Below are 56275 nucleotides of genomic sequence, written 5' to 3' on the forward strand. Positions count from 1 at the left end.
GATGGCTGTCGATTTCGTACAGAGGATGAAATGGATACAAAGGACGTTAAATCTGGAAGAGCAAAAAAGCCGAAAGGTCTTTTTACATTGCTGAGACTAAGGGACTTATCTCTGCTTCTTTTGTTTTTGGTATTTGCTTATCGATTGGCGATGATGCCTGAATTGGGAAGCCTCAATGAATATAGGTTTACTGATCTGTTGAGTATGGCATTGGCTATATTTGCCATCGCGTTGTCAGTGGCTTTTTACATGAAAGCGGATGAGTCATCAAAAACTTTTTATGATAATACTCATAAGTTTACTAATCGAATGTCTGAAATGCTCGGTAAAATAGAGGCTGGATTTGGCGAGAAACTCAGTCAGCTCCAGGTTGGATATGACGGTATAAATTTAAAAATTGATAATTTGCCTAAGATGATCTTGAGTCCTGCAGATGATAGGGAGGGAAGATTAAGTTATGAAAAAATACAATCCGAACTTGATTCGATGCGAGAAACTATTGAGACACTCGGCGGCGCAGGAGCGGTCAAGGACGAAGAAATAGAAAAGTTGAGAGGGCAGCTAGATAATGTCAATAAGAATATCAAAGCCACGCAGAGGCGGGCAGAAAGTCTAAGTGTTATTGAGGTTGAAAGTGGCGTGTATGTCCCGATCCCTCCTCAAGAGATTCTTAAGCCAATTTTGGATGTTATGAAAAGCTATTTTCTTCCAGTTGATCGTCCCGGGAAGGAAGAGGTCATCAGGAAAAAATTTATGTCTGTGTATGCTGATGCAAACTTACCGGACGAGTGTATAGAGTTTCTAAAAGAGTACGATTTGATCACGCACAGAGGCGGTCTTACTGGCAAGGGTGTACATTTCTTTCGTCTGCTAGTTGCTAACTTTATCTAGCGTTGAAAACAGTCTTGGAGGGGTGGCTTTGTTTATCTTTCTCAGCCTTAAATATCGCTGCGTCATCTTGGCGTCAGTATGACCGCCAAGTTTTTGCGCGTCGTTACCCTGGTCATCGGTATCGGAAAGTGACTTGGCGCGAAGATCGTGAAGGCTCGCATCTTCGACACCTGCTTTCCTGCAGCTGATCGCAAAGGCGTCCTTCACTGAGCTGTAGTGCACAGGCTTTCCGCCGCGAGGGGAGCAGAATAGGGTAAGCCCACGAATCTTTCTGGGCAGCGCCTTGACCCGGGCGATCAGCTCTTCCAAATCTTGGGTCATCTGTACCAGAAGCCTGGCGTTCGTCTTCTCCTGCTTGAAGGCAATGCCGTCGGTGCTTATGTCGGCAAGGCGGATTGCCAGGACGTCGCCGATGCGCTGGCCGGTCAGGTAGCACATCTCGTAGATGGCACGCATGTTGTCACTGGAGTTTGCACAGATCGCCTGGAATTCGCCGTGGGTGATGTAGCGATCGCGCTTGTGCTCCAAGTGTCGGCGCACGCCGATGCACGGGTTCGAGTCAACGATCTGGTGCTCCAGCGCGTACGTGAAGACGGCGCGCAGAACCGAGATGACCCGATTCGACATATTCGGCGTTTCCGCCATGTGCAACTTGAGGGCGACTACGTGCCGTTGAAGCACCTCGCGCGGTTCGAAGTCGGCGAAGTTTTCCTTCAGACGCTCACATGCCGCCTCGTACTGCTTGAGTGTGTTCGGCTTCAGCGCTGGCTTCGTTCTGGTGCGCAACGGGAGCGTGCAGTCGGGGCTATCTACTGGCCTGGCCGACCTGGACAAGCTGATCCGTGGCCTGCGCAAGAAAACCGTGACGATTGTTGCCGGCCTACCGGGCAGCGGCAAGACAACTCTCGGCTTGCAGATCGCCCAGCATATCGCCTGCACCGGCCTCGGCGTCGGAATGGTGTTCTCGCTGGAAATGCCTGAAGAGGAGCTGGCCAACCGCGCGCTGGCGTCGCTTGGCAGCATAGACCTGCAGCTGCTCGACAACGGGAAGCTGGAGGACGACGACTGGCCGCGGCTGACCTCCGCAGTCAACAAGATCATGGATAAGCCTCTCTACGTCAGTGACAAGTCGGGCCTGACTGTGCCGCGCATTCGCAGCATTTGCCGGCAGGTTACCCGAATGGAACGCCGGCGGCACCAGCGACGATTGCGGCGAACAGCCGGGTCCTTGTTGATAATCCCTTTCCTGGCGCGCCAGTTATCCCAATAGCCGAGGTGCTGTTTAACGGCATCTGGTCCGACCCGGGGTTTCTATTTGGGTCGGGGGCAGGCTACGGCACAAAAGCCAGCAAAGTGGATGTTGGTGACAAAATCGCAATCCAAACGGGCAGCCTCCAAGTTTTGGCCGCGAGCGCCCAAGCAGGTGGTGGCCACAACACGACCGTAAACGCATCTGGCCCACTGCCTTATCGCTTGAGAGCATGGAGGATCAAAGGGTGAATACTTACGCAGAGGTTGGTATCAGCTTTCAGCAGATGGGCGGTGATTGCCCTGAAGGCTGGGTGGAGATGCTTGGTCCGCGGCCTGATGATGAAAATTCGCTCAACTATACGGCCCAGCCAGACGGCACCTGGGCGATATCAGAAGAAACTCTTCGGGCGAAACAGGCTGAAGTAGAGTCAGTGTGGCGGAAGCTGCAAATGCCTGTCGCCCAGCAGAACGTAACGGCGTTGAGCTACGGCGCCGATGATATCCCAGGATCGGAAGAGGACTGGCAGAAGTACTGGCTCGCGCTGCGCAAATGGACCGACACCAATCCCGACTTCCCGGACAGTGCCAAGCGCCCCGTAGCGCCGAGCTGATCCGCCACTGACATCCTGGCGCGCACGCTATGGGGCGAGGCCCGCGGCGAAGGCCTCGACGGGCAAATCGCCGTTGCCTGGACGATCCGCAACCGCGTGTTCGACGGCAAGGACAAGTCTTGGTGGGGGGAGGGCTACGCGGGCGTATGTCTGAAGCCTTGGCAGTTCAGCTGCTGGAACCAGAACGACCCGAACTATGCCTACCTCAGCGGCGCCAAACCGATCCCTGCTGCGCAGTTCGCCCAGGCCCAGCGCGCTGCTGACCAAGTTATGTCTGGCTCGGTACCGGATCCAACTGGCGGTGCCACGCACTACTACGCAACCACGATGCCCAAGGCGCCGGCCTGGGCGGCGAAGGCCAAGCAGACGCTGCGCCTCGGGCACCACGTCTTCTTCAAGGATGTGCCGTGATGACGCCCGTGCAGAAGCTGGCCGGACTGGTTCTGCTGATCCTGGTGCTGATGGCCAGCGCCGCCGGTGTCACCTGGCAGGTGCAGGGCTGGCGAATGGGCAAGAAACTCGCTGAGCAGGCCGGCTTGCATAAGGATGACATGGCGGCGATCAGCAATGCCGCCGCCGCCCAGGCCAGAACCCAGCAGGACAAACGCCTGGCCACCGAGCAGCAACTTGCCGCGCAGGACCAACAACACACGAAGGAATTATCCGATGCCCAACGTAACCAGGCTGTTTTGCGCGATCGCCTTGCCATTGCTGATGTGCGGCTGTCAGTCCTTCTCGACGCCACGGATTCAGCCAGTAGCTTCAACGTGCCTCCCGCCCCCGGCACGGTCGGCGTGGTTCATGCAGCCCGTCGAGCCCAACTTGACCCAGCGCATGCTCAACGAATTATTGCCATCACCGATGAAGGCGATCGAGGACTGATCGCGCTGCGGGCGTGCCAGGCATATGTCAGGACGATCGCGCCTGATTACTCTCCATCAGCAACGGCTCCACTTGATCTGGAGGGCACGCTGATCCTTGGGCGTTAATCGCGCGGATACGGGTTTACCATACACTTATCTATTTCTGATTGCCGCCAAGCTACTGAGTTTGGACCTATTTGTGTTTGCCTCGGAAAGGTACCCTCTTTGATCCTTCGATAAACAGTATTACGGCTCAAACCAGTGACATGAAGAACCTCGTTGAGACGCAGGTAGCGATCAACGGCAAGTATCTCTATCAATATTTGGCTCCTTGCCAATGAAGATGGCGGCTGATGGACGTCAAAGTCATGATTTCTTTGCCCGCTTTCGTCGATCTTCCTTTACCGTGGGCTTCCCGAGGATTTCTGCAACCAACCTATTAAATTCTTCTGATGTTTTCGGAGTGCGGGTGGAGTTACCGATCAATAGTCGGGATGATTCTGTATTTGCTTTCTTGTCTATGGAGTGCGTTGCTATGTATGCATCCGCCCATCGGTCGAGTTCGTTTCGATCAAAGCCGATGCCACGCTCGCCTATCGGAAATTCTCGTACATAGGGACGAACGGCTTTGTCAAAAACTCCTCTGCACATTCCCAGATAGCTGGGTGCCTGGTAAGCCCTGAGAAATCGCGGCTGAACGGGAAGTTTGCTCATTCGCTCCGTATCCAAAGGTGAGACGCGACCTCATTGAGCAGCGCAGCGAGCGCCATGCGATTATTTGGAAAGAGATCGCGCCAGAGTTAAATCCTAACATCAGCTTGGTGAAGGAGATGGCTAGCCGATCAACGGCCGATTCTTTTCAAGGTAGGAGGCGCCAGCCTCTTTCTGCCCACTCTTACAGACTTGTTTTCAACCCTGCCGTCCCTGTAGTCCGTCAAAAACTGCATTACGTCTGCTCTCAACCAGCAATGCCTAGTGCCCATCTTGAAACCCTTGGGCAGCCAGGTAACGCCCCGGCGAATCCCTTCTCTGACCGACGCCTCGGTTCTGCCCAAGATCCGAGCCAGGTCTGCAACGTAAATCACCTCAGATTCCTCGCTCATAACGTCCTCTGGATTTTTCCCTACGCGTTAGGCTTTTGCTTTAGACGTGCGAGACCCTGCTTGATGTGCCCGGAGTTCTCACCAATCGCGTGCAGGGCGCCACGCACGTTGTCGCTTAACTCGGCGCCACCTTGGCTTTCGACCATCAGCGTGAACTCCATCAGTGCAGCCTCAAGGGCGAGCCGGTTCTCGCAGATGCGCTCCAGAACATCAGATAGGGCGTATTCGGGATGGGCATAGCTTCGTCTCCAGTTGGTGGCATGGAGAGCGTAGACCAGGGCAGCGGGGCGATTGCGAATCGCAGGCAAAGAAAAGCGCGCGATGGGGATTAGCGGGCTTAAAGGGATGTTCTCTAGGAGCTGAGACGATCTTAGGCGCTCAACTGTGAAAAGGTCGTGAAAGCCCAGAAACAAGAAGCCCGGCGCCGGGCCGGGCACACGTGCTCATTAAAACAGGGGCTATATGATACAAAGGCGTCAGCTGTCCGAAAGCGGAATAAGTTTTAACGTGTAAACCACCATATATACCAAAAATAGATATGCTATTAGTATCATTATCCATTCTGATTTACGCTCTATAAACCTCACAAAACTGCCAATTATCAACTGCTGCTCAATAGCTTGTTTTATTAGCGCGGCGGTCTTGGTAATAAAATTGCCCCTAAACAAACTACTAAACTCAAGCTCAAGCGCCGATTCTAAGTCGCTGGATGTATCCCTAATGCTTTCAATAATAGTGGAGCTTAGAGCTTGCCTAGAAAATGCAGAGCTTTCAAAGTTGTCTAGCATTATTGAGTCTACAAATTCCGAGTATTCAGAGGTGTATGATGAGTTTCGAATCCTAAGATAGCTTAGGTGTTCACTCAATCTACTTTCCATCATTACTATTTTTGTTTCAAGGTTGAAGTTTCTACGCGCAGAAGTATGATAGGTAATAGCTTCATCTTGCAGGGAATTGATATCTTCGAATATTTTAGTGAGCGCGGTTCGAATTTCCTTCCTTTCTTCACGCCTGTTGTTCTGCCAGTTTACTATGAGCCACCCTATGATTACCAAAGCCCAAGTAACGGGATAAAACCAAATTGGAGTCCCGTTACCTTGGTTCGTATCTGCCATCAATCATGCTCCGTATGAATGATTTTTGTTTTGACGTGTTCTTGCCACGAGCCTCATGTATATAACTCTTTATCCGCTGAATCAGGTTGGAGTCACGGGAGTCTAAAACAATTAAAGACTCAACCAAATCCGTAGGATACTTTCTGGCGATCCCACCAAAAGCCTCCTCCAGAAAAGATGACCCATAGCCTCGCGCGCCATCCAGATAAACCACAATTTTCTCATGGTCTTTCATGCGAGGTTCAAGAAACTTTTCTCGAAATAACTCGCCGCTATAAGGGCCGTCGCTTTTATACCTTCCGGCTGGATGCTTGGAGAAGTCATCAGCCAAATGAATCTCAGTCATGATCCGGCCTCGCCGTTTAAGGGCATCTGCCAATAAATTATTGTACCGTTTGTAGACAATTTAAAGTCGCCGTAGGTTTCCTTTCCGTCTTTTATTTGATACCAACCCCTGTTGCTTTGCAATATCGCCACGCTTCCTTTGCTAGCGAGAACTGTTTCTACGATTTGCGTCAAACCTTTTCCCCGATTGTGCTTTCTGGTACGAGTTTTGCTATGTCGTATTGCCCCTTTGATTAGACGAGCATCGCCAAGGTTGTGCATACCGAATCTTGAGAGGACGAGATACCACTTTCTCCATCCGTCGTCGTCGCTGTAGGGCAAAGATCCGGGGATACCCACTCCTAAGTCACAAAAAACGACTGATAGCATCCCATCTTTTTCTTGGGAAAACATCCACCACGGCTTGTATGCCTTTGATGATGCTATTCCATCCGCCCTTCGAGCTATATAGGCATGATGATGAGCATTAGTCATTGCTTCTGTTAATCCAGCATAAAGCTCCTGTTGTAGCGCGGGTGTGATTGCACCGTCGTATTTTCCCAAAATCACATCATACTTTTCGCCAGTAACATTTTGGCCTTTTGCGACACGCCAGTTAATTACATCGGCAAGCTCGCAGCTAGCGATGGGAACGTTTTTTCCGATTCTTGTATAGAATCCAATTTGCTGTAAAACAAGAGAGGCTTTCTTGTTTAGTGGAACGGTGGAGCGGATATTTAGTTTAGGGAATAAATCCAGTAGGCGATCAATTTCTGCAAAAAAAAGAATTGTGCCACTTGCGATTAATTTCTGTGTTTTAGAAAAATCAATAAGTATTGATCGGCAGCCCGATCTCACAGACAACCTAATCCCCTCAATAAATTTTATGAGGCGGTCCCTGGGTTCATTTAATGCGCAAAAAATGCTTGGCGCATGGTGAACTACAGTTTTTGATTGCCGTTTTGATTCTGTAGTTGGGGCAGATCTCTCGATCTTGCATAGCGCATATCTATGACGCCTCAGGGCTATGACCTTATAGCCTGTAGGTAGCTTTTTCATTACACGTCTTCCCTGTCGCATGAATGTGGCTGAGCTTTTGTTGATGTCCAATAAAGCCTCTACAGCGCCTGCTCGAGCACAGGCACAAAGGGTTATGATCTCAGCTGTAAACATCATAGTAATGGCTAAGCGCTATTAGCTCAATCACAGCCACGAAAACGCAGAGCACAACGAAATCGGGGCTGAAAACTCGCTTGCGACCTGATGAGCCCCAACAACTAGGACCAACCGCGTCGGAAGTGAAAGTAATCACCATGAGCAACGCCAACCAGGTCCAGGCCCAAAACTTGCTCCAGAAGCTCTGCTCTCGCCATGCAGTCATTTGCGCTGTTCCGCAGCCCGACTTGTCCGGCCTGCTTTCACCTCTTCCGCGTAACCCGTCAGCTTGTCCTCGACGGCCAGATAGCTCGCTGCAATCTTCAGCAGCTCTTTGGCTTCATCTTCTTGGCCTGCCTCGGACATCCGCACGAAAGCCTGCATCAGATCGACGCCTGACCACTTGAGCAGGGCCGCAGCCTCTTTCAGGTCGCGGCGCAGCTGCTGGTTGGGCTTAGTGAGAGGCATGGTCATTTATCTCGTTTAGTTCGGCCAGTCAAAATCCACTGCACGAGCCGGCCGGTTACCTTGTCATACAGGACTGACAAGAAAATCCCAACTATCACGAGGTAGCTTCCATAAAAGACCGCAGGATATTCCCTAATGCGGTACTTATTCCAACAGATCACGTCAAGCCACCGTTCGAAAAAACGCGATGAGCTTAGGTAGCTGCCGCCCATGTCGTAAAGGCCGATCGATAGGATAATTAGGCCGACCAGCAACAGAACAACACCTATACGCTTCGTGACGGTATTCGTGAGTTGTCCCATGCTGACCTCCTGTCATCTGGCTGTGCGAGGGCACAATCAGTACGCTGCTACGGCAAGAACCGGTGTAGAGATGTGCCAGGTTGAGCGCGATCTCCTAGATCACCGTGCAGTTGCTGGTTGAGTATTTGTGAGCGCCGCGGGGTTCCCGCGAGGTGCGATTGCTATCTGGCGAGTATGAGCAGAAGCCTAGGTGCAAATCAAGATTCCAGAAGTTCATACGACTGTACGCACGGACTGCTCGGGCAAATGGTTTATTTGACGAACAGGCAGGAATCATGGGGATGCTTGTAGAACTGGCCGCCCCTAAATTCGGATGCGGCTCAGGAGTTGATGCTTATTTTTCGAGCGCCTAAAAGATCGAGACAAACCTTTCTGTTGCTGCTTCAATTTCGGCGTCGGGCATCGAGAATCGCGGCAGGTTTTCGAGGTTGTTTTCCTCCTTGTGGTCCGGTTCTGTAGTTATGAAGTCATTCTCATAAATACGAACATTCGCGCCAGGTCTTAACTTCCCGGTCTTTTCGATCAGAGGAAGGGTTTTGAATGTGGCTGACTCGGATTCTATGAGGTCAACAACAAACTGTCGGCTTACAGGTCCGATAAATTTTACGCGCTTTTGTTTAGGCTCGGGCTCTTCCAGTCGCCCAATTTGAACCCAGTCAATGTGGGCACCGTCCTCTGAATAAGAGACGCCCAGGATAAAATATTCAGCCATAGAATCACTCCGCTTCCTGCGCTCGAATTGAGCAGAGCCTATGTGTGGGCTGATTGCATTATTTCAAGGACGTAAAACTGGCGGGCTCTAATATTAAGTCGAAAGGTTGCGCCGATTACTGGCTCGCGCTGTCGCCAAATTTGGTCAAATTTCTGTCTAAAACTACCTTGGCCTACCACGCATTCATTAGCCCAAACGACAAGTAAATTACTAAAGAGTTTTAGACGGCTGGTCGCCACAGACCTCTCATTACGTGGCGTGAGGTGCTGTTCAGCCCATACTGCTGCATCATTGGCGTATGGGAGGACAGATCGGAAGTGTGTTTACTCATCAGATAGTTAGCAAATTCGTTGAAAGGAGTGGGGCAAAGGTGGGGCGCTCGGCCCTGCTGATTTTGCAATGGCCGCAAGGTTAACACGCGAGGTCGGCCCTTCGCAGGTCGCAAACGGCCAGGTAAAACGTAAAAAAGGGGCGGCGCATTTATTTAAATGCACCGCCCCTTTTGCCTTTCGGCCTGTGCTGAATATGGACGCCTCTCTCAGTACGAAACGGCGATAGCCTTGGCCAGTTGCATGTCGGACATAAGCGGCGCGGGGTAGGTCGAATGATAGTACCGAGATGCCCGTTCAAACTCGGCCCCGCGGATTTCGCCGTCCGAACCGATAAACGCAAGGGCGTCGGTTTTCGATGATGTAAAAAGCTTTGGCGCTTCGGTCGTGAGAGAAGTAGTGCCTGCAACCAAGATGGTTGGCACGAACGTGGAGTACATCAGCGCTTTATCGAAGGGGTTGGCATTTTCTGCCGCCACTGCCTGATTGCCCATCAGCACCATGACAGCGATTGTCAGCGTTTTCCATGAGTCCATTCGTCGATGTTTCCATTTCGATTTGAGGGAGGGACGATATCAGGGCCGGCCATTCCCCGCGGCCACCTCATCCGGGCGAAGCATAGAAGTGGTTGAGCACTGCCGGCTCAATCCCAGCCACTATTGCGCATAGCACAACGAAGCCTCGGCTTAAGACCCGCTTACTATTGGATGAGGCTCCTTCTATCCAGTGCGCGTCGGTGTAGCTTGTGAACATCCCAATGAGCGCCAGGAGGGTGCATGTCTGCACCTTGCTCCAGAAGCTCTGATCTCGCCATGAAGTCATCCGTGTTATTCCATATCGCACATTGCCTAGCCAATCTTCGCTTTACTACTGCTCGCTGAGCTGAAGGCTGCAGGCCTGTTCGCCAAGCAGGTAATCGCAGATTTATAAGGTTGGCATCTATAGTCGCAGACAGCCGGAGTTGGATTGTAGGCGCTCATGCTTGGGGATATCTACAAATGGTCAGGTTAAAGGGGAAGTGTATTCTTCAAGAACCTTGTTTATGAGCGAAGAGTCCTCTTTGTGGACTGCCAAAATGTCGTAGTAGTAAATTGTTCGTGTAGAGCGTCCAGTGTTTTGCTGCCAGATGTAGTTTATGAGCTGGACGATAATGCTCATCTCGCCTGTGCGAATGACGATTTCGCCAAAGTTGTCAAAAATCACCCAATCACAATAGCCTGCGTGCTGAAGCGCGCTGAGCGTTTTTAAATAGCCTGCTTTTTGGTATTCGTGATCGTATTGGCATTCAAAGAAAAGAATTGGGTTGTGTTTTTTTATAACTACCATGGAAGAATCAAGTACATCGTAATCGAACCCGTCAACGTCACTTTTCAAGATGCGTATGCTGGATTCATTGGGGATCAGCTCATCCAGTGGCGACGATTTTAGGCCGCCCTCATTTTGTAATATCGCGTGTTTTGTCCCGTTTTGTCCGTCAAGTGAGACGTTGGAGATGTTTTTTCCTACCAGGGCTTTTATTGTAGTGACTTTTAAGTGGTTTATTGAAGTTTTTATTCTTTTGACATTATCTTCTAAGTGCCTGTAAAAAGAATCATCAGCTTCAATGCAGATATAATTAGCAGTGGTGTTCTGTTCAGCCATGCCTGCTAATGAATCTCCGATATTGGCACCTATATCTATGATGGTTTCCGAGTCATTGATATAGCGTGTTAAGTGTGGCAAGAACCTATCATATTTTGGGTGTTGTTTTTGAAATTCAGGTAATAGGTGGTGTGCCGGCAAGTTTATTGAAAAGCTTCTGTATTTATAGCTTATAGGTAACTTTGAGTGTTTTCGAAGTTTTCTGATGATTCTTGATGTTAATTTTGAGATCAAACTTAAATTTCCTTGAGTAGTTTTTATTTTCCTAGCGTGCATTTAGGTATCCATTGACAGATTCTTCCTTTTGTATCTGTTATGCACGACTTGGTATCAAGGATCTTACGTTTAGAAATTGCCTAAGGGAATCCGCTTTCGAGGGCGGAACGATGATGACGGGAGTCTCGCCACTGGGATGAGTCCGTTTAGGCGGTAAAAAGGGTGTCAAATACATAAAAATGCATCATTTATGCGATTAAGCATTTGCCATTCTCCAAGTCTCCCGTCACTATCCGCGTCATGCAAAAACGCAATGTTTCTATCGTTTTAAGAGAGCTGCTGGACCGCGACCGGATCTCTCCCACGGAGCTTCACCGGCGCACCGGTGTGCCTCAATCCACGTTGTCCCGGATCCTTAGCGGGAAGATCGCTGACCCGTCGGACAAGCACATTTCCCGTATTGCCGAATACTTCCGCATCAGCACCGACCAGCTGCGCGGGCGCGTGGCGGTGGGCGTTTCGCGAGATGACGAGCGAGATCCAATGCATTCGGAACTCAAGGACATTAGCCTTTGGGACGACGACACCCCCGTTAATGAGGACGAGGTGTCGATCCCCTTTCTGCGCGAGGTTGAATTGGCCGCTGGATCAGGAAGATTCGTCATCGAGGAAAGCGAGAAAGCAAGCCTGCGTTTTGGAAAGCGCAGCTTGCGGCATAACGGCGTGCAGTTCGACCAGGCCAAATGCGTAACGGTGCGTGGCAACAGTATGTTGCCGGTATTGCGCGATGGCGCGACGGTCGGGGTGAATGCCGGTAAGAGTGGCATTGGCGATATCGTGGATGGCGACCTGTATGCCATCAATCACAACGGGCAACTGCGGGTTAAACAGCTCTACCGCTTGCCTTCCGGGATTCGTCTGCGCAGCTTTAATCGTGATGAGCATCCTGATGAGGACTACAGTTTCCAGGATATCCAGGATGAGCAGATCAGAATCCTTGGCCACGTGTTCTGGTGGGGCATGTACGCTCGTTAACTCCCTTAAGTAAGACAAAACCCGCCGATGTGCGGGTTTTTTTCCGCCTGCCAAAAGTCGTCAAGCCCTTTGCCCATGAGGCTATAAATGCATTAGCGCATTCATACTTTGAAAATAAATGCATTAATGCATTGACTGGATATCCATCCAGTCATACTCTTCATCTCAAGCCAGCCAACGAGGTCTGGTGGAGGCGGCAAGGATGCTGCTGAGGAAGACAAGGAAGGCATGCAATATTGGCAAGGACGCCACAAAAGCGATGGCAGGGATGCCAGGCAACACCGGCAAGGACGCCGACGCTTTTTAGTGACATCGCTTCAACAAGACAAGCAGAGATAGGCCGGCCTTAAAGGTTCAGAGAGTTGGCAACTGGTCCGGGTGTGCAGCGTAAAGCCCGAAGCAGTTCTCCCGCAGACATGGATCATGGTCGGAAAAACATCGAGGAAAAATCCGTACCGCGCAAGCAGCGCCGAAGGGTTGAGGAGGTTATTACTGAAAAGCCTGGGCAATCGGGCTTTTTGGAATGCCTACCGACACATGGAGTTACCCGAACGCCGGCACGTTGCCGGCATTGATCAGCCAGGAGGCGTGAAATGACAAACGAGCTGCAAGTGTTGGCGGAAATGCCTATCTGGCTGGTGATCGTACTGGCCCTGATCGGAGGTGTATCCGGCGAAATGTGGCGTGCCGATAAGGAGGGCGCCCGCGGTTGGTCCCTGATGCGGCGCCTGGCGCTGCGGTCCGGCGCGTGCATGGTCTGCGGGGTTTCGGCATTGATGCTGTGCTACGCCGCCGGCATGTCGATCTGGACCGCCGGCGCCATTGGTTGCCTTACCGCCATGGCGGGGGCTGACGTGGCAATCGGGCTTTATGAACGTTGGGCGGCAAAGCGCATCGGGGTCAACGAAGTGCCGCCCTCTGGGCCTGATCAGCATTAACTGTTGCAAGGACGCAATGTAATGACACTTCTCAAAAATACGCCTCAACTGCCTGTGGCGATCGGGGACGCGCTGAAGGGCGCCTTTCCACGGTTGCGTGTAGGCAATCGCCATACCTTGACCGATGCCGAGAATAGGACGCGCGTGTTGATCAGCGTGGAACGTAATGGCCCCGGTGAACGTTCCCTTGAAGGGCGCAAGGCACAGGCCTTGTCGGTCTCACTCAGGGCCACGGTTGCGAGCGTGTCGTCGCCCTTTGACGCCTGTGATTTGGCCAGCCAACTGATGGATCTGGCCTTGGATAACCGCTGGGGCTTTGCGCCTGATCAGTGCGACTTGCCTACGTCGATCGTCGCCGCGCCGTCCCCACTCAGTGGTGCCGAAACGGACTACATCAGTTGGACCGTATCCTTCACTCAAACCCTCTACCTCGGCCCTGGTGTCGACATCGCGTCTTTTTCAGGATGAAACTGATGGTGATCACGCTGCCCCAACCCGCTCAAATCGTGCCGGGAGCCCGCCTTGGAGCAGGCATTTCTTTGCCCGTTTTAAGTATGCGCGCCGTCGCCCGCTAGTCTCTCCATTCTGTATGTCGCTTGCACGGGGTATTTGCTCCTGTAGGGTAGGCCAATGCCCGCTAACTTCTGGAGACGACCGTGAAGGAAATCACTCAATTGGCCGCCGAACTGGGTCGCCGTTTACAGGTGCTCAATGCTCATGTCACCACGGCGGAGTCCTGCACCGGTGGCGGGATTGCGGAAGCTATTACGCGGATCCCCGGGAGTTCGGCATGGTTCGAGGCCGGATACGTCACTTACTCTAATCGTCAGAAGACCCGGCAGTTGAATGTGCCGGAAACATTGTTTCCGAAAGTGGGCGCCGTCAGCCAGGAAGTGGTGGAGGCCATGGTGCGCGGTGCGCAGGAAAAAAGCCTGTCGCGATTCGCTGTTGCAGTCAGCGGCGTTGCGGGGCCTGACGGCGGTTCGCCGGGCAAACCGGTAGGCACTGTCTGGCTGGCCTTTGGTGTGGGTGATGAGGTCACGGCCGAGCTCGCGCACTTCCCGGGCAACCGCGATGAGGTCCGCCGACAAACGGTAAAGGCCGCGCTTGAGGGCTTGTTGCGACGAGCTGCAGCAGAAATAGAAAATCAGGGGTAGGCGATCTCCAATCTTTGTGGAACAATACTGTCTACTTATACAGGTGTTGGCCGCCCCGGCCTTATTGATTACGTGAGGACTTTAATGGACGACAACAAGAAGAAAGCCTTGGCTGCGGCCCTGGGTCAGATCGAACGTCAATTCGGCAAGGGTGCCGTAATGCGTATGGGCGATCACGACCGTCAGGCGATCCCGGCTATCTCCACTGGCTCTCTGGGTCTGGACATCGCACTCGGCATTGGCGGCCTGCCAAAAGGCCGTATCGTTGAAATCTACGGTCCTGAATCTTCCGGTAAAACTACCCTGACCCTGTCGGTGATTGCTCAAGCGCAAAAAATGGGCGCCACCTGCGCGTTCGTCGACGCCGAGCACGCCCTGGACCCTGAATACGCCGGCAAGTTGGGTGTCAATGTTGATGACCTGCTGGTATCCCAGCCGGACACCGGTGAGCAAGCCCTGGAAATCACCGACATGCTGGTGCGCTCCAATGCCATCGACGTGATTGTGGTCGACTCCGTGGCTGCCTTGGTACCCAAGGCTGAAATCGAAGGCGAAATGGGTGATATGCACGTGGGCCTGCAAGCCCGTCTGATGTCTCAGGCGCTGCGTAAAATCACCGGTAACATCAAGAATGCCAACTGCCTGGTGATCTTCATCAACCAGATCCGTATGAAGATCGGCGTGATGTTCGGTAGCCCGGAAACCACCACCGGTGGTAATGCGTTGAAGTTCTACGCTTCGGTCCGTCTGGACATCCGCCGTACTGGTGCGGTGAAGGAAGGCGACGAGGTTGTCGGTAGCGAAACCCGCGTTAAAGTCGTTAAGAACAAAGTGGCCCCGCCTTTCCGTCAGGCTGAATTCCAGATTTTGTACGGTAAGGGTATTTACCTGAACGGCGAAATGATCGACCTGGGCGTGCTGCACGGTTTCGTCGAGAAGTCCGGTGCATGGTATGCCTACAACGGCAGCAAGATTGGTCAAGGCAAGGCTAACTCGGCCAAGTTCCTGGCAGATAACCCGGATATCGCCGCCACACTTGAGAAGCAGATCCGCGACAAGTTGCTGACTGCAGCTCCCGACGTGAAAGCTGCTGCCAACCGCGAGCCGGTTGCAGAAGTGGAAGAAGCCGACACTGACGTCTGAAGCAAACGATGACTGTTGTGCTGGATACACTCGTCGCCGTTCGGCGCACTGCTATGGACCTGCTCGCTCGACGCGAGCATGGTCGAGTCGAGCTGACGCGCAAACTGCGTCAGCGCGGCGCAGATCCTGAGATGATTGATACGGCCCTTGACCGGTTAACGGAAGAAGGGCTGCTGTCGGAATCCCGTTACCTCGAAAGTTTTGTCTCCTATCGAGCCCGTTCCGGCTATGGCCCTGCGCGTATTCGCGAAGAGCTGAGCCAGCGTGGCCTGCAGCGTGCCGATATCGACCTTGCGTTGCGTGAGTGCGGGATTAGTTGGCAGTCGCAGTTGGAAGATACTTGGCGTCGCAAGTTCTCCGGCCATCTGCCTATTGATGCCCGGGAGCGTGCGAAGCAAGGCCGCTTCTTGAGTTACCGCGGGTTTTCGATGGAAATGATCAATCGTTTGTTCAGCGGCCGAGATATGGACGACTGAAACTGTGTTGAGCGTGCTTTTCATTTTTGCGGGTTTGTATTGGTGAGCAGGTTTTTTGTGTAGAGCAAGCATGTTGTGGTGAGCGGGCTTGCCCTGCGCTGGGCTGCGCATCAGCCCCAATCACCGCAATCGCTCGCCTCCCATTTCCACTGAAACACCACCAAAAAAGGCTCACTATGAAAATAGTGGGCCTTTTTTTGCGCTAAAAAAATCAAGCCGGCTCTGGCGCCACTCGCTGCTGCGCCTTCCCCTGAGCCTGCGCCCAGTTCTCCGGCAAATTGATGTAATCCACCAACTCCCGCAGTCTGCCTTGGTCTCGTCCATTAAAGTTGAACACCAGTCGCGTCAAATGGCTGAACCTCGCTTCATCATGCTCCTCACCGGTATACGCGAGTTGCTGAAACTCGCCGCTTAATCGCAGGCTGGCAAACTCACTTTGCAAGTGGGCCAGCGCCCGATCACTGAGCGGGTGATTCATACGCACCACAAACTCGCGCTTTAACCAGCGCGTGGAATGGAAATTGGCATAAAACTGATTGATCTCCTCCACTGCTTCTTCAGCGCTGTACACCAGCCGCACCAGCTTGAGGTCGGTAGGCAAGATATAGCGATTGGCTTCCAACTGGCTGCGGATAAAATCCAGGGCGCCTTGCCAAAATCCTCCACCGGGTGCATCCAGTAACACCACCGGTACCAGTGGGCTCTTGCCGGTCTGGATCAGTGTCAGCACTTCCAGTGCTTCATCGAGGGTGCCGAAGCCGCCTGGGCATAGCACCAGTCCATCGGCTTCCTTGACGAAGAACAGTTTGCGGGTAAAAAAGAAGTGAAAGGACAGCAGGTTCTCGGTCCCATCAATGGTCGGGTTGGCGTGCTGTTCGAACGGTAAGGTGATATTGAACCCCAGGCTGTGCTCCAGGCCGGCGCCTTCGTGTGCCGCCGCCATGATGCCGCCACCTCCGCCGGTAATCACCATCAAGTCCGAGCGCGCCAGTGCTGCGCCTACTTCCCGGGCTAATGCATACAGGGGGCTTTCCACAGGGGTACGTGCCGAGCCGAATACGGTGACCTTGCGTCGGCCCTTGAACTGTTCGAGCACACGGAAGGCGTTGTCCAGTTCACGTATGGCTTGCAAGGTGATCTTGGCATTCCAGCGATTGCGGTCGTCCTGTGCCATGCGCAGCACGGTGAGGATCATGTCGCGATACAGAGGGATATTCGGGCTGTCGGGGGCGATCAGTTGGAGTTGGGCTTCGACCTGCTGCGTGAGGTCGGCCCCATTTTTTTCAAAATGCTGGAGCAGGCTGTCATTCGGTTCGTAAGGCATTCAACTTCTCCTTCTTGCAGGGCCGGGTAACCGACGAGATGTTCGCCGGAGGCTACGACACTGCATGTGTCGCTGCTTGCCGCAGGGGGCAACCTTCTTTTGCCCTGAAAATGTTACAGAACAGCATCAGAAATGCTGTGAGCGAGCGGTCGGGATGGCTTGATCATGGGCCGAAAAACCCTTGGCTGGCAACCGCTTATTGGTTGCTCAACAGTGAGTCTAGCCGTCTGAGGGGAGTTGCAGCGGGGGAGTGCGCGCCACTGAATAGCAGCGCGCGAAGGTCAGGCTGAATTACTTCTTCTTCTTCTTCGCCGGAGCCGGGCAATCCGTTTCCACGAACTTTACCGAAGCCACAGGGCGGTTGGTTTTGTTCTCGGTGATTTCATAGCGCATCACGGCGCCTTTGGCCATCAGCTCGCGGTAGCCTTTGTTCAGGCACACGCTTTGCCCCAGTTGGAAATACACAGCCTTGGGGTTAGCGCGCATTTGCTCGGCACGGTCGGACATGACGCTCAGGTGATCGATCAACTGCATGCCTTCAACGGTGTAGGCCACTTCCAGGGTTTTTTCATCGATTTCCCGGGGCAGATCCTTGTTGCTTTCTGCCGCGACGCTTTGCAGTTTCCTGTTCATCTGGGCCTCCAGCAGCGAGGCCGCATGTGCGCCCACAGGCAATACCAGCGCAAGTGCGATGGATGGGACGACAAGGCGCAGCATGGAACGCAGCATGAAACTCTCCTGATTCGGTTACTGGTGCATAGACCAGCCACTGCGCTGTGCGTTCAGTGGCGCGCAATTATAGGTGACCCCTTGCCACTACAGCCAGGCGTATCGCTGGTAAACTGCGGCCATCTCAGCCTTTCACGAGTTCTATCCGTGTCGATTTACCCGTTCCTGCGGCGCATCCGATGAGCCATGCCGTTTCCCGTCTGCGTACCCAGCGTCTTGCGCGCGCCATTAAGCCCTTCGTCAACCGAGGCTCCCGTGCCGAACGCTGCCCCGGCTGCCGGGTGATTCCCGAGTACTGTCTCTGTGCCTGGCGCCCGAAAGTCGAGGCCCGGTCCGCGATGTGCCTGCTGATGCACGATGTTGAACCGATGAAACCCAGCAACACCGGCTGGCTGATCGCCGACGTCATTGACGACACCACTGCCTTCGCTTGGGCTCGCACCGAAGTCGAGCCGGATTTGCTCACCCTGCTCGCTGACCCGCAATGGCAGCCGTATATCGTATTTCCCGGCGAATTTGTGGCGCCGGAACGGGTGGTCAACGAAGTCATCGTGACGCAGGGCAAGCGCCCATTGTTCATCCTGCTCGATGGCACCTGGAGTGAGGCGCGCAAGATGTTCCGCAAAAGCCCGTATCTGGAGCACTTACCCGTTCTGAGCCTGGCGCCCGAGCAGCTCTCACGCTACAAACTGCGCCGCTCCAAACGTGATGATCATTTCTGTACCGCCGAAGTCGCAGCGCTCTGCCTGGAGTTGGCTGGCGATGGGCTTGCCAGCGAAGTGCTGGATGCCTACCTCGATGTGTTCAGCACCCATTACCTGGCCGCCAAGTTCCAGATGCCTCTGGATGCGACCGATGCCGTCCATACCCGTCTTGCGCCCTATATACCCGCGGTATAGCCAGGCGACGTTGGCATGATGGCACTGTAAGCCTGCACCCCGCTAAAATGCCCTCGGGCGTAGTGCTTGACCCCCTAGGCTACGCTGGGCATGCTGGGCGCCGATTGGGGCGCAACCGTGAATTTTCGACGTCGTGTCACGTGCTTTTGACGTTGAACGTGCCCTGTGGCGATGGCTGCCTGGCCGTTGCCTTGTGTACTGGCGAACCTTGAACCCATCAAGGCAGCCATAAAAAACAGGATCATTTAATCAATGGCCACATACGAAATCCTGATAGCCGATGACCACCCGCTGTTTCGCAGTGCGCTGCATCAGGCCGTAACGCTGGGCCTTGGCCCGGATGTGCGTCTGGTTGAAGTGGCCAGCATTGCCGAGCTGGAAGTCCGCCTCACCGAAAAATCCGACTGGGACTTGGTGCTGCTCGACCTGAACATGCCTGGCGCCTACGGTTTCTCGGGGCTGGTGCTGCTGCGTGGGCAATACCCGCAAATTCCCGTGGTGATGGTCTCGGCGCAGGAAGACGCTGACGTGGTGGTTCGCTCCAAGGAGTTTGGCGCCAGTGGCTTTATCCCCAAGTCCAGCGCCATGGAAGATATCCAGAGCGCCGTACGTAAGGTGCTGGACGGTGATGTGTCCTGGCCGCCGCAAGCGTTTGAAGAAATTAACGTGTCTGACGAAGCCAAGGCCGCCCGTGATGGCTTGGCGAGTCTTACGCCCCAGCAGTTCCGGGTGTTGACCATGGTCTGTGAAGGCCTGTTGAACAAGCAGATTGCCTATGAGCTGAGCGTGTCGGAAGCGACCATCAAGGCCCATGTGACCGCGATCTTCCGGAAGCTAGGGGTGCGCACGCGGACCCAGGCGGCGCTGCTCTTGCAACAACTTGAGTCAATTTCGCAGCATTGAGCTGTTATCGATTCACGCTTTTTTGACTTTGCGTGATCTAGTTTCCCCACTTCTTTGGTTCAGTTGCCTACGTCTATGTCGCCTTTCAAGGGTCAAACCGGTATCAAACGTATCTTCAATGCTGGGGGATATTCCCTGGATGGCCTGCGCGCAGCGTTCACTGGCGAGGCCGCGTTCCGGCAGTTGGTGTTGCTGAATGTCATCCTTGTCCCGCTAAGCTTTTTCCTGAACGTCAGTCGTGTCGAACGGGCGCTGCTGATTGCAGTGTGCCTGCTGGCCTTGATCGTCGAATTGCTCAACTCGGCCGTAGAAGCAGCCATCGACCGCATTTCCCTGGACCGCCATCCACTGTCGAAAAACGCCAAGGACATGGGCAGCGCCGCGCAATTTGTGGCACTGACCATGATTACCCTGGTGTGGGCCGTGATCCTGATCTAACGATCAAGCGATGTTCGGCAGCACGATCTCGTCGCTGCGCTGAACCCCAGCGGTGAATGCGCGGCACAGCTCCAGAAACTCGCGCATCGCCGAGGTCTGGTATTTTTGTTTATGCCAGATGAAGTAAAACTGCCGCGCAAGGTCCAGGTCAGGGGTTTCAACCGGCACCAGGCTGCCACGGCGGAACGCGTCGCGCAGTGCCAAGCGCGAGATGCAGCCAATTCCCAATCCCGACTCCACGGCGCGCTTGATTGCCTCGGTGTGCTCAAGCTCCAAGCGGATGTTCAGCGCGCTGCGGTGATGACGCATGGCCTGGTCGAAGGTCAGGCGTGTGCCTGAGCCCTGTTCGCGCAGAATCCACGCCTCGTGGGTCAGCTCCTCCATGGTGGCCACTCCGCGCTTGGCTAGGTGATGCTGAGGCGCGCAAAACACCACCAGCTCATCCTCCACCCAGGTTTGCACCTCGATATCGGGGTGGCTGCAGTCGCCTTCGATTAGACCCAGGTCAATTTCGTAGTGCGCAACCTGATGCACGATATTGGCAGTGTTCTGCACATGCAGCTTTACCTGGCTCTCGGGGTGCTGCTGCATGAAGCTGCCGATGAGCAGGGTGGCCAGGTAGTTACCGATGGTCAGGGTCGCGCCGACGGCTAGAGAGCCGAAGCCGGACTTGCCGTTGAGCAGGTCTTCGATCTCCTTGGCTTGGTCCAGCAGCGCTACTGCCTGGGGCAGAAGCTGATGGCCCAGGGCGTTGAGGCTCAGGCGTTTACCGGCGCGGTCGAATAATTGGCAGCTGGATTGACGCTCCAGCTCCGTAATCGAGGTGCTGGCTGCCGATTGAGATAAGGCCAGAAGGCCAGCAGCGCGCGAGACGCTTTCCTGCTGGGCGACGGCGACGAAGACTTGCAGTTGACGGAGAGTAAATCGCATATCTATATAACCGATAACCCTTATCTTAATAATCCAGTTAACAGATATTGTCGCCGCCATTAGAATGCTGTGCAATTGCGCAGCTACATTTGGCGCAGACCCATTTCCAGGAGTTACCCGTACATGAGCAACATGAACCACGAGCGTGTCCTCAGTGTTCATCACTGGAACGACACTCTGTTCAGCTTCAAGTGCACCCGCGATCCGGGCCTGCGCTTTGAGAACGGTCAGTTCGTGATGATCGGCCTGCAACAGCCCAACGGCCGCCCGCTCATGCGCGCTTACTCCATCGCCAGCCCGAACTGGGAAGAGCATCTGGAGTTCTTCAGCATCAAGGTGCCGGATGGCCCGCTGACTTCCCAATTGCAGCACTTGAAGGAAGGCGACGAGATCATCATCAGCAAAAAACCGACAGGTACCTTGGTGCTTGACGATTTGAAGCCAGGCAAACACCTGTACCTGCTCAGCACTGGTACTGGCCTTGCTCCGTTCATGAGCGTGATCCAGGACCCGGAAACCTACGAGCGTTTCGAAAAAGTGATCCTGTGCCACGGCGTGCGTTACGTCAACGAAGTCGCCTACCGCGAGTTCATCACCGAGCACCTGCCGCAGAACGAATTCTTCGGCGAGGCCCTGCGTGACAAGTTGATCTACTACCCTACCGTGACCCGCGAGCCATTCGAAAACGAAGGCCGCCTGACCGATCTGATGCGCAGCGGCAAGCTGTTCAGCGACATCGGTCTGCCGCCGATCAACCCCGAGGACGACCGCGCCATGCTGTGCGGCAGCCCGAGCATGTTGGATGAAACCAGCGAAGTGTTGAACAGCTTCGGCCTGAAAGTTTCGCCGCGCATGCGTGAGCCGGGTGATTACTTGATCGAGCGTGCGTTCGTCGAGAAGTAATCCCGTCAGCCCATGTGCTGACCAAGCAACAAAGAAGATCCAAATGTGAGAGGGGGCTTGCCCCCCGATGAGCGAGTGTCAGTTGATACATCTCTGACTGACACACCGCTATCGGGGGCAAGCCCCCTCTCACATTTTGCTTCCGGTTTATTCAGTTGGCTGGGAGTACTTCCAGCACACAAATCATCCCCGCCTCGGGATAGTGCCAGCGCACATCCACGTCCCAGAACTGCGCGCCATATTCGCGCTCAGGCCCAGGCTTTTGGTACGCCGGCCGTGGATCCTGCGCCAAGCACTGATCAATCAACTCCACCAGAGGCTCTCCCAGGCGTTGAGCGTGGTCTTGTGCTTGCAGCAGGGCGGTCTTCAGCCATTGCACGCCAATCAGGTTCGGCGCATCACTGGCGATGCCATTGGTGGCGTCCGCGACACTATCGGCATATGGCACATACGGCTTGATATCCAACACCGGCGTGCCATCGAGCAAATCAATCCCGGAAATCCACAGTCGGCCCGGTTCCACCTTGTCCAGCTTCACCACCGACTGGCCGATGCCATTGGGCCGATGGGTCGCACGGGTGGCAAACACGCCCATGGACGTGTTGCCGCCCAGGCGTGGCGGGCGCACTTTGAGGCGTGGTTTGTCTTCCAGGGCCTGGTGAAACAGGAACAACAGCCACACGTGGCTGACCTGCTCCAGGCCCTGCACTGCCTCACCCTGGTCAAACGGCGCCACCAGTTCCAGCACGCCTCGGGCCGCTGGCGCCAGTTGTGGTTGGCGCGGAATGGCGAACTTCTCCTTAAAGCAGGAGCGTACGAAGCCGACGGGTGAGACCTGATAGCTCATGGCTTACGCACGAACCCGCAGGGTCAGGCCCTTGAGGAAGTTGCGCAGCAACTGGTCGCCACAGGTACGGTAGTTGGTGTGGCCGAACTTGCGGAACAGCGCGCTCAGCTCCGGCTTGGACACCGGAAACTCGGCAGCCTTGAGGATGGCGTGCATATCGTCTTCCTTCAGTTCGAAGGCTACACGCAGCTTTTTCAGGATGATGTTGTTGGTCACCGGGGTTTCGATCGGCTGCGGCGGACGGCTTTCGTCCTTGCCACGCTTGAAGATCACCAGACCATCGAGGAAGTACGCCATGACCTCATCCGGGCAGAACACGAAGCCTTCTTCCTCATCTTTCTTGAGGTAGGTCAGCAGGTCTTCCTTGGTTACGTCCATGCCGCCGAGCTTGATGATCTCGACCATCTTGTTGTCGCTGATGTCGAGCATGTAGCGCACGCTGCGCAGTACGTCGTTGTGAATCATGGTGGGCAGTCCTGGTATTCAACTGAGGACACCGCCCATCAGGCGGTGTCGAGAAAAGGGGAGCGGCTTAGAACTTCTCTTTGCCGGACAAGTAACGCCATTGACCGACCGGCACCTTGCCGATGGACACGCCGCCGATACGGATGCGGCGGATCGCCACGACCTTCAGGCCAACGGCTTCACAGAACAGCGCGATCACGCCTGGCTGCGGGTTTTTCATCGCGAAGCGCAGGCGGTTTTCGTTCTGCCAGCTGGCTTTAACTGCTGGCAGCTCCTTGCCCTTGTAGGTCAGGCCGTGATTGAGGCGGTTGAGGCCGTGAGCAACCATGTCGCCCTCGACCTCTACCACGTATTCCTGCTCGATCTTGGTGGCATCGGCGGTCAACTTGCGCAGAATCTTCCAGTCCTGGGTAAACACCAACAGGCCGCTGGCCTTGGCTTGCAGGTCGGCGCTGGCGGTCAGGCGCAGGAAGTGACCTTTGAGCGGGCGCTTGCTGAAACGGTGTTCTTCGGAGAGCGTTTCGGCGCTGATCGAGGCCATGGCTGTCTCGGCATCCACGCCAGCAGGGGCGTGCAGCAGAATGGTCACCGGTTCAGGCACTGTCGCCTTGGCGTCCGGGTCGAGTTCGACTTTCTGGGTCGTGACCTTGAACTGCGGCTCGTCGATCACTTCACCGTCCACCGAGACCCAGCCGCCTTCGATAAACAGCTCAGCCTCCCGACGGGAGCAACCGACCAGTTCGATAAGGCGTTTGGAGAGGCGTATGGGGTCAGTCATGACAAGGGCCGTAACAAAAGGGGGCGGCTATTGTACCTGTGTGGGCGCGGTTAATCCCGGCCCCATTTCATTTAGCCCTGACGCTCCTGCTGTTGTAGCTGGTGCAAACGCATATGGAGCAACGGATAAGGTTGGCCCAAGCCATCATGCTCCGTGCGTCCGATCACCTCGAACCCGAGTTTCAAGTAAAACCCCAGGGCCTGTGGGTTCTGTTCGTTGACGTCCAGCGCTTGGGCATTCATGTGCTCGATCGCATACCACAGCAGCTGTCGGCCAAGACCCTGACCACGGTGCTGCGGGTCGATAAACAGCATCTCCACCTTGCCCGCCGCAACCCCGGCAAACCCGGTGATGCGCTGGCGTGAGTCTTTGGTGCAGATCAGCATCACCGAGTCCAGGTAGCGGGTCAGCACCAGCCCCTTGAGCAGTACGATGTAACTCTCGGGTAAAAAGTCATGAGTGGCCCGCACCGAATCCTCCCAGATCCGCGCCAACTCCGCGTAGTCGCTGATTTTAGGTGTATGGATAATCGAATGCTGACGCATGCCCGCTGCCCCTTGCTGTGATCGGTGCTGATGGGCAAAACGATAGACGTAAAAAAGCCCCGCATCTTGTCCAGAAGCAGGGCTTTTTTAAATTTTTACAGCGTTAGTCGCGCTTTTCGGCCCACAGGTCGTATTCGTCGGCGTCGGTCACGGTGCACCAGACCTTGTCGCCCGGCTTTAAACCGCTGGCATCGTCGATAAACACGTTACCGTCGATTTCCGGCGCGTCGAAGAAGCAGCGGCCAACCGCGCCTTGCTCGTCGACTTCGTCGATCAGCACTTCGATTTCCTTGCCGATACGCAATTGCAGGCGCGCCGAGCTGATCGCCTGTTGGTGCGCCATGAAACGCTCCCAACGGTCTTGCTTGACGTCGTCCGGCACCACGGCCAGGTCCAGCAGGTTGGCTGGAGCACCTTCCACCGGGGAGTACTGGAAGCAGCCGACGCGATCCAGTTGGGCTTCGGTCAGCCAGTCCAACAGGTACTGGAAGTCTTCTTCGGTTTCGCCGGGGAAGCCGACGATGAAGGTGGAACGGATGATCAGCTCCGGGCAGATCTCGCGCCAGTTCTTGATGCGCGCCAGGGTCTTGTCTTCGAAGGCTGGGCGTTTCATCGCCTTCAGGACTTTCGGGCTGGCGTGCTGGAACGGGATGTCCAGGTACGGCAGGATCTTGCCGGCAGCCATCAACGGGATCAGTTCGTCTACGTGCGGGTACGGGTAAACGTAATGCAGGCGCACCCACACGCCCAGGCTGCTGAGGGCTTCGCAGAGTTCGGTCATACGGGTTTTCACCGGCGCGCCGTTCCAGAAACCGGTACGGTATTTCACGTCGACGCCGTAGGCGCTGGTGTCCTGAGAGATCACCAACAGCTCTTTCACGCCGGATTTGACCAGGCGTTGGGCTTCGTCGAGCACGTCACCGACCGGGCGGCTGACCAGCTTGCCCCGCATCGACGGGATGATGCAGAAGCTGCAGCTGTGGTTGCAGCCTTCGGAAATCTTCAGGTACGCATAGTGGCGCGGGGTCAGCTTGATGCCTTGCGGCGGCACCAGGTCGATCAGCGGGTTGTGATCCTGGCGCGGCGGCACTACTTGGTGCACGGCATTGACCACCTGCTCGTACTGCTGCGGACCGGTCACGGCCAGCACGCTCGGGTGCACGTTGCGGATATTGCCTTCTTCCACACCCATGCAGCCGGTCACGATGACCTTGCCGTTTTCCTTGATGGCTTCGCCGATCACTTCCAGGGACTCTGCCTTGGCCGAGTCGATAAAGCCGCAGGTGTTGACCACCACCACGTCGGCGTCCTGGTAAGTGGACACAACGTCATAGCCTTCCATACGCAGTTGCGTGAGGATGCGCTCGGAGTCGACCAGAGCCTTCGGGCAACCCAGGGAAACAAAGCCAACCTTAGGGTTGGCTTTTGCGATGGTGGTGGACATGTCTAACCTCGGTATTGAATGACGCCGCCAGTCGGGCACGACAAGGCGGTGGACGGGCACTTGGTGTGCCTCTGATCAAAAAGTGCGCAATTCTAGCGATGGGCAGCGCACTTGACCAGCTTTATGCGGGGAAATGCGACGAGTGCTCTTTTGCTGGCCGGCGTGTTCTATAAGTGCCCAACGCTTACCTCAAGCTCACCGACTCATTGAAATCACACCCGTCATGTACTGATTCAAATCGCGCAGATCATTAATCCGCCAAGCGAACGGTGGCAGCTTCACACCGTTCTCTCGCAAGGTTTTTGGAATCAGGTCTCCATTGGGTCGAAGTATTATCGACGACACAATTACGCCCGGATAATCCTTAAGTCGTTTCTTGAACGCGGGTGTGGTGAGGTTTGGTGTCGGAGGGTTGCTCTTACTGGCCAAGGGTCCCGTGCCTTTGATGTCCGCTCCGTGGCACATGGCGCATCGCTGTAGGTAGATATTTTTTCCGTTGAGGTTATCCGCGAAGGACAGTGATGTTTGAGCCAGCGATAACACTGCCAGCGAAGCAATAAATACTCTTCTCATAGACGTCCTTGTTGTATCAGCTGGATCTGAATCGAGGGCAAGTTCAGGGCCTGGCGTTGGTGACGGGCAGGGCACGTCCGACCTCTGTGTATGGCCGATCGCGCACGGCCAGGCAGCGAACCAGTGCTGTAGGCCTCTGTGATCGAAAAGAGCGCGATGCTAGCCACGGGCAATTCACTTGACCAGCTTTATGCAGGGAAATGTGACGAGTGCTGCGCTATGCTTCGCGCCGTTGCGCACGGGTAAAAACCTTGGGTCAATAAAACGTCTGTTACGAGAAGTAAAACAGCGCATGCTAGGGTCAGCTTAGGCGCGTTGTTTATAAGAGACCTCAGGTCAAAGGGCAGGAGTGGTTGATGGGTCACGCGAGTAGTCAGGCAGCAAGTGCCGAGCATTCAAACACCAAGCCGATCGGCATGCTGGTGGCGGCGGTCGGGGTGGTTTACGGCGATATCGGGACCAGTCCGCTCTACACCCTCAAAGAGGTGTTCACCGGGGGGTATGGGGTTCAGGTCAACCATGACGGTGTCTTGGGGATCCTGGCGCTGATCTTCTGGTCGCTGATCTGGGTCGTTTCGATCAAATACATGCTGTTCGTGCTGCGCGCCGACAACCAGGGCGAAGGCGGCATCATGGCCCTGACCGCACTGGCACGTCGGGCAGCGGGGGAGCGTAAAAAGCTGCGCAGTTTCCTGGTCGTGTGTGGCCTGTGCGGGGCGGCGCTGTTCTACGGTGACAGCATGATCACCCCGGCGATTTCGGTGTTGTCAGCAGTAGAAGGCCTGGAGCTGGCGTTCGACGGCCTGGAAAAATGGGTTGTGCCGATTGCGTTGGTGGTGCTGGTGGCGCTGTTTCTGATCCAGAAACACGGTACCGATCGCATCGGCAAGCTGTTCGGGCCGGTGATGGTGACCTGGTTCCTGGTGCTGGGCGGGCTGGGTATCTATGGCATCAGCCAGCATCCCGAAGTGCTCAAGGCATTGAACCCGATGTGGGCCGTGCGTTTCTTCGAGGCTCATCCAGGCATTGGCGTTGCCATCCTGGGTGCCGTGGTGCTGGCACTGACGGGCGCCGAAGCGCTGTACGCCGACATGGGCCATTTCGGCCGCAAGCCCATTGCCCGCGCCTGGTTCATCCTGGTGTTGCCGGCGCTGGTGCTCAACTATTTCGGCCAGGGCGCCATGCTGCTGGGCGATCCTGAAGCCGCGCGCAACCCGTTCTATCTGCTGGCGCCGAGCTGGGCGCTGATCCCGCTGGTGGTTCTGTCGACCCTGGCGACGGTGATTGCTTCCCAGGCGGTGATTTCCGGCGCGTTCTCCTTGACTCGCCAGGCGATCCAACTGGGTTACATCCCGCGCATGCACATTCAACACACCTCCAGTGCCGAACAGGGCCAGATCTATATCGGCGCGGTGAACTGGTCGCTGATGGTCGGCGTGATCCTGCTGGTGCTGGGCTTCGAGTCCTCAAACGCACTGGCCTCGGCCTACGGTGTGGCGGTGACGGGCACCATGTTGATGACCACCATCCTCGTCTCGGCGGTGATGTTGCTGCTGTGGAAATGGCCCCCAGTGCTGGCCGTGCCGGTACTGCTCTGCTGCCTGTTGGTGGATGGGCTGTATTTCGCGGCCAACGTACCGAAAATCATCCAGGGCGGCGCCTTCCCGGTGATCGCGGGGATCGTGCTGTTCGTGTTGATGACCACCTGGAAGCGCGGCAAGCAATTACTGGTGGAACGTCTCGACGAAGGCGGCCTGCCGCTGCCGATCTTTATCAGCAGTATTCGCGTGCAGCCGCCCCATCGGGTTCAGGGCACGGCGGTGTTCCTCACCGCGCGGCCCGATGCCGTGCCCCATGCGCTGTTGCACAACCTGCTGCATAACCAGGTATTGCACGAGCAAGTGGTGCTGCTGACGGTGGTCTATGAAGACATCCCGCGCGTCCCGGCGTCGCGGCGTTTCGAGGTGGATTCCTACGGGGAAGGGTTCTTCCGCGTGATCCTGCACTTCGGCTTCACCGACGAGCCGGATGTGCCCGAAGCGCTGAAGTTGTGCCACTTGGATGATCTGGATTTCAGCCCAATGCGCACCACCTACTTCCTCAGCCGCGAGACGGTGATTGCCTCGAAAATCGAAGGCATGGCGCGCTGGCGCGAAGCCTTGTTTGCATTCATGTTGAAGAATGCCAACGGCAACCTGCGCTTCTTCAAACTTCCGGTAAACCGGGTGATCGAGCTGGGCACCCAGGTCGAGATGTAAGTATCTGCTGCACGGGAGCCGGCAATCGGCTCCCGCTTTCCGTCTGAACCCTGTGCAATCGATCGTTGTCGACTAGGCTCTAAGCACTGTTGAACAGTGCCCATAGAACCCAGAAGAGGTGCGCCATGAGTCAGCTGCTCGAACCCTATACCCTGCGCCAATTGACCCTCCTGAACCGCATTGCCGTCTCGCCGATGTGCCAATACTCCAGTGACGATGGACTGGCCAATGACTGGCATCTGGTGCACCTCGGCAGTCGTGCCGTCGGCGGCGCCGGGCTGATTTTCACCGAGGCCACCGCCGTGACTGCCGATGGCCGCATCACGGCACAGGACTTGGGCTTGTGGAACGACCAACAGATCGAACCGCTGCAACGCATCACCCGTTTTATCGCCGCCCAGGGCGCGGTGGCTGGCATCCAACTGGCCCACGCCGGGCGCAAGGCCAGCACCCATCGGCCGTGGATCGGCAAGCATGGCAGCGTCAAGCCGGAGGACGGTGGTTGGGTACCGGTAGGTCCATCGCCGATTGCCTTTGACCCTCAACACACCCAACCGCGGCAACTGGACGAAGCGCAGATCCAGCAAGTGATCGCTGACTTCGTCGCCGCTGCCAAACGTGCGCTCACCGCGGGTTTCGAGGTGGTGGAAATTCACGCGGCTCACGGTTATCTGTTGCACCAATTCCTGTCACCCATCAGCAATCAGCGGCAGGACCAATACGGCGGCTCCTTTGAAAACCGTATCCGGCTGGTGCTTCAGGTGACCAAGGCCGTGCGTGAAGTCTGGCCTCAGGAGTTGCCGCTGTTCGTACGGGTGTCGGCCACCGACTGGGTGGAGGACGGCTGGAACCCCGATGAAACCGTGGAACTGGCACGCCGCCTCAAAGACCTGGGCGTGGACCTGATCGACGTATCCTCCGGTGGCACCGCCGCCAATGCCGAGATCCCTACCGGGCCGGGCTACCAGACGCGCTTCGCCGAGCGCGTGCGCAAGGAGTCGGGCATCGCCACGGGGACCGTGGGCATGATCACCGAACCGGCTCAGGCCGAGCACATCCTGCGCACTTGCCAGGCCGATATCATCTTCCTGGCTCGTGAACTGCTGCGCGATCCGTACTGGCCGTTGCACGCCGACGATGACTTGGGCGGGCGCAAAGCAATCTGGCCGGCTCAGTACCAACGCGCGACCCATCGGGATCAACCGATTCATGAGTCTGACTTGAGGGATTGATCCTTCGCGGGCTCCATCTAAACCCACCCTGAGCCGGTGGGTTTTTTTTGCCTGTTGCTGTGGGATGGCACTGTAGGTATTTGTTACCGAAGTAATTTTTTAAGTGAATACTCTAAAAAAATCCCACACGTAACGAGATTGTTTCTACGCTTAGGGTAAGACCGATTTCTGGCCCAGGGAGTCAGTCTGTTTGTCCACGGAGGCATTGCGCTTCACGGGAGATGGTTAATGGGCGCCGGGAGTATTTGATTGATATCAGGAGAAACAGTCCATGGCCAAGTCCTATGGAGTAGCAGGTTTGGTGGCGTCTTTTTTGACCCGCAGGGTGTCCTTGCGTAGCCGCCGGTTGAGTTTGGATGAGGTCGAGTTGCTGGCGCAGTATCGCGCTCTGAACGAGAGCGATCAGGTGGCGATGCGTTATCTGATTGGGGCGATGAAGAGCGTGTCGCGGTTTTAGAGTCGACGTGGAACGCGTGTGGGAGGGAGCAAGCCCCCTCCCACAGTTGAATCAGGTGTACTTGCGCTGGTCCGGTGCCGGCGGGAAGTACTGATACAGCCAGGTTTCACTCAAGGTGCGGTCCTGGGTTCGGATAAACAGGCGCAGCTCCACCGGTTCCACGCTGTCGCTGGTCGGGTACCAGTCGAACAGGATGCGGTAGCCCTTGATGTTATCGAGCACCAGCACGCTGAAGTCTTTCACTTCACCATGGGAGCAAGTCACCACGGGCTCAATCCCTGTGCCTGGCGGTAAACGGTCCAAGCCACCGCCCTTGAAGTCCACGGCAAAACGGCGCGCCCATACGTCCGGGTAATGTTCACCCGGCGCCCAACCTTCGGTAAAACCGCCCATGCCGGAACGGGTCGCGTCGACCTGGGCCAATGGTGTGCTCACCGGTGGCAAGGCGCTCCAGTACAGTTTGTAGCCATAGTTCAGCGAATCACCCGCAGCCACCGGCTTCTTCGGGGTCCAGAAGGCCACGATGTTGTCCAGGGTCTCGCCGGTGGTTGGGATCTCCAACAGGTCGATGGAGCCTTCGCCCCAGGCGGTGGTCGGTTCGACCCACAGGCTTGGGCGCTTGCTGTACCAGTCCACAGTGTCCTGATAGCTGGCGAACTCATGGTCGGTCTGCACCAGGCCAAAGCCTTTCGGGTCTTTGTCGGCGAATGCATTGAATTGCAACTTGGCGGGGTTGTTCAGCGGGCGGCAGATCCACTCGCCGTTGCCGCGCCACATCGCCAGGCGGTCCGAGTCGTGGATTTGCGGGTGGATGGTGTCGCACATCCGGCGCTCGTGGGTGCCGCAGCTGAACATGCTGGTCATAGGGGCAATGCCCAGTTGTTCGATGGCAGTACGCGCATTGATATGGGCGTCGATCGCCATCACCACCTGGTTGGCCTGGCAGTCGATATCGAAGCGGTAGGCGCCGGTGGCGCTTGGCGAGTCAAGCAGGGCGTAGACCACAAAACGCGTGGCGTCCTTGTCTGGAGTTTCGAACCAGAACTGGGTGAAATCAGGGAATTCTTCGCGTTTTTTGGCGTAGGTGTCGATGGCCAGGCCTCGGGCCGACAGGCCGTATTGGCCGGTGGAATCCACCGCGCGGAAGTAGCTGGCGCCGAGAAACGACAGCACGTCATGGCGGTCCAGCTCCGGTGCCTTGAACAGCTTGAAGCCGGAGAAACCCAGGTCGCCGGTCAGCTGTTTGGTGTCGACGGTGGTTTTTTCATAGTTGAACAGCGAAGGGCGGAAGTGCACTTCACGCGCTTCACGGGTTTTCGGATCAACGCTGTGCATGCGCACCGGTGTCTTGAAACCCATGCCGACGTGGAAAAACTGCACGTCCAACTGGCCGTTCAACTCTTTCCACAGCGAATGCTTGCCGTCGTAGCCAATGGCGTTGAAATTCTGTGGGGTCATGGTCGCCAGGGTCGGCGGCAGCACCTGTTTGGTGTCTTTATACGCGGTTCCGGCGAGTTGCTTGGCCTGGGCTTTCAGTGCGTCGAAATCGAACGCCACGGCCTTGCCGTCGGCGGCACGGTTCCCGGCCCAGGCCTGCGCGGCCAGTAGGCCGCTGGCCGACAAACCGGTGTAAGCCGCAATGGCCATGGACGCTTTGAGCAAATTCCTGCGGTGCATAGAGACAACCTGTCGTGAGCAAATCCCGCGCCGTTCCTGGCACGTGCTGGATCAGAAATAACGGTTCGGACATGCCTTCGACCAAACGCAACGGACATTAAACAGACGCCGGATAGCTTAAGCGGTTCGATGGTGTAGGAAAAATGATTGATGGCTGTGTGATGGCGTTGCATATGAAACAAGTTGTGTCGTCAGGTGAGTTGCGTACTGTTGTAGTGAGCGGGCTTGCCCCGCGCTGGGGCGCGAAGCGGCCCCCATGAAAACCACACAGGCCGTCTGAAAACGTGCGGCATTTGGCTTCAGGGCCGCGTCGCAGCCCAGCGCGGGGCAAGCCCGCTCACCACAAGACTTCTTTTAGCCACGCTATTTCGACTTAGCCCACCTCTCTCACTGCCCGAAAAGCCTCATCAATCGCCGCATGGGCGTACGCACTCCACGCCGCATCCGAGTTGGCGATGCTCACATGCCCTACAGGTTTGCGCGCCAGATTCATCAACGCTTCGCTCTCATCTGCGTTATCAAACAAGCTATTGGAGAAGCTCGCATACCCGTGTGACCAACGGTTGACCGTGATCGCCAGAATATCCGTCTCGTGCTTGAACCCACCCGGCCCGAGCATGCGTTGCAGTTGGTCACGCAGTTGCGCCTCCAGTTGCTCGAACGTCTGCCCATACAGCTTGCCCCGCCCGGCGCGTGCCTGGTCGCGGGCGTTCATACCGCTGTTGGGGCTGGTGGGCACGTAGACCATGTGCAGGCCAATCGGCTGCGTCGGGTCCCGTGGGTGATCGTAGCCGCCCATGCTCACCGGGTAGTCCAGCTTGATGCGACTGTACGGTTGGGTCGCCGCGTAAATCTCATGCACCCCCAGTTTTTGGAAGGACTGCCAATTGCGGATTACCACCTTGGTGTACACCAGCGGGTATTTCACGTTCTGGCTCAAGGCATGGGCCTGGGGCGCTGGCAGGTCTTTGAGCAGGTACGGAATCATCATGTTGTAGCACGCCAGGATGCAGCGCTTGCCGCGCACCTGTGCGAGTTGGCCGCCGCGGCTGTAGCCGATATGCACACCGCCATCGACGTTACGCACGCTGACGGCGGTGCTGTTCAAGCGCAGCCGTACCGGCGCCTTGGGTTGGTCGAGCCTGGCGTAGTCAAAGGTAGCCAGCACGATGTCGTCCATGGTGTGCCCCGGTGCTACGCCTGGGATCAGACTACGCACCAGCAACCGCGCCACCGAGGCGTTGCCATCCGGGAAATGGTAGATGTAGGGCTCTTCCATTTCCGCTGCGGCTTCTTCGCTGATCGGTGCCAGGTTCATGCCCGCAAACCCCGGGAAACCTACGCTATAGGCATCGGCCGCTGCCACGGCATCAATGCTCAGCGCCATGAAGTCATTGGTACGGCTTTGGAAGTACTTCACCGCGCCTTCCGATAACCCTACGTCCTTGAGCAGGAAATTGCGGTAGCTGGTCGCCGCCAGATGGTCGGCCTTTTCTTCGGCAGTCTTACCTGGCAAGTAGTCCTTTGGCGCCATGTGCAGGTCTATCAGCGCCTGGCGATCCTCTGCAGGCAGGGGGAAGTCATTGATGAAGTCGCTGATGGACCGCGCATGCAGTTGGTCCGGCGCAATATCGTCGGCCACCATGGGCGTCGGGTCGCCGGTCACCAGTTTGTCTTCGCCGAAGTTTTCCTTGTCGAAAAACACACCGCGCGACAGGCCCAGGTTGGGGTAGAACTGGCGGTCGAAGGCGGTTTCGAAGCGCTTGATATCAACCCCGAGCTTCTTCAACAGCCCGTTCACTTCCTTGCTGTACAGATGGTTCGGCGACTGCAACGCCTCGCTGCCGCCGTAACCGATGATCATGCGGCCACCGGCCTGGAATTCATTGCGCTTGGCGTGGCCGCCGAAGTCGTCGTGGTTTTCCAGGATCAGGATCTTCGCCTTGGGGTGCTTTTCCCGGTAGAACCATGCCGCCGACAAACCGCTCAAGCCACCCCCGACCACCACCAGGTCGTAATCCTCGGTGATCGGCAATTTCTCGGTGTCGAACACTTTCTTTTCCCAGCCCATCTGGTGAGCCACTTCGAACGAGCCGACATGGCTGCCGCGCAGGCCGGTAAGGGCAGGGGGGTAGTAGCGGCCATCGGGTGCGGCCTGGAGCAGTTGCAGTGGGGTCATGCCTGCGGCAACGGTAATGGCGACGCCGTTGAGGAAGTCGCGGCGGGTGATGTCCATTGGTGGGAACCTGAGATTTTATTGTTGTAGGACCCGGCACCCAAGGCAGGTGCCGGGGAGGCGCTTAATCAGTGCTTGAACATCACATGGCGAACGGTGGTGTAGTCCTCCAGCCCATACATGGACATGTCCTTGCCATAACCCGACAGTTTCTGACCGCCATGGGGCATTTCGCTGACCAGCATGAAGTGGGTATTCACCCACGTGCAGCCATACTGCAACCGCGCGGCCAAACGGTGGGCGCGGCCTACATCGGCGGTCCATACGGACGACGCCAAGCCGTAGTCCGAATCATTGGCCCAGCCCAACACCTGTGCTTCGTCGGTGAACTTCGTCACCGACACCACTGGCCCAAACACCTCGCGGCGCACGATTTCATCGTCCTGCTGTGCATCGGCCAATACCGTCGGCTCAAAGAAGAACCCATTGCCGTCCACCGCCTTGCCACCGGTGACCAGGCGGATATGCGGCTGTGCCACCGCACGCTCGACAAACCCCGCGACGCGGTCGCGGTGCTGTGCGGTGATCAGCGGGCCCAGTTCGGTGGCCGGGTCATCCTGCAAGCCGTATTTGATGCTGGCGACCGCCGCGCCGAGCTTCTCGACAAATGCGTCGTAGATATCCGCCTGGGCGTAGATGCGGCACGCGGCCGTGCAGTCCTGGCCGGCGTTATAGAAGCCAAAGGTGCGAATGCCTTCCACGGCGGCATCGATGTCCGCGTCGTTGAAGATGATCACCGGCGCTTTGCCGCCCAACTCCATGTGCATGCGCTTCACGCTGTCAGCGGTGCTGGAAATGATATTCGCGCCGGTGGCGATGGAGCCGGTCAGCGACACCATGCGCACTTTCGGGTGGTTCACCAGTGGGCTGCCCACGGTCGGCCCACGACCGAACACCAGGTTGAGTACGCCGGCCGGGAAAATCTCCGACGCCAGTTCAACCATGCGCAACGCGGTCAGCGGGGTTTGCTCCGACGGCTTGAGCACCACGGTATTACCGGCGGCCAGGGCCGGGGCGATTTTCCAGGCGACCATCATCAGCGGGTAGTTCCACGGCGCGATGGAGGCGATCACGCCCACCGGGTCGCGGCGGATCATCGAGGTGTGGCCCGGCAGGTATTCACCGCCGGCCGAGCCGCTCATGCAACGGCTGGCGCCGGCGAAGAAGCGGAACACATCGGCAATCGCCGGGATCTCGTCGTTCAGCGCGGCGCTGTAGGGCTTGCCGCAGTTGTCCGATTCCAGCTTGGCCAGCTCTTCGCCGTGGGCTTCGATCGCGTCGGCCAGTTTCAGCAGCAGCAGCGAGCGGTCCTTCGGTGCGGTTTGCGACCAACCTTCGAACGCCGCATCGGCTGCGCGCACAGCGGCGTCGACCTGGGCTTCGCTGGCTTCCTTGATTTCTACCAGTACGCGGCCGAGGGCTGGGTTGAATACGGCTTGGGCCGGGCCTTCGCCCTCGATCAGTTGGCCGTTGATCAGTAATTTGGTTTGCATGGTTCAGCTCTCCACAAACTATTGTTATTTCCTTGAAGCAACCGACTCTAAATGTGGGAGGGGGCTTGCCCCCGATGACAGTCTTTCAGTCACATCATCTACAACTGACCCACCGCTATCGGGAGCAAGCCCCCACCCACATTTGAGCTCGGTGCCTTCAATAAAAAAGTTATTTACCGCCACTCCCGGCCACGCTTTCACCACCGCGGGTCAGGTAATAGGCACCGAGAATCGGGAACATCGTCACCAGCATCACCAGCATCGCCACCACGTTGGTCACCGGCACATCCCGCGGGCGACTCAATTGGTTGAGCAACCACAGCGGCAAGGTGCGCTCGTGGCCGGCGGTGAAGGTGGTGACGATGATTTCGTCGAACGACAGCGCAAAGGCGAGCATGCCGCCGGCCAGCAGCGCCGAGCCCAGGTTGGGCATGATGATGTAGCGGAAGGTCTGCCAGCCGTCGGCGCCCAGGTCCATCGAGGCTTCGATCAGGCTGTGAGACGTGCGGCGCAAACGGGCGATGACGTTGTTGTAGACGATCACCACGCAGAAGGTCGCGTGGCCGACGATGATAGTGAACATCCCGGGCTCAATGCCCAACGTCTTGAACGTCGCCAGTAACGCGATACCGGTGATGATCCCCGGCAGCGCAATCGGCAGGATCAGCATCAGCGACACGCCTTGCTTGCCAAAGAACTCACGGCGATACAGCGCCGCCGAGGCCAATGTGCCGAGCACCATGGCGATCAGGGTGGCGATGGCTGCGATCTGCAGCGACAACTTGATCGACTCCAGCACGTCCGGCCGGGCGAACGCCACGCTGAACCACTTCAACGTGAAGCCCTGTGGCGGAAAGCTGAACGCTGCCTCTTCGGTATTGAAGGCGTAGAGAAAGATGATCAGGATCGGGAAGTGTAAAAACACCAGGCCGCCCCAGGCTGCGATCTTTAGTCCCAGCGAAGATTTCTCAGAGTGCATCGAAGGCCCCCAGGCGTTTGACGATGGACAGGTAAACCGCAATCAGCACGATGGGCACCAGGGTGAACGCCGCTGCCATGGGCATGTTGCCGATGGCGCCTTGCTGCGCGTAGACCATGCCACCGACGAAGTAGCCCGGCGGGCCCACCAGTTGCGGCACGATGAAATCGCCCAGGGTCAGCGAGAAGGTGAAGATCGACCCGGCGGCAATCCCCGGAATCGACAGTGGCAGAATCACTTGCATAAAGGTCTGGCGCGGCTTGGCGCCCAGATCCGCCGAGGCTTGCAGCAAAGACGGCGGCAAACGCTCCAGCGATGCCTGGATCGGCAGGATCATGAACGGCAGCCAGATATAGACGAACACCATGAACCGCCCCAGGTGTGAGGTGCTCAAGGTGCTGCCGCCCACACCGGGAATACCCAGCACGAACTGCAACACCGGCTCCAGGCCCAGGTGCTGCACGAACCACTGCGCTACGCCGCCCTTGGCCAGCAGCAGGGTCCAGGCGTAGGCCTTGACGATGTAGCTGGCCCACATCGGCATCATCACTGCGATGTAAAAGAATGCCTTGGTCTTGCCCGTGGTGTAGCGCGCCATGTAGTAGGCAATCGGGAAGGCCACGATGGCGCTGGCAATCGACACCACAATCGCCATGCTCAAGGTGCGAAGGATGATGTCGAAGTTCGACGGCTGGAACAGTGCGGCGAAGTTGGCCAGGGTCAGGTCCGGCGTGACCGCCATGGTGAAGTCGTCGAAGGTGTAGAAGCCTTGCCACAGCAAGGTCAGCAACGAGCCGAGGTAAATCGCGCCGAACCAGATCAGCGGCGGTATCAACAGCATCGCCAGATACAGGTTGGGCTTGCGGTACAGCAGGTTGGAAAACCTGCGCATCGGTGGTTGGGAGAGGGCCAGGCTCATGTCACACCTCGCCTGCAATGTCGGTCAGCGGTGTCATGGCTTCCCGCGCCCAGCGCGCGGTAATGGACTGGCCGACCTGATGGCCGCTGCTGATATCCAGCCACTGGTTGTTAGCCTGGCTGATGTTCAACGCCTGGCCGTTTTCCAGTTTCAGCTCATAGCGGGTGGCGCTGCCCTGGTACTGGATGTCATGCAGCAGGCCGCTGACTTCCACTTCGCCAGCACCCAGTGGGCCGTCGGCAAACCGCACGTGTTCCGGGCGGATCGAAAATGGCTGCGCGCTGCCGCTGAGGCGCTGGGCCAGCTCGCCGCGAATCACGTTGGAGGTGCCGACGAATTCGGCGACGAATGAGGTAGCCGGTTTCATGTACAGGTTGCGCGGGGTGTCGACTTGTTCGATGCGGCCTTTGTTGAACACTGCCACGCGGTCGGACATCGACAACGCTTCGGTTTGATCGTGGGTCACGAAAATAAAGGTGATGCCCAACTGGCGTTGCAGCTTCTTCAGCTCGCTTTGCATCTGTTCGCGCAGCTTGAGGTCAAGGGCGCCCAAGGGTTCATCGAGCAGCAACACGCGGGGGCGATTGACCAGTGCGCGGGCCAGTGCCACCCGCTGGCGCTGACCACCTGAAAGTTGAACCGGCTTACGGTCGCCATACCCACCGAGGGCGACCATGCCCAAGGCTTCTTCGGCGCGGTTCAGGCGTTCGGCCTTGCCCACGCCTTTGACCTTGAGACCGTAGGCCACGTTGTCGCGCACATTCATATGGGGGAACAGTGCGTAATCCTGGAACACGGTGTTTACGTCACGCTGATACGGCGGCAAGCCGGCGGCTTCCTCGCCATGAATGCGGATCGAGCCAGCGCTCGGTTGCTCGAACCCGGCGATCAGGCGCAGGCAAGTGGTCTTGCCCGAGCCGGAAGGGCCGAGCATGGAAAAGAACTCGCCGTCCTGGATATCGATGGAAACCCGGTCGACGGCTTTCACTTCGCCGAACTGACGGGAAACGTGGGTGAATTGGACTGCAAGCGTCATGGTGCGGTGCTCCAAAAAGGCGCGGGTCGTCGCAGCGGCCCGGCCTGGACTTCTGAAAAAACAAAACATCTATGAGTGCGGTCAATGTGGGAGGAGGCTTGCTCCCGATGACGGTGTGTCAGGCAACACAGGTTTGTCTGATGTACCGCTATCGTGAGCAAGCCCCCTCCCACAGGGGACCTAGGTCGTTTGGAAGGCCTTACCTGCCGCCCATGATCGCGATGTAATCCTGGGTCCAGCGGCTGTACGGTACGAACTTGCCGCCCTCAGCCTGCGGGGTTTTCCAGAAGGCGATTTTGTCGAACTGGTCGAAGCCGTTGGTCTTGCAACCCTCGGCGCCGAGCAGTTCGCTTTCCTTACAGGCCGCAGGCACCGCTGGCAGCGAACCGAACCAGGCGGCGACATCACCCTGGACCTTCGGCTGCAGCGACCAGTCCATCCACTTGTAGGCGCAGTTCGGGTGCTTGGCCTCGCTGTGCAACATGGTGGTGTCGGCCCAGCCGGTGGCGCCCTCTTTCGGAATGGTCGAGGCAATTGGCTGCTTTTCATTGACCAGCCCGTTGACCTGATACGGCCAGGCGCTGGAGGCCACCACGCCTTCGTTCTTGAAGTCACTCATTTGCACGGTGGTGTCGTGCCAGTAGCGGTGGATCAACGGTTGCTGGGCGCGCAACAGGTCGAGCACGGCTTTGTACTGGGTTTCGGTCAGTTCGTATGGGCTCTGGATGCCCAGTTCCGGCTGGGTCGATTTGAGGTACAGCGCTGCATCGGCGATGTAGATCGGGCCGTCATAGGCCTGCACGCGGCCTTTGTTCGGCTTGCCGTCCGGCAGGTTCTGGGCGTTGAACAGCACATCCCAGCTGGTGGGCGCGGTCTTGAACACGTTGGTGTTGTACATCAGCACGTTCGGGCCCCATTGGTACGGGGTGCCGTAGGTCTGCTGGCCGACCACGTACCACGGCGCGTCTTTAAGGCGTGGGTCGATGTTTTTCCAGTTTGGGATCAGCGAGGTGTTGATCGGCTGCACACGCTTGCCGACGATCAACCGCAGCGACGCATCGCCCGACGCGGTGACCAGGTCATACCCGCCCTTGGCCATCAGGCTGACCATTTCGTCAGAGGTGGCGGCGGTTTTCACATTGACCTTGCAGCCGGTTTCCTTCTCGAAACCAGTGACCCAGTCGTAGGCCTTGTCGCTTTCGCCACGTTCGATATAGCCGGGCCAGGCGACGATATCCAGCTGGCCTTCGCCAGCGCCAATCGCCTTGAGCGGTTCGGCGGCCTGAATGCTGACGCTGGCCAGCAGCGCGGTGGTCAAGGCACTGAGTAGTGCGGTCTTGTGCGCGGACATGGGGGTTCCCTCTTCTTTAATTATGGTCGGGGCAGTTGTGTGCAACCGGTGACGCAAAAGCTTAGTTGTTGTTTTAAAGATGTTGGCCGTGGCGGGCCATGATGTGGCGCACCACGCTGTAGTCCTGTAGCGAATCACTGGACAGATCTTTCCCATACCCCGAGCGCTTCAAGCCGCCGTGGGGCATTTCGCTGACCAGCATGAAATGGCTGTTGATCCAAGTGCAGCCGTATTGCAGGCGTGCGGCTACCTGCATGGCCTTGTCCAGGTTCTGGGTCCACACAGAGGAGGCCAGTCCGTATTCGGAGTCATTGGCCCAGTCCACCGCCTGTTCCAGCTCATCGAAACGGGTCACGGTGACCACTGGACCAAACACTTCGCGCTGCACAATTTCATCGCTCTGTTTACAGCCGGCGAGCAAGGTTGGCTGGTAATAGAAGCCCGCGCCGGAATGCACGGCGGCGCCCGTGACCCGCTCGATATGCGGCTGGCCGAGGGCACGCTCGACAAAACTGGCCACGCGGTCGCGCTGGCGCGTACTGATCAGCGGGCCGAGTTCGTTGTCGGCATCACGCTTGCCGGCAAAGCGCAGGCTGCTGACCGCCGCACCGAGGTCGGCGACCAATTTGTCGTGAATCCCCGACTGGGCGTAGATGCGGCATGCGGCGGTGCAGTCCTGACCGGCGTTGTAATAACCGTAGGCGCGCACACCCTCGACCACGGCCTGCAGGTCGGCATCGTTACACACGATCACCGGCGCTTTGCCGCCCAGTTCCAGGTGCGTGCGTTTGAGCGTCTTGGACGCGGCTTGCAGGATTTTCTGCCCGGTGACGATATCGCCGGTCAGGGAAACCATGCGCACTTTCGGGTGGCTGACCAGATGACTGCCCACACCTTCACCGCCGCCACAGAGAATGTTGATGACCCCGCGTGGTAACAAGTCCTTCAGTACAGGGGCGAGTGCGAGGATCGACAGCGGCGTATGTTCCGACGGCTTGAACACCAAGGTATTACCGGCAGCCAGCGCCGGGGCGATCTTCCAGGCGGCCATCATCAACGGGTAGTTCCACGGTGCGATGGAGGCGACGACGCCAATTGGATCGCGCCGCACCATGCTGGTGTAGCCCGGCAGGTATTCGCCGCTCAGTTGGCCGGTCTGGCAGCGCACGGCCCCGGCGAAGAAACGGAACACGTCGACGGTGGCGCTCAAGTCATCCTGACGCGCCAGGTGCAACGGCTTGCCGCAGTTCAGGGATTCCAGGCGGGCCAGGTAATCGGCTTGTTTTTCGATGGCATCGGCGATGCCCAGAAGAATGTTCGAACGTTGTTGCGGCGTGGTCCGCGACCAGCTGGCAAATGCACGGTGCGCTGCGAGGATGGCTGATTCGACCTGCTCGGTGCTGGCTTCAGCAATTTGGGTAAGCACTTCACCGGTGGCCGGGTTGAGGATCGGCTCGGCGAATCCCTGGCCCTGGACCAGTTCGCCGTCGATCAGCAACGCAGTAAGCAGCGGGGTGGGCGCGCCGGACATTTTTCGCGATCTCTTTTCTTGTGTGGTCATGGGCGTTCTCTTACAAGGCGCCGGACCTTCTCTTATGGATGAACTGAGAGTAGAGGTCAGGCGCGAGGTCAACAAATACTAAATACTGAATGCAGCATTCGATTAAATAGATGGCTTGCGTGGGTGCGGCTGTTCCCGGGCCACGGTGAGGAACGGGTCTACCAGCGCGGGGCGCGCGGTGCCTCGGCGCCACGCCAGGCCCACATCGAGGGTCTGGCTGAGGTCGGCGATCGGCCGTGCCTCGATGATGTCGCCCTCCAGGGACCATGGGCGGTAGGTCATGTCTGGCTGAATCGACACGCCTAATCCTGCCGCCACCAGGCTACGCACTGCCTCCGTCGATGCTGTACGCAGCGTGACGCGGGGTTGCAGGCCTGCGCTGGTCCAAAGGCGCTGGGCGTTTTGGCCCATTTCATCAACATTCAGCTGAATCAACGGCTCGCGCGCGACATCGGCCAGGTTGATGCTGTCGTGCTCCAGCAGCGGGTGCTGCGCCGGCAGCCACAGGCGATGGGGCGAGTGGGTCAGGACTTCTGTCTGAAGGGCGTGGCGGTCTTCGAGGTTGGAGAGGATCAGCACGCCGACGTCGATTTCGCCGCTCACCAGCAAATGCTCGATATAGGGGCGTTCGTCCTCCATCACGCGGATTTCCACATTGGGGTAGGCGCGCTGGAAGCGGGTGAGCAGGTCGGCGAGGTAGTAGCCGGCCACCAGGCTGGTCACGCCGATGATCAATTGCCCGGCCACTTGGTCGGTGCTTTGTTGCAGGCTGCGCTTGGCGTTGTCGACGGTGGCGAGGATCAAGTGCGCCTGGCGCAGGAACTGGTGGCCCTGGTGGGTGAGGGTCATGCCTTTGGCGTGGCGGTTGAACAGGTTTACCCCGATTTCCTGCTCCAATTGCTGGATCGCCAGGGTCAGGGTCGACTGGGAAATAAATGCGGTCTGCGCGGCGGCGGAGATCGAGCCGGTCTCGGCCACGGCGATAAAGTGCCGGATTTGACGCAAGGTCATCATGCTGGAATTACCAGTGGGGTGTTTTTATAGATTTGTCCGAGTGTATATCGGTTTTAGCGAACGGCAGTGGCGTTACATCTGGAAGCACTCTAGATCGGGGCTTTTTGGCACTTAGTTTTACGCTGGGGGCCTATTGGTCCTATGAACCCAAGTGTCTGGAGGCTACGAATGAATACCCGTGGATTGCTCGATCAGTTGCTCAAGTCCGGCCAGGACATGCTGCAAAACAAGGCTGGCGGCCAACGCAAGCAGGACGACAAAGGCGCCTTGGGCGGACTGCTTGGCGGCGGAGGGTTGGGCAGCCTGCTTGGCGGTGCCGGTGGCGGCGCCCTGGCAGCCGGTGCCATGGGCTTGTTGATGGGCAACAAGAAGGCGCGCAAATTCGGCGGCAAAGCCCTGACCTACGGCGGGCTGGCCGCATTGGGCGTCATTGCCTACAAGGCCTACGGCAACTGGCAGGCCAATCAAGCCAATGCGCCCAAGGGCGAGCCGCAGACCATCGACCGCCTGCCACCGGCCCAAGTCGAGCAGCACAGCCAAGGCATTCTCAAGGCGCTGGTTGCAGCAGCCAAGGCCGACGGCCATGTGGATGAGCGCGAGCGAGAGCTGATCGAGGGGGAGTTCACCAAGCTGGATAACGACCGCGAGCTGCAAAGCTGGCTGCACGCCGAGCTGAACAAGCCTCTGGACCCGGCCGATGTCGCCCGCGCGGCAAGCACCCCGGAAATGGCTGCCGAAATGTATATCGCCAGCGTGATGCTGGTCGACGAAGAAAACTTCATGGAAAAGGCCTATCTGGACGAATTGGCCCGCCAACTGGAACTGGAGCCTGGCTTGAAGCTGGAGCTGGAAAAGCAGGTGCGTCAAGCTACCCTCTGAGCATCTCTGTATAGATAAAGCACCCTGGCTGGCTGAATGCCCCAGGGTGTTTTTGCATTCCATGAGCGCTGCATCAAAACCCATTGATTAATGAGGCCTTCTGCTCAGCTATACTCCCCTCCATTTGAATGGCCCTTCGAGGAATTACTGTGAAGAACTGGACCTTGCGCCAACGCATCCTGGCAAGTTTTGCGGTCATTATCGCCATCATGCTGTTAATGGTTGTGGTCTCCTACTCACGGTTGCTGAAGATCGAAACCAGTCAGGAAGCCGTCCGGGACGATGCGGTACCGGGGGTTTATCTCAGTTCTATGATCCGCAGCGCGTGGGTCGACAGTTACCTTCAGACCATCGACATCATTGGTCTGCGTGAGGATAAAACCTTCACCAATACCGACAAGGCCGACTACAAGGCCTTCGAAGCGCGTATTGAGCAACAGATGGCCAATTACGAAAAAACCGTGCGCAGCCAGGCTGATCGCATGGAGTTCGATAACTTCAAAGCCGCACACATTAATTACAACAAGGTCCTTGAGCAGTTGCTGGACCGCGTCCAGAACAACGACCTGCCCGCTGCACGCGAGTTGCTTGAAGAGCAACTGACGCCGATCTGGATCGAAGGTCGCATGAAGCTCAATGACATTATTACGGAGAACAAAAACGTCTCTGATCGCGCCACCGCGGCGATTGACGATGCCGTTCTGTCGGCCAAGATCAGCATGGGCGTGTCGCTGATCATCGCCATCCTCGCCGCCGGCCTGTGCGGCCTGCTGCTGATGCGCGCGATCATGGCGCCGATGCAGCGCATCGTCGAAATCCTCGACACCATGCGCACTGGCGACCTGAGCAAACGCCTGAACCTGGAGCGCAAGGACGAATTCAACGCGGTAGAAACCGGCTTTAACGACATGATGACCGAGCTCACCGCTCTGGTTTCCCAGGCGCAACGCTCTTCGGTTCAGGTCACCACCTCAGTGACGGAGATTGCGGCGACCTCCAAGCAGCAGCAGGCCACTGCCACCGAAACTGCCGCGACCACCACCGAGATCGGCGCCACTTCGCGGGAAATCGCCGCCACTTCCAAGGATCTGGTGCGTACCATGACCGAAGTCTCCACCGCTGCCGACCAGGCTTCGGTGGCCGCCGGTTCTGGCCAGCAGGGCCTGGCGCGTATGGAAGAGACCATGCATTCGGTGATGGGGGCCGCCGACCTGGTGAACGCCAAACTGGCGATCCTCAATGAGAAGGCCGGCAACATCAACCAGGTGGTGGTGACCATCGTCAAAGTCGCCGACCAGACCAACCTGTTGTCCCTGAACGCCGCCATCGAAGCGGAAAAAGCCGGTGAATACGGCCGCGGGTTTGCCGTGGTCGCCACCGAAGTGCGTCGTCTGGCCGATCAGACCGCCGTGGCCACTTACGACATCGAGCAGATGGTGCGTGAGATTCAGTCGGCGGTGTCTGCTGGCGTGATGGGCATGGACAAGTTCTCCGAAGAAGTGCGCCGCGGCATGTTCGAAGTGCAGCAAGTGGGCGAGCAACTGTCTCAGATCATCCATCAGGTACAGGCCCTGGCGCCGCGGGTGTTGATGGTCAACGAGGGCATGCAGGCCCAGGCCACCGGCGCCGAGCAGATCAACCACGCGCTGGTGCAGTTGGGTGATGCCAGCAGCCAGACCGTCGAATCCCTGCGCCAAGCCAGCTTTGCCATTGATGAACTGAGCCAGGTTGCGGTGGGTCTGCGCAGCGGCGTATCGCGTTTCAAAGTCTGATGAGCGACCTCGCGGCTAAACGCGGCGCCGTCCCGGCAGCGAAAAAGGCGTTGTTCCTGGTGTTTCACATCGGCAGTGAACGTTATGCCCTTAAGGCCACCGAAGTGGCCGAGGTGCTGCCGCGCCTGCCGCTCAAACCCATTGCCCATGCGCCCTCTTGGGTGGCGGGTATCTTTGCTCATCGCGGAGCGTTGGTGCCGGTAATCGACCTGAGTGCGCTGACCTTCGGTACGGCGGCCCAGGCGCGTACCAGCACGCGGTTGGTGTTGGTCAATTACCAGCCGCAACCCTGGGTCGAGTCTCGCCGGTTGGGGCTGATCCTCGAGCAGGCCACCGATACCCTGCGTTGCGACCCCGCGGAATTTCAGCCTTATGGCCTGGAGAACCCCCAGGCGCGCTATTTGGGGCCGGTGCGTGAGGATGCGTTGGGCCTGATGCAATGGATCGGCGTGAACGACATGCTCACCGATGACGTGCGCGCCCTGTTGTTTTCTGCCGAGCTGACCGTATGAGCAACGACCCGCGCTTCTTTGCCTTCCTCAAGGAACGTATCGGCCTGGACGTCGCGTCGGTCGGCGAGGCCATTATCGAGCGCGCCGTGCGCCAGCGCAGCCAGGCCGTGCAGGCGCAGACGCCAGGCGAATACTGGCAGCGCCTGCAAAGCTCCCACGACGAGCAACAAGCACTGATCGAAGCGGTGATCGTTCCCGAGACGTGGTTTTTCCGTTACCCCGAATCCTTTGCGACCCTGGCTCGGTTGGCGATTGCACGCCTGGCCGAGATCAAGCAGATGCGCGCACTGCGCATCCTCAGCCTGCCGTGCTCCACCGGCGAAGAACCCTATTCGATTGCCATGGCCCTGCTCGATGCCGGCCTGGCGCCGCATCAGTTCAAGGTGCTGGGCCTGGACGTCAGCCCGCTGTCGGTGGAGCGTGCGCGGCGCGGGGTGTATGGCAAGAACTCGTTCCGCGGTAGCGATATTGCCTTTCGCGATCGCCACTTCACTGAACACAGCGACGGGTTCCACATCGCCGACCGCGTGCGCGAACAAGTGCGCCTGCAAGTCGGCAATTTACTGGACCCGACGCTGCTGGCGAACGAGGCGAGCTACGATTTCGTGTTTTGCCGCAACCTTTTGATCTATTTCGACCAGCCGACGCAGAAGCAAGTGTTCGATGTGCTCAAGGGCCTGACCCACGTAGACGGCGTACTGTTTATCGGCCCGGCCGAGGGCAGCCTGCTGGGCCGGCATGGCATGCGTTCGATCGGGGTGCCGCAGTCTTTCGCCTTTAGTCGGCACGCCGAACCTAACCTGCCGGCGCCGGTATTCGTGCCGATACCGAGCCCTCAGCGCAGCGCGGCGCCCATCCCTGTCAAGCCAAGGCCGTTCAGTACCGCGAGCGCCCAGGTGGTGCCGATCAAGCCACCGCCGCCTTCCGACGCGGGTACCTTGCTCAGCCGTATCGCCACCTTGGCCAACGAAGGCAAGAGTGCCGAGGCCCGTGTCGCCTGCGAGCAGTATTTGAACAGCCACCCGCCAGCCGCCCAGGTGTTCTACTGGCTGGGGCTGCTCAGCGATGTGGCCGGCAGCGCCCTGGAGGCTCAGGGGTTTTATCGGAAAGCCTTGTACCTGGAACCTCAGCACCCGCAGGCCTTGATTCACCTGGCCGCGTTGCTCGAATCCCAGGGCGACAGCGCGGGGGCGCGCCGTTTGCAAGCGCGGGCCGCCCGTAGCGAGCGAGCAGACAGTGAGTCCAAACGATGAGTAGCCCCGACGCGCTCGACACCGCCGGCCTGGACCTGACTATGGCCGACACCCAGGCCATCGACGACTGCTGGAACCGTATCGGTATCCACGGCGACAAGTCCTGCCCGCTGCTGGTGGACCATATCCACTGCCGCAACTGTGCGGTGTACTCAGCGGCCGCCACGCGCCTGCTGGATCGCTACGCCCTGCAGCAGGACGACCATCGTCCGGCCGCTGCAGTTGAAGTCGACGAAGAGATCGTCACCCGCTCGTTGCTGATGTTCCGTCTCGGTGAAGAGTGGTTGGGTATCGCCACCCGCTGCCTGGTGGAGGTGGCTCCGTTGCAACCGATTCACTCGCTGCCGCACCAGCGTTCCCGCGCCTTGCTCGGCGTGGCGAACGTGCGGGGGGCGCTGGTGGCGTGCCTGTCTCTGGTGGAGCTGCTCGGCCTGGACAACACCGGTCACGGCGCCAGTGGCGGGCGGATCATGCCACGTATGTTGATCATCGCCGCGCAGGATGGCCCAGTGGTGGTACCGGTGGACGAAGTGGACGGCATCCACGCCATCGATGAGCGCACCTTGAACGCTGCGTCGGCGCCTGGCTCCCAGGCCAGCGCACGCTTTACTCAGGGCGTGTTGCAATGGAAGGGCCGCAGCCTGCGTTGGCTGGATGAGGCGCAATTGTTGTCCGCCGTGACCCGGAGCCTCACATGACCCCCGATCAGATGCGCGACGCCTCGCTGCTGGAACTGTTCAGCCTGGAAGCCGATGCACAGACCCAGGTACTGAACGCGGGCCTGCTGGCCCTGGAGCGTAACCCGACCCAGGCCGACCAGCTTGAAGCCTGTATGCGCGCGGCCCATTCGCTCAAGGGCGCGGCGCGGATCGTGGGGGTGGATGCGGGGGTCAGCGTGTCCCACGTCATGGAGGATTGCCTGGTCAGCGCCCAGGAAAGTCGCCTGTACCTGCAACCTGAACACATTGACGCCTTGCTGCAAGGCACCGACCTGCTGATGCGCATCGCCACCCCGGGAAACACCGTGGGGCCAGCGGACATCGACGCTTATGTGGCGTTGATGGAGCGCCTGCTGGATCCGTCGCAGCCCACCGCTAAAGCTGCGCCACCGCCTGTCGTGTCCCAGCCTGCACCCGCGCCGGTCATCGAAGAATTGCCGCCGGAGCCCGAGCCCGCTCCCCCTGTTGCCAGCGATCCGCCGCGTCAGGGCAAGCGCATGACCGAAGGCGGCGAGCGCGTGTTGCGCGTGACCGCCGAGCGCTTGAACAGTCTGCTGGATCTGTCGAGCAAATCCCTGGTGGAAACCCAGCGGCTCAAGCCCTATCTGGCCAGCATGCAGCGCCTCAAACGTATTCAAAGCAATAGCGTGCGCGCCCTGGACACACTGGACGGCCACCTCAAGACTCTGGATCTGAACCTCGAAGCCCAGGAAGCCCTGGCTGATACCCGTCGCCTGCTGAGCGAGGCGCAGGCCTTACTGGCGGAAAAAACTGCTGAGCTGGATGAGTTCGGCTGGCAGGCCGGGCAGCGCGCTCAGGTGCTCTACGACACTGCGCTGGCCTGTCGCATGCGTCCGTTTGCCGATGTGCTGGCCGGGCAGGTGCGTATGGTGCGCGACCTCGGCCGCAGCCTCGGCAAGCAGGTGCGCCTGGAGATCGAGGGCGAAAAGACCCAGGTCGACCGTGATGTGCTGGAAAAGCTCGAAGCGCCACTCACCCATCTATTGCGCAATGCCGTCGACCACGGCATCGAAATGCCCGATCAGCGCCTGCTGGCCGGCAAACCCGCCGAAGGCTTGATCCGCCTGCGCGCCTCCCATCAGGCCGGTCTACTGGTGCTGGAACTGAGCGACGACGGCAACGGCGTTGACCTGGAGCGCCTGCGCGGGACCATTGTCGACCGGCATCTGTCGACCCTGGAGACCGTGCTGAACCTGAGCGAAGAGGAACTGCTGACGTTCCTGTTCCTGCCGGGTTTCAGCCTGCGCGACAAGGTTACCGAGGTGTCCGGGCGCGGCGTCGGACTGGATGCGGTGCAGCATATGGTCCGCCAGTTGCGCGGCGCGGTGGTGCTGGAGCAGACGGCGGGGCAGGGCAGTCGTTTTCACCTGGAGGTGCCGCTGACCCTTTCGGTGGTGCGCAGCCTGGTGGTGGAAGTTGGCGAAGAAGCCTATGCGTTCCCGCTGGCGCATATCGAACGTATGTGTGACCTAGCCCCCGACGACATTGTGCAACTCGAAGGCCGCCAGCATTTCTGGCACGAGGGCCGGCATGTTGGCCTGGTCGCCGCCAGCCAGCTGTTACAGCGCCCGCCGGGGCAGACCAATGACGAGACCTTGAAGGTGGTGGTGATCCGCGAGCGCGATGCGGTGTACGGTATCGCCGTGGAACGTTTCATCGGCGAGCGTACCCTGGTGGTGTTGCCGCTGGATGACCGCCTGGGCAAGGTCCAGGATATTTCCGCCGGCGCCTTGCTGGATGACGGCTCGGTGGTGTTGATCGTCGATGTGGAAGACATGCTGCGTTCGGTGGACAAGCTGCTCAACACCGGGCGCCTGGAACGCATTGCCCGGCGCAGCCAGCAGGTCACCGAGGCGCCGCGCAAACGCGTACTGGTGGTGGATGACTCGCTCACCGTGCGTGAGTTGCAACGTAAATTGCTGCTTAATCGCGGGTACGAAGTGGCCGTTGCGGTCGACGGTATGGACGGCTGGAACGCCTTACGTTCCGAAGACTTCGACCTGCTGATCACTGACATTGATATGCCTCGCATGGACGGTATTGAATTGGTCACACTCTTGCGCCGTGATACTCGCCTGCAATCGTTGCCGGTGATGGTGGTGTCGTACAAAGACCGTGAAGAGGACCGTCGCCGTGGGTTGGATGCCGGCGCCGATTATTACTTGGCCAAGGCCAGCTTCCACGACGACGCGTTGCTGGACGCCGTCGTGGAGCTGATTGGGGGCGCGCGGTCATGAGGGTTGCGATCGTCAACGACATGCCCCTGGCCGTGGAGGCCTTGCGCCGCGCCTTGAATTTCGAGCCCTCGCACGAGGTGGTGTGGGTGGCCGGCAATGGTCTGGAGGCAGTGCAGCGCTGCGCTGAGTTGACGCCTGACCTGATCCTGATGGATCTGATCATGCCGGTGATGGACGGCGTGGAGGCCACGCGGCAGATCATGGCCGAGACCCCGTGCGCGATCCTGTTGGTGACCGTCGACCGCCAGGCCAATATGAGCCGGGTGTTCGAAGCCATGGGCCACGGCGCCCTGGATGTGGTGGACACGCCCGCACTGGGCGTGGGCAATCCAAAGGATGCGGCGGCACCGCTGCTGCGCAAAATCCTCAACATCGGCTGGCTGATCGGCCAGCGCGGCAGCCGCGTGCGTACCGAAACCACGTCAGCGCGCACCTCCGGCAAACGCCAGAGTTTGGTGGCTATCGGCTCTTCAGCGGGTGGCCCGGCTGCCCTGGAAATCCTGCTCAAGGGTTTACCCCGTGACTTTCCCGCCGCCATTGTGCTGGTGCAGCATGTGGACCAGGTCTTTGCCGCCGGCATGGCCGAATGGCTCAGCAGTGCTTCCGGGCTGCCGGTGCGCCTGGCCCGCGAAGGCGAACCGCCGCAAAGCGGTGTGGTCTTGCTGGCCGGTACCAATCACCACATTCGTCTATTGAAGAACGGCACGCTAGCCTATACCGCAGAGCCGGTGAACGAGATTTACCGGCCTTCGATCGACGTGTTCTTCGAAAGCGTGGCCAGCCACTGGAATGGTGACGCCGTCGGCGTACTGCTGACCGGCATGGGTCGTGACGGGGCCCAGGGCCTTAAGTTATTGCGTGAACAAGGTTATTTGACCATCGCCCAGGATCAGCAGAGCTCGGCGGTGTATGGCATGCCCAAAGCGGCGGCGGCGATTGATGCCGCTGTTGAAATTCGCCCTCTGGACAGAATTGCGCCCCGATTACTGGAGGTCTTTGCACAATGAACATGACCTTGCGCGATGCTGGCTTGCAGGTAGTAATTCAGGTGACTGCAGATGAATGATTTACAGATCGACGACATCAAGACCGACGAAAATGCCGCCATGGTGTTGCTGGTCGACGACCAGGCCATGATCGGCGAAGCGGTCCGACGCGGCCTGGCCCATGAAGAAAACATCGATTTCCACTTCTGCGCCGATCCGCACCAGGCGATTGCCCAGGCTATCCGCATCAAGCCGACGGTGATCCTGCAGGACTTGGTGATGCCCGGCCTCGATGGCCTGACTCTGGTGCGCGATTACCGCAATCATCCGGCCACGCAGAACATCCCGATCATCGTGCTATCCACCAAGGAAGACCCGCTGATCAAGAGCGCGGCGTTCTCGGCGGGGGCCAACGACTACCTGGTCAAGCTGCCGGACAACATCGAACTGGTGGCACGCATCCGCTATCACTCGCGTTCCTACATGACGCTGCTGCAGCGCGATGCGGCTTACCGCGCGCTGCGGGTCAGCCAGCAACAGTTGCTGGACACCAACCTGGTGCTGCAACGCCTGATGAACTCCGATGGCCTTACCGGGCTGTCCAACCGCCGTCACTTCGACGAATACCTGGAACTGGAATGGCGCCGCGCCATGCGCGACCAGACCCAACTGTCGCTGCTGATGATCGACGTGGACTTTTTCAAGACCTACAACGACAGCTTCGGCCACGTCGAAGGCGACGAAGCCCTGCGCAAAGTCGCCGCCACCATCCGCGACGCCAGCAGTCGCCCTTCGGACCTGCCGGCACGCTACGGTGGTGAAGAGTTTGCGTTGGTGCTGCCGAACACCTCACCGGGAGGCGCGCGACTGGTGGCCGAAAAGCTGCGCATGGCCGTCGCGGCGTTGAAAATCCCGCATATTGCCCCGGCAGAAGGCTCCAGCCTGACGATCAGCATCGGCCTGTCGACCACCACGCCGCAGCAGGGTACGGATTGTCGGCAGCTGATATTGGCGGCGGACAAGGGCTTGTATACGGCCAAACACAATGGGCGTAATCAGGTCGGCATCGAGTGAATCGAGGCCGCAACCGATCAACATGTGGGAGGGGGCTTGCCCCCGATAGCGGAGGGTCAGTCACCTGATGCGGGGCTGATGCACCACCATCGGGAGCAAGCCCCCTCCCACATTTAACCCCGCGTAGTCTGCCTTTTCGCCAGGCGGGCTGCCGCTCCCCCCCGTTTGCCGTTATACTCGCCGGCTTTCAAAAGTTCGCCAACGAGTGCTGCCCGCCATGGAAATCAACCCGATCCTGAACACCATCAAGGACCTGTCCGAGCGCTCCGAAACTATTCGGGGGTATCTTTGACTACGATCAAAAGCATGAGCGTCTGACCGAAGTCAATCGTGAGCTTGAAGATCCGAGTGTCTGGAACAAACCTGAATACGCCCAAGAGTTGGGCCGCGAGCGCGCTGCGCTAGCGCAGATCGTCGATACCCTCGACGAACTGAACACCGGTCTGGCCGATTGCCGTGACCTGCTGGACATGGCCGTCGAAGAAAACGACGAAGGCGCAGTGGGCGATGTCATCGCCGAGCTGGCCCGTCTAGAGGAAAACCTCGCCAAGCTCGAATTCCGCCGCATGTTCAGCCATGAAATGGACCCGAACAACGCCTACCTGGACATCCAGGCCGGTTCCGGCGGCACCGAAGCCCAGGACTGGGCCAACATCCTGCTGCGCATGTACCTGCGCTGGGCCGACAAACGCGGCTTCGACGCCACCATCATGGAGCTGTCGGCCGGTGAAGTGGCTGGCATCAAGGGCGCGACCGTGCACATCAAGGGTGAATACGCCTTTGGTTGGCTGCGTACCGAAATCGGCGTGCACCGCCTGGTGCGCAAGAGCCCGTTCGACTCCGGCAACCGTCGCCACACTTCGTTCTCCGCGGTGTTCGTCTCGCCAGAGATCGACGACAAGGTGGAAATCGAGATCAACCCGGCCGACCTGCGTATCGACACCTACCGTTCCTCCGGTGCTGGTGGTCAGCACGTAAACACCACCGACTCGGCCGTACGTATTACTCACGTACCGACCAACACCGTGGTCAGCTGCCAGAACGAACGTTCCCAGCACGCCAACAAGGACACCGCCATGAAAATGCTGCGGGCCAAGTTGTACGAGCAGGAAATGCAGAAGCGCAACGCCGCTTCCCAGGCGCTGGAAGACACCAAGTCGGATATCGGCTGGGGTCACCAGATCCGTTCGTATGTGCTCGATGCGTCGCGGATCAAGGATCTGCGCACTAACATCGAACGCAGCGACTGCGACAAGGTGCTCGACGGCGATATCGACGAATACCTGGAAGCCAGCCTGAAGTCCGGCTTGTAATAAAGATTGTAGGAGCCGGCTTGCCGGCGATCCCCGGCCGCAGGCCGGGGACAACGAACCTGATGGAAATTTTAAAGACATGAGCGACCAACAACTCGACCCGCAAGCCCTGCAACAGGAAGAAAACTCCCTGATCGCCCTGCGCAAGGAAAAGCTTGCTGCCGAGCGCGCGAAGGGCAATGCCTTCCCCAATGACTTCCGCCGCGAAAACTACTGCGATGCCTTGCAGAAACAGTACGCGGACAAGACCAAGGAAGAGCTGGCAGAGGCTGCGATCCCGGTCAAAGTGGCAGGTCGCATCATGCTCAACCGTGGCTCGTTCATGGTGATCCAGGACATGACCGGTCGCATCCAGGTCTACGTCAACCGCAAGACCTTGCCTGAAGAAACCCTGGCCTCGGTGAAAACCTGGGACATGGGCGACATCATTGCCGCCGAAGGCACCCTGGCCCGTTCCGGCAAGGGCGACCTGTACGTCGAGATGACCAGCGTGCGCCTGCTGACTAAGTCCCTGCGCCCGCTGCCGGACAAGCACCACGGCCTGACCGACACCGAGCAGCGCTACCGCCAGCGCTACGTTGACCTGATCGTCAACGAAGACGTGCGCCAGACCTTCCGCGTGCGTTCGCAAGTCATCGCCCACATCCGCAGCTTCCTGATGGCGCGTGACTTCCTTGAAGTCGAAACCCCGATGCTGCAAACCATCCCCGGCGGTGCCGCAGCCAAGCCATTCGAAACCCACCACAACGCCCTGGACCTGGAAATGTTCCTGCGTATCGCGCCGGAGCTGTACCTGAAGCGTCTGGTGGTGGGTGGTTTTGAAAAGGTCTTCGAGATCAACCGCAACTTCCGTAACGAAGGTGTCTCGACCCGTCACAACCCAGAATTCACCATGTTGGAGTTCTACCAGGCCTACGCCGACTACGAAGACAACATGGACCTGACCGAAGAACTGTTCCGCGAACTGGCACAGCTGGTCCTGGGCAGCACCGACGTGCCGTACGGCGACAAGGTGTTCCACTTCGGCGAGCCGTTCGTGCGCCTGTCGGTGTTCGACTCGATCCTCAAGTACAACCCCGAGCTGACCGCTGACGACCTCAACGACATCGACAAAGCCCGCGCCATCGTCAAGAAAGCCGGCGCCAAGGTGCTGGGCTTCGAAGGCCTGGGCAAACTGCAGGTGATGATTTTCGAAGAGCTGGTCGAGCACAAGCTGGAACAGCCGCACTTCATTACCCAGTACCCGTTCGAAGTCTCGCCGCTGGCCCGTCGCAACGATGACAACCCGAACGTCACTGACCGTTTCGAGCTGTTCATTGGTGGCCGCGAAATCGCCAACGCCTACTCCGAGTTGAATGACGCGGAAGACCAGGCCGAGCGCTTCATGGCTCAGGTGGCCGATAAGGACGCCGGTGACGACGAAGCCATGCACTACGACGCAGACTTCGTACGCGCCCTGGAATACGGCATGCCGCCAACCGCCGGTGAAGGTATCGGCATCGACCGACTGGTGATGTTGTTGACCAACTCGCCGTCGATCCGCGATGTGATCTTGTTCCCGCACATGCGGCCGCAAGCGTAACCCTAGCGAAATCCGAAGCCGCCTTTTATAAGGCGGCTTTTTTATGGGGCGTTTTTAAGCGTCAAGCAAACAGCGCCAGGTTTTGATCTATTCAAGGATGTGTGTCGTGAACCGCGTAATCGCACAAGAAGGCGCCGCCGGCATTGCCGCTGCCGTGGCTGAAAGCGTCCAGTACCAGGGCCGTAAGGCCAGTCGTCGGGGCAGCGAGCAACGGCGGCAAGACATTCTCGATGCGGCCATGCGTATTGTGGTGCGTGAGGGCGTACGAGCCGTGCGCCATCGGGCGGTGGCGGCGGAAGCGGGCGTGCCGTTGTCGGCGACCACCTACTACTTCAAAGACATCGATGACCTGCTGACCGACACCTTCGCCCAGTACGTCGAACGCAGCGCCGCCTTCATGGGCAAGCTGTGGGTGCGTAACGAAGGCCTGTTGCGCGAGATGGTTGCCTACGGCGATGGCAGCCCGGAGTCACGTTCGCAATTGGCCGATGACATCGCGCGCCTGACCGCCGACTATGTGCTGCGCCAACTGACCAACCGTCGCGAACACCTCATGGCCGAACAGGCGTTTCGTCAGGAAGCGCTATTGAACCCGCGCCTGGCCGAACTGGTGCGCTCCCATCAGCAGATTTTATTGCAGGGCACCGGGCAGTTTTTCCAAGTGTTGGGCTCCCGCGAGCCGCAGCAGGACGCCAAGGTGTTGACGGCGATTATCAGTCGGATGGAATATCAGGGCCTGTTGGGCGGCGCAGAGCCTCTGACCGGTGAAGAGATGCTTGAGATCCTCAAGCGTTACATGCATTTGGTGTTGGCCTCGGTCTGACACCGGAGGGTGTCTGATGAAAACCTGGAGTATCGCGCTAATCGCCTTGTCGTTCCTGCTGCTCAGCGGTTGTTTGGTGACCTTCAAGGAGCCGCTGGCAAGCCGTGAAGCGGCGCCGAATGAGTTGCTGGGCCACTGGTCCAGCAAGAATGCCTGGGGTGAGCCGCTCAGCTTACACATCACTCGCGCCGGTGAGCACCGCTACAAAGCCGTGAGCTACCCTAAAGCGGCGCCGGGCCAGCGCGATGAGTACCTGTTTACTGTGTCGCGCCATGGCAATCGGTGGTACCTGTCGGCGCCTTTGCCTACAAAGTTCGGTGGGAATTTTATCCTGGCCGGCTTCGAATTCGACGAAAAGCACGAATTGGTGGTCTACAACCTGG

The 56275-nt window shown here is 58.1% G+C and carries 60 protein-coding genes (2 of these 60 cut by a window edge); 30 read left to right on the plus strand and 30 right to left on the minus strand.

Going from position 1 to position 56275, the window contains the following annotated elements; genetic code table 11:
• On the plus strand, window positions 1-891 hold the 3' portion of the coding sequence (locus tag CKW32_RS02435; protein WP_143499311.1) for a hypothetical protein. The gene continues 42 nt to the left of window position 1, outside the view; 891 of the gene's 933 nt are visible here — the last part of the coding sequence; the start codon falls outside the window, past its left edge; it ends in the stop codon at window positions 889-891.
• On the opposite strand, the gene CKW32_RS02440 is transcribed toward CKW32_RS02435, so the two are convergent.
• Window positions 871-1677: a tyrosine-type recombinase/integrase gene (locus CKW32_RS02440; RefSeq protein ID WP_256585212.1), complete on the minus strand. Its 807-nt coding sequence runs from the start codon at window positions 1675-1677 to the stop codon at window positions 871-873. The two genes, CKW32_RS02435 and CKW32_RS02440, sit on opposite strands and share 21 nt — an antisense overlap.
• Between CKW32_RS02440 and CKW32_RS02445 the strand changes: the two genes are divergently transcribed.
• The 4 genes from CKW32_RS02445 to CKW32_RS02460 all read left to right on the plus strand — a co-directional run bounded on the left by CKW32_RS02445 (window position 1670) and on the right by CKW32_RS02460 (window position 3742).
• A complete protein-coding gene (locus CKW32_RS02445) occupies window positions 1670-2161 on the plus strand; it encodes a DnaB-like helicase C-terminal domain-containing protein (protein WP_256585213.1) in 492 nt (163 codons plus the stop codon). The genes CKW32_RS02440 and CKW32_RS02445 overlap by 8 nt on opposite strands.
• Window positions 2162-2387: 226 nt before the next feature.
• Window positions 2388-2753, plus strand: a complete 366-nt coding sequence (locus tag CKW32_RS02450) for a hypothetical protein (protein ID WP_143499313.1) — start codon at window positions 2388-2390, stop codon at window positions 2751-2753.
• Between the two features lie 12 nt (window positions 2754-2765).
• Window positions 2766-3164, plus strand: a complete 399-nt coding sequence (locus CKW32_RS02455) for a cell wall hydrolase (RefSeq protein ID WP_095183960.1) — start codon at window positions 2766-2768, stop codon at window positions 3162-3164.
• Window positions 3164-3742, plus strand: coding sequence for a lysis system i-spanin subunit Rz (locus CKW32_RS02460; protein WP_095183961.1), 579 nt, complete (start codon window positions 3164-3166; stop codon window positions 3740-3742). Before CKW32_RS02455 ends, CKW32_RS02460 begins: the two co-directional genes overlap by 1 nt.
• On the opposite strand, the gene CKW32_RS02465 is transcribed toward CKW32_RS02460, so the two are convergent.
• The 11 genes from CKW32_RS02465 to CKW32_RS02530 all read right to left on the minus strand — a co-directional run bounded on the left by CKW32_RS02465 (window position 3739) and on the right by CKW32_RS02530 (window position 11041).
• Window positions 3739-3954 (minus strand): helix-turn-helix transcriptional regulator, encoded by a 216-nt coding sequence (locus CKW32_RS02465; RefSeq protein WP_371853977.1) that lies wholly within the window; start codon window positions 3952-3954, stop codon window positions 3739-3741. The two genes, CKW32_RS02460 and CKW32_RS02465, sit on opposite strands and share 4 nt — an antisense overlap.
• Window positions 3955-3982: 28 nt before the next feature.
• The gene (locus CKW32_RS02470; protein ID WP_095183963.1) at window positions 3983-4330 is read right to left on the minus strand and encodes a hypothetical protein; all 348 of its coding nucleotides are present in this window, start codon (window positions 4328-4330) and stop codon (window positions 3983-3985) included.
• A gap of 409 nt (window positions 4331-4739) precedes the next feature.
• Window positions 4740-4997, minus strand: coding sequence for a hypothetical protein (locus CKW32_RS02480; RefSeq protein WP_095184316.1), 258 nt, complete (start codon window positions 4995-4997; stop codon window positions 4740-4742).
• A 198-nt stretch (window positions 4998-5195) separates the two neighbouring features.
• Window positions 5196-5834, minus strand: coding sequence for a hypothetical protein (locus tag CKW32_RS02485; RefSeq protein ID WP_095183965.1), 639 nt, complete (start codon window positions 5832-5834; stop codon window positions 5196-5198).
• The gene (locus CKW32_RS02490; protein WP_095183966.1) at window positions 5812-6180 is read right to left on the minus strand and encodes an STAS-like domain-containing protein; all 369 of its coding nucleotides are present in this window, start codon (window positions 6178-6180) and stop codon (window positions 5812-5814) included. Before CKW32_RS02490 ends, CKW32_RS02485 begins: the two co-directional genes overlap by 23 nt.
• A complete protein-coding gene (locus CKW32_RS27995; RefSeq protein ID WP_143499315.1) occupies window positions 6177-7217 on the minus strand; it encodes a hypothetical protein in 1041 nt (346 codons plus the stop codon). Before CKW32_RS27995 ends, CKW32_RS02490 begins: the two co-directional genes overlap by 4 nt.
• Window positions 7218-7317: 100 nt before the next feature.
• Complete coding sequence (locus CKW32_RS28415) at window positions 7318-7539, minus strand: hypothetical protein (protein ID WP_095183968.1); 222 nt, start codon at window positions 7537-7539, stop codon at window positions 7318-7320.
• Entirely contained in the window at window positions 7536-7781 is a 246-nt protein-coding gene (locus CKW32_RS02505) for a hypothetical protein (RefSeq protein ID WP_095184317.1), read from the minus strand. The genes CKW32_RS28415 and CKW32_RS02505 overlap by 4 nt, the downstream gene beginning before the upstream one ends.
• Before the next feature lie 651 nt (window positions 7782-8432).
• On the minus strand, window positions 8433-8795 hold the full coding sequence (locus CKW32_RS02515) for a DUF3892 domain-containing protein (protein WP_095183970.1): 363 nt from the start codon (window positions 8793-8795) through the stop codon (window positions 8433-8435).
• Between the two features lie 538 nt (window positions 8796-9333).
• The gene (locus CKW32_RS02520) at window positions 9334-9660 is read right to left on the minus strand and encodes a DUF2388 domain-containing protein (RefSeq protein WP_032891774.1); all 327 of its coding nucleotides are present in this window, start codon (window positions 9658-9660) and stop codon (window positions 9334-9336) included.
• 466 nt (window positions 9661-10126) lie between these two features.
• Window positions 10127-11041, minus strand: a complete 915-nt coding sequence (locus CKW32_RS02530) for an FkbM family methyltransferase (protein ID WP_095183972.1) — start codon at window positions 11039-11041, stop codon at window positions 10127-10129.
• Between the two features lie 240 nt (window positions 11042-11281).
• Between CKW32_RS02530 and CKW32_RS02535 the strand changes: the two genes are divergently transcribed.
• From CKW32_RS02535 to recX, 6 genes are all read left to right on the plus strand, one after another.
• Window positions 11282-12016: an XRE family transcriptional regulator gene (locus CKW32_RS02535; protein WP_095184318.1), complete on the plus strand. Its 735-nt coding sequence runs from the start codon at window positions 11282-11284 to the stop codon at window positions 12014-12016.
• Between the two features lie 593 nt (window positions 12017-12609).
• Window positions 12610-12954, plus strand: coding sequence for a phage holin family protein (locus CKW32_RS02540; RefSeq protein ID WP_032891769.1), 345 nt, complete (start codon window positions 12610-12612; stop codon window positions 12952-12954).
• A gap of 21 nt (window positions 12955-12975) precedes the next feature.
• Complete coding sequence (locus CKW32_RS02545; protein WP_256585215.1) at window positions 12976-13422, plus strand: hypothetical protein; 447 nt, start codon at window positions 12976-12978, stop codon at window positions 13420-13422.
• A gap of 188 nt (window positions 13423-13610) precedes the next feature.
• Window positions 13611-14111 carry a CinA family protein gene (locus tag CKW32_RS02550; protein ID WP_095183973.1) on the plus strand — a complete coding sequence of 167 codons (501 nt, stop codon included), beginning with the start codon at window positions 13611-13613 and terminating at the stop codon, window positions 14109-14111.
• Between the two features lie 84 nt (window positions 14112-14195).
• Window positions 14196-15254: a recombinase RecA gene (gene recA / locus CKW32_RS02555; RefSeq protein ID WP_032891767.1), complete on the plus strand. Its 1059-nt coding sequence runs from the start codon at window positions 14196-14198 to the stop codon at window positions 15252-15254.
• An 8-nt stretch (window positions 15255-15262) separates the two neighbouring features.
• A complete protein-coding gene (gene recX, locus CKW32_RS02560) occupies window positions 15263-15730 on the plus strand; it encodes a recombination regulator RecX (protein WP_032891766.1) in 468 nt (155 codons plus the stop codon).
• Between the two features lie 211 nt (window positions 15731-15941).
• Here recX and CKW32_RS02565 read toward each other — a convergent pair whose 3' ends face one another.
• Together CKW32_RS02565 and CKW32_RS02570 are read right to left on the minus strand one after the other, a co-directional pair.
• Window positions 15942-17054, minus strand: a complete 1113-nt coding sequence (locus tag CKW32_RS02565) for a TIGR00730 family Rossman fold protein (protein ID WP_095183974.1) — start codon at window positions 17052-17054, stop codon at window positions 15942-15944.
• Between the two features lie 291 nt (window positions 17055-17345).
• On the minus strand, window positions 17346-17783 hold the full coding sequence (locus tag CKW32_RS02570; RefSeq protein WP_095183975.1) for a PA3611 family quorum-sensing-regulated virulence factor: 438 nt from the start codon (window positions 17781-17783) through the stop codon (window positions 17346-17348).
• Between the two features lie 179 nt (window positions 17784-17962).
• Between CKW32_RS02570 and CKW32_RS02575 the strand changes: the two genes are divergently transcribed.
• The 3 genes from CKW32_RS02575 to CKW32_RS02585 all read left to right on the plus strand — a co-directional run bounded on the left by CKW32_RS02575 (window position 17963) and on the right by CKW32_RS02585 (window position 20023).
• Complete coding sequence (locus CKW32_RS02575; protein ID WP_095183976.1) at window positions 17963-18682, plus strand: tRNA-uridine aminocarboxypropyltransferase; 720 nt, start codon at window positions 17963-17965, stop codon at window positions 18680-18682.
• A gap of 252 nt (window positions 18683-18934) precedes the next feature.
• Complete coding sequence (erdR, locus tag CKW32_RS02580) at window positions 18935-19585, plus strand: response regulator transcription factor ErdR (protein ID WP_032891760.1); 651 nt, start codon at window positions 18935-18937, stop codon at window positions 19583-19585.
• 75 nt (window positions 19586-19660) lie between these two features.
• Window positions 19661-20023 carry a diacylglycerol kinase gene (locus CKW32_RS02585; protein WP_032891758.1) on the plus strand — a complete coding sequence of 121 codons (363 nt, stop codon included), beginning with the start codon at window positions 19661-19663 and terminating at the stop codon, window positions 20021-20023.
• 3 nt (window positions 20024-20026) lie between these two features.
• Here CKW32_RS02585 and CKW32_RS02590 read toward each other — a convergent pair whose 3' ends face one another.
• Window positions 20027-20953 (minus strand): LysR family transcriptional regulator, encoded by a 927-nt coding sequence (locus CKW32_RS02590; protein ID WP_026013711.1) that lies wholly within the window; start codon window positions 20951-20953, stop codon window positions 20027-20029.
• Between the two features lie 123 nt (window positions 20954-21076).
• Here CKW32_RS02590 and fpr point away from each other — a divergent pair, with 123 nt between their 5' ends.
• The gene (gene fpr / locus CKW32_RS02595) at window positions 21077-21856 is read left to right on the plus strand and encodes a ferredoxin-NADP reductase (protein ID WP_003189055.1); all 780 of its coding nucleotides are present in this window, start codon (window positions 21077-21079) and stop codon (window positions 21854-21856) included.
• 151 nt (window positions 21857-22007) lie between these two features.
• Here the strand turns inward: fpr and tsaA are convergent, their stop codons facing one another.
• From tsaA to CKW32_RS02625, 6 genes are all read right to left on the minus strand, one after another.
• Entirely contained in the window at window positions 22008-22703 is a 696-nt protein-coding gene (tsaA, locus tag CKW32_RS02600; protein WP_032891757.1) for a tRNA (N6-threonylcarbamoyladenosine(37)-N6)-methyltransferase TrmO, read from the minus strand.
• A 3-nt stretch (window positions 22704-22706) separates the two neighbouring features.
• Entirely contained in the window at window positions 22707-23168 is a 462-nt protein-coding gene (locus tag CKW32_RS02605) for a DUF1456 family protein (RefSeq protein ID WP_032891756.1), read from the minus strand.
• Between the two features lie 67 nt (window positions 23169-23235).
• A complete protein-coding gene (locus CKW32_RS02610; protein ID WP_032891755.1) occupies window positions 23236-23946 on the minus strand; it encodes an rRNA pseudouridine synthase in 711 nt (236 codons plus the stop codon).
• Window positions 23947-24017: 71 nt separating this feature from the next.
• Window positions 24018-24491: a GNAT family N-acetyltransferase gene (locus CKW32_RS02615; RefSeq protein WP_032891753.1), complete on the minus strand. Its 474-nt coding sequence runs from the start codon at window positions 24489-24491 to the stop codon at window positions 24018-24020.
• Between the two features lie 103 nt (window positions 24492-24594).
• Complete coding sequence (gene rimO, locus CKW32_RS02620) at window positions 24595-25935, minus strand: 30S ribosomal protein S12 methylthiotransferase RimO (RefSeq protein WP_046384502.1); 1341 nt, start codon at window positions 25933-25935, stop codon at window positions 24595-24597.
• Window positions 25936-26130: 195 nt separating this feature from the next.
• On the minus strand, window positions 26131-26508 hold the full coding sequence (locus CKW32_RS02625) for a cytochrome c (protein ID WP_095183977.1): 378 nt from the start codon (window positions 26506-26508) through the stop codon (window positions 26131-26133).
• A 356-nt stretch (window positions 26509-26864) separates the two neighbouring features.
• On the opposite strand from CKW32_RS02625, the gene CKW32_RS02630 reads away from it, so the two are divergent.
• The 3 genes from CKW32_RS02630 (at window position 26865) to CKW32_RS02640 (ending at window position 30455) form a co-directional block, all read left to right on the plus strand.
• Window positions 26865-28766: a potassium transporter Kup gene (locus CKW32_RS02630; protein WP_032891749.1), complete on the plus strand. Its 1902-nt coding sequence runs from the start codon at window positions 26865-26867 to the stop codon at window positions 28764-28766.
• 125 nt (window positions 28767-28891) lie between these two features.
• Window positions 28892-29998 carry an NADH:flavin oxidoreductase/NADH oxidase gene (locus tag CKW32_RS02635; protein ID WP_032891746.1) on the plus strand — a complete coding sequence of 369 codons (1107 nt, stop codon included), beginning with the start codon at window positions 28892-28894 and terminating at the stop codon, window positions 29996-29998.
• A gap of 271 nt (window positions 29999-30269) precedes the next feature.
• Window positions 30270-30455 (plus strand): hypothetical protein, encoded by a 186-nt coding sequence (locus tag CKW32_RS02640; RefSeq protein ID WP_032891743.1) that lies wholly within the window; start codon window positions 30270-30272, stop codon window positions 30453-30455.
• Window positions 30456-30506: 51 nt separating this feature from the next.
• On the opposite strand, the gene CKW32_RS02645 is transcribed toward CKW32_RS02640, so the two are convergent.
• The 9 genes from CKW32_RS02645 to CKW32_RS02685 all read right to left on the minus strand — a co-directional run bounded on the left by CKW32_RS02645 (window position 30507) and on the right by CKW32_RS02685 (window position 42721).
• Complete coding sequence (locus CKW32_RS02645; RefSeq protein ID WP_095183978.1) at window positions 30507-32132, minus strand: glucan biosynthesis protein D; 1626 nt, start codon at window positions 32130-32132, stop codon at window positions 30507-30509.
• Between the two features lie 373 nt (window positions 32133-32505).
• Window positions 32506-34368, minus strand: a complete 1863-nt coding sequence (locus tag CKW32_RS02650) for an FAD/NAD(P)-binding protein (protein ID WP_095183979.1) — start codon at window positions 34366-34368, stop codon at window positions 32506-32508.
• A gap of 68 nt (window positions 34369-34436) precedes the next feature.
• A complete protein-coding gene (locus CKW32_RS02655) occupies window positions 34437-35861 on the minus strand; it encodes a gamma-aminobutyraldehyde dehydrogenase (protein ID WP_095183980.1) in 1425 nt (474 codons plus the stop codon).
• A gap of 169 nt (window positions 35862-36030) precedes the next feature.
• Window positions 36031-36840, minus strand: coding sequence for an ABC transporter permease (locus tag CKW32_RS02660; RefSeq protein ID WP_032891735.1), 810 nt, complete (start codon window positions 36838-36840; stop codon window positions 36031-36033).
• A complete protein-coding gene (locus CKW32_RS02665; protein WP_032891733.1) occupies window positions 36830-37759 on the minus strand; it encodes an ABC transporter permease in 930 nt (309 codons plus the stop codon). The genes CKW32_RS02660 and CKW32_RS02665 overlap by 11 nt, the downstream gene beginning before the upstream one ends.
• Window position 37760: 1 nt before the next feature.
• The gene (locus CKW32_RS02670; RefSeq protein WP_095183981.1) at window positions 37761-38795 is read right to left on the minus strand and encodes an ABC transporter ATP-binding protein; all 1035 of its coding nucleotides are present in this window, start codon (window positions 38793-38795) and stop codon (window positions 37761-37763) included.
• Between the two features lie 199 nt (window positions 38796-38994).
• Window positions 38995-40146, minus strand: a complete 1152-nt coding sequence (ydcS, locus tag CKW32_RS02675; RefSeq protein WP_095183982.1) for a putative ABC transporter substrate-binding protein YdcS — start codon at window positions 40144-40146, stop codon at window positions 38995-38997.
• A 73-nt stretch (window positions 40147-40219) separates the two neighbouring features.
• Entirely contained in the window at window positions 40220-41677 is a 1458-nt protein-coding gene (locus tag CKW32_RS02680; RefSeq protein WP_177434247.1) for a gamma-aminobutyraldehyde dehydrogenase, read from the minus strand.
• Between the two features lie 132 nt (window positions 41678-41809).
• Window positions 41810-42721: a LysR family transcriptional regulator gene (locus CKW32_RS02685; RefSeq protein ID WP_032891728.1), complete on the minus strand. Its 912-nt coding sequence runs from the start codon at window positions 42719-42721 to the stop codon at window positions 41810-41812.
• A 168-nt stretch (window positions 42722-42889) separates the two neighbouring features.
• Here CKW32_RS02685 and CKW32_RS02690 point away from each other — a divergent pair, with 168 nt between their 5' ends.
• The 12 genes from CKW32_RS02690 to CKW32_RS02745 form a co-directional block, all read left to right on the plus strand.
• The gene (locus CKW32_RS02690) at window positions 42890-43600 is read left to right on the plus strand and encodes a tellurite resistance TerB family protein (protein WP_095183984.1); all 711 of its coding nucleotides are present in this window, start codon (window positions 42890-42892) and stop codon (window positions 43598-43600) included.
• Window positions 43601-43749: 149 nt separating this feature from the next.
• Window positions 43750-45372, plus strand: coding sequence for a methyl-accepting chemotaxis protein (locus CKW32_RS02695; protein ID WP_032891725.1), 1623 nt, complete (start codon window positions 43750-43752; stop codon window positions 45370-45372).
• Entirely contained in the window at window positions 45372-45884 is a 513-nt protein-coding gene (locus tag CKW32_RS02700; protein WP_095183985.1) for a chemotaxis protein CheW, read from the plus strand. Before CKW32_RS02695 ends, CKW32_RS02700 begins: the two co-directional genes overlap by 1 nt.
• Window positions 45881-47137 (plus strand): protein-glutamate O-methyltransferase CheR, encoded by a 1257-nt coding sequence (locus tag CKW32_RS02705; protein ID WP_032891723.1) that lies wholly within the window; start codon window positions 45881-45883, stop codon window positions 47135-47137. Before CKW32_RS02700 ends, CKW32_RS02705 begins: the two co-directional genes overlap by 4 nt.
• Window positions 47134-47835 (plus strand): chemotaxis protein CheW, encoded by a 702-nt coding sequence (locus CKW32_RS02710; protein WP_032891722.1) that lies wholly within the window; start codon window positions 47134-47136, stop codon window positions 47833-47835. Before CKW32_RS02705 ends, CKW32_RS02710 begins: the two co-directional genes overlap by 4 nt.
• On the plus strand, window positions 47832-50114 hold the full coding sequence (locus CKW32_RS02715) for a hybrid sensor histidine kinase/response regulator (protein ID WP_095183986.1): 2283 nt from the start codon (window positions 47832-47834) through the stop codon (window positions 50112-50114). The genes CKW32_RS02710 and CKW32_RS02715 overlap by 4 nt, the downstream gene beginning before the upstream one ends.
• The gene (locus tag CKW32_RS02720) at window positions 50111-51121 is read left to right on the plus strand and encodes a chemotaxis response regulator protein-glutamate methylesterase (RefSeq protein WP_032891720.1); all 1011 of its coding nucleotides are present in this window, start codon (window positions 50111-50113) and stop codon (window positions 51119-51121) included. Before CKW32_RS02715 ends, CKW32_RS02720 begins: the two co-directional genes overlap by 4 nt.
• A gap of 51 nt (window positions 51122-51172) precedes the next feature.
• Window positions 51173-52174: a diguanylate cyclase gene (locus CKW32_RS02725; RefSeq protein WP_032891719.1), complete on the plus strand. Its 1002-nt coding sequence runs from the start codon at window positions 51173-51175 to the stop codon at window positions 52172-52174.
• A gap of 217 nt (window positions 52175-52391) precedes the next feature.
• A protein-coding gene (gene prfB, locus CKW32_RS02730) for a peptide chain release factor 2 (RefSeq protein WP_099601257.1) occupies window positions 52392-53487 on the plus strand; the annotation gives its coding sequence in 2 pieces (ribosomal slippage) (window positions 52392-52463 and window positions 52465-53487; 1095 coding nt in all).
• Between the two features lie 79 nt (window positions 53488-53566).
• Window positions 53567-55069 carry a lysine--tRNA ligase gene (gene lysS, locus CKW32_RS02735; RefSeq protein WP_095183987.1) on the plus strand — a complete coding sequence of 501 codons (1503 nt, stop codon included), beginning with the start codon at window positions 53567-53569 and terminating at the stop codon, window positions 55067-55069.
• A 106-nt stretch (window positions 55070-55175) separates the two neighbouring features.
• A complete protein-coding gene (locus CKW32_RS02740; protein WP_032891717.1) occupies window positions 55176-55892 on the plus strand; it encodes a TetR/AcrR family transcriptional regulator in 717 nt (238 codons plus the stop codon).
• A 16-nt stretch (window positions 55893-55908) separates the two neighbouring features.
• Window positions 55909-56275: the 5' portion of a hypothetical protein gene (locus tag CKW32_RS02745; protein ID WP_095183988.1), read on the plus strand. Its footprint extends 182 nt past the window's final position; the window shows 367 of its 549 coding nt (coding positions 1-367); its start codon is at window positions 55909-55911; its stop codon lies off the right edge, out of view.

This window comes from Pseudomonas sp. Irchel 3H9 (genome assembly GCF_900187495.1).
Lineage (GTDB): Bacteria > Pseudomonadota > Gammaproteobacteria > Pseudomonadales > Pseudomonadaceae > Aquipseudomonas > Aquipseudomonas sivasensis.

Bases quoted from the DNA above. Each gene is read 5' to 3' on its own strand.
- CKW32_RS27995 (WP_143499315.1), bottom strand. From the start codon at position 7,217: ATGAAAAAGCTACCTACAGGCTATAAGGTCATAGCCCTGAGGCGTCAT.
- CKW32_RS02625 (WP_095183977.1), bottom strand. From the start codon at position 26,508: ATGAGAAGAGTATTTATTGCTTCGCTGGCAGTGTTATCGCTGGCTCAA.
- CKW32_RS02680 (WP_177434247.1), bottom strand. From the start codon at position 41,677: ATGTCCGGCGCGCCCACCCCGCTGCTTACTGCGTTGCTGATCGACGGC.
- CKW32_RS02470 (WP_095183963.1), bottom strand. From the start codon at position 4,330: ATGAGCAAACTTCCCGTTCAGCCGCGATTTCTCAGGGCTTACCAGGCA.
- CKW32_RS02610 (WP_032891755.1), bottom strand. From the start codon at position 23,946: ATGACTGACCCCATACGCCTCTCCAAACGCCTTATCGAACTGGTCGGT.
- CKW32_RS02650 (WP_095183979.1), bottom strand. From the start codon at position 34,368: ATGGACATCACCCGCCGCGACTTCCTCAACGGCGTCGCCATTACCGTT.
- lysS (WP_095183987.1), top strand. From the start codon at position 53,567: ATGAGCGACCAACAACTCGACCCGCAAGCCCTGCAACAGGAAGAAAAC.
- CKW32_RS02590 (WP_026013711.1), bottom strand. From the start codon at position 20,953: ATGCGATTTACTCTCCGTCAACTGCAAGTCTTCGTCGCCGTCGCCCAG.
- CKW32_RS02660 (WP_032891735.1), bottom strand. From the start codon at position 36,840: ATGCACTCTGAGAAATCTTCGCTGGGACTAAAGATCGCAGCCTGGGGC.
- ydcS (WP_095183982.1), bottom strand. From the start codon at position 40,146: ATGTCCGCGCACAAGACCGCACTACTCAGTGCCTTGACCACCGCGCTG.
- CKW32_RS02585 (WP_032891758.1), top strand. From the start codon at position 19,661: ATGTCGCCTTTCAAGGGTCAAACCGGTATCAAACGTATCTTCAATGCT.
- CKW32_RS02715 (WP_095183986.1), top strand. From the start codon at position 47,832: ATGACCCCCGATCAGATGCGCGACGCCTCGCTGCTGGAACTGTTCAGC.
- CKW32_RS02490 (WP_095183966.1), bottom strand. From the start codon at position 6,180: ATGACTGAGATTCATTTGGCTGATGACTTCTCCAAGCATCCAGCCGGA.
- recA (WP_032891767.1), top strand. From the start codon at position 14,196: ATGGACGACAACAAGAAGAAAGCCTTGGCTGCGGCCCTGGGTCAGATC.
- tsaA (WP_032891757.1), bottom strand. From the start codon at position 22,703: ATGAGCTATCAGGTCTCACCCGTCGGCTTCGTACGCTCCTGCTTTAAG.
- CKW32_RS02565 (WP_095183974.1), bottom strand. From the start codon at position 17,054: ATGCCTTACGAACCGAATGACAGCCTGCTCCAGCATTTTGAAAAAAAT.
- rimO (WP_046384502.1), bottom strand. From the start codon at position 25,935: ATGTCCACCACCATCGCAAAAGCCAACCCTAAGGTTGGCTTTGTTTCC.
- CKW32_RS02645 (WP_095183978.1), bottom strand. From the start codon at position 32,132: ATGCACCGCAGGAATTTGCTCAAAGCGTCCATGGCCATTGCGGCTTAC.
- erdR (WP_032891760.1), top strand. From the start codon at position 18,935: ATGGCCACATACGAAATCCTGATAGCCGATGACCACCCGCTGTTTCGC.
- CKW32_RS02665 (WP_032891733.1), bottom strand. From the start codon at position 37,759: ATGAGCCTGGCCCTCTCCCAACCACCGATGCGCAGGTTTTCCAACCTG.
- CKW32_RS02530 (WP_095183972.1), bottom strand. From the start codon at position 11,041: ATGCACGCTAGGAAAATAAAAACTACTCAAGGAAATTTAAGTTTGATC.
- recX (WP_032891766.1), top strand. From the start codon at position 15,263: ATGACTGTTGTGCTGGATACACTCGTCGCCGTTCGGCGCACTGCTATG.
- CKW32_RS02570 (WP_095183975.1), bottom strand. From the start codon at position 17,783: ATGCTGCGTTCCATGCTGCGCCTTGTCGTCCCATCCATCGCACTTGCG.
- CKW32_RS02640 (WP_032891743.1), top strand. From the start codon at position 30,270: ATGGCCAAGTCCTATGGAGTAGCAGGTTTGGTGGCGTCTTTTTTGACC.
- CKW32_RS02710 (WP_032891722.1), top strand. From the start codon at position 47,134: ATGAGTAGCCCCGACGCGCTCGACACCGCCGGCCTGGACCTGACTATG.
- CKW32_RS02670 (WP_095183981.1), bottom strand. From the start codon at position 38,795: ATGACGCTTGCAGTCCAATTCACCCACGTTTCCCGTCAGTTCGGCGAA.
- CKW32_RS02485 (WP_095183965.1), bottom strand. From the start codon at position 5,834: ATGGCAGATACGAACCAAGGTAACGGGACTCCAATTTGGTTTTATCCC.
- CKW32_RS02605 (WP_032891756.1), bottom strand. From the start codon at position 23,168: ATGATTCACAACGACGTACTGCGCAGCGTGCGCTACATGCTCGACATC.
- CKW32_RS02505 (WP_095184317.1), bottom strand. From the start codon at position 7,781: ATGCCTCTCACTAAGCCCAACCAGCAGCTGCGCCGCGACCTGAAAGAG.
- CKW32_RS02685 (WP_032891728.1), bottom strand. From the start codon at position 42,721: ATGATGACCTTGCGTCAAATCCGGCACTTTATCGCCGTGGCCGAGACC.
- CKW32_RS02635 (WP_032891746.1), top strand. From the start codon at position 28,892: ATGAGTCAGCTGCTCGAACCCTATACCCTGCGCCAATTGACCCTCCTG.
- CKW32_RS02575 (WP_095183976.1), top strand. From the start codon at position 17,963: ATGAGCCATGCCGTTTCCCGTCTGCGTACCCAGCGTCTTGCGCGCGCC.
- CKW32_RS02545 (WP_256585215.1), top strand. From the start codon at position 12,976: ATGACACTTCTCAAAAATACGCCTCAACTGCCTGTGGCGATCGGGGAC.
- CKW32_RS02460 (WP_095183961.1), top strand. From the start codon at position 3,164: ATGACGCCCGTGCAGAAGCTGGCCGGACTGGTTCTGCTGATCCTGGTG.
- CKW32_RS02520 (WP_032891774.1), bottom strand. From the start codon at position 9,660: ATGGACTCATGGAAAACGCTGACAATCGCTGTCATGGTGCTGATGGGC.
- CKW32_RS02700 (WP_095183985.1), top strand. From the start codon at position 45,372: ATGAGCGACCTCGCGGCTAAACGCGGCGCCGTCCCGGCAGCGAAAAAG.
- CKW32_RS02615 (WP_032891753.1), bottom strand. From the start codon at position 24,491: ATGCGTCAGCATTCGATTATCCATACACCTAAAATCAGCGACTACGCG.
- fpr (WP_003189055.1), top strand. From the start codon at position 21,077: ATGAGCAACATGAACCACGAGCGTGTCCTCAGTGTTCATCACTGGAAC.
- CKW32_RS02690 (WP_095183984.1), top strand. From the start codon at position 42,890: ATGAATACCCGTGGATTGCTCGATCAGTTGCTCAAGTCCGGCCAGGAC.
- CKW32_RS02725 (WP_032891719.1), top strand. From the start codon at position 51,173: ATGAATGATTTACAGATCGACGACATCAAGACCGACGAAAATGCCGCC.
- CKW32_RS02630 (WP_032891749.1), top strand. From the start codon at position 26,865: ATGGGTCACGCGAGTAGTCAGGCAGCAAGTGCCGAGCATTCAAACACC.
- CKW32_RS02515 (WP_095183970.1), bottom strand. From the start codon at position 8,795: ATGGCTGAATATTTTATCCTGGGCGTCTCTTATTCAGAGGACGGTGCC.
- CKW32_RS02720 (WP_032891720.1), top strand. From the start codon at position 50,111: ATGAGGGTTGCGATCGTCAACGACATGCCCCTGGCCGTGGAGGCCTTG.
- CKW32_RS28415 (WP_095183968.1), bottom strand. From the start codon at position 7,539: ATGACTGCATGGCGAGAGCAGAGCTTCTGGAGCAAGTTTTGGGCCTGG.
- CKW32_RS02540 (WP_032891769.1), top strand. From the start codon at position 12,610: ATGACAAACGAGCTGCAAGTGTTGGCGGAAATGCCTATCTGGCTGGTG.
- CKW32_RS02705 (WP_032891723.1), top strand. From the start codon at position 45,881: ATGAGCAACGACCCGCGCTTCTTTGCCTTCCTCAAGGAACGTATCGGC.
- CKW32_RS02535 (WP_095184318.1), top strand. From the start codon at position 11,282: ATGCAAAAACGCAATGTTTCTATCGTTTTAAGAGAGCTGCTGGACCGC.
- CKW32_RS02655 (WP_095183980.1), bottom strand. From the start codon at position 35,861: ATGCAAACCAAATTACTGATCAACGGCCAACTGATCGAGGGCGAAGGC.